Source organism: Erythrobacter aureus (genome assembly GCF_003355455.1).
Taxonomy (GTDB): Bacteria; Pseudomonadota; Alphaproteobacteria; order Sphingomonadales; family Sphingomonadaceae; genus Qipengyuania; species Qipengyuania aurea.
On record NZ_CP031357.1, the window covers coordinates 2,141,294 to 2,196,903 of the forward strand.

Annotated in this window: 58 protein-coding genes (2 of these 58 running past the window's edge); 17 read left to right on the top strand and 41 right to left on the bottom strand. The window is 63.3% G+C overall.

Annotated elements, in window-relative coordinates; genetic code table 11:
* Both DVR09_RS10460 and DVR09_RS10465 read right to left on the bottom strand, forming a co-directional pair.
* Positions 1–791 carry the 5' portion of a pyridoxal-dependent decarboxylase, exosortase A system-associated gene (locus tag DVR09_RS10460; RefSeq protein WP_115416876.1) on the bottom strand. The gene continues 436 nt to the left of window position 1, outside the view, so 791 of the gene's 1,227 nt are visible here — the first part of the coding sequence; it begins with the start codon at positions 789–791; its stop codon lies beyond the left edge, outside the window.
* Positions 788–2,302 carry an acyl-CoA ligase (AMP-forming), exosortase A system-associated gene (locus DVR09_RS10465; RefSeq protein ID WP_115416877.1) on the bottom strand — a complete coding sequence of 505 codons (1,515 nt, stop codon included), beginning with the start codon at positions 2,300–2,302 and terminating at the stop codon, positions 788–790. The genes DVR09_RS10460 and DVR09_RS10465 overlap by 4 nt, the downstream gene beginning before the upstream one ends.
* Before the next feature lie 26 nt (positions 2,303–2,328).
* Here DVR09_RS10465 and DVR09_RS10470 point away from each other — a divergent pair, with 26 nt between their 5' ends.
* The 4 genes from DVR09_RS10470 to DVR09_RS10485 are packed head-to-tail and all read left to right on the top strand — an operon-like array spanning position 2,329 to position 5,106.
* Complete coding sequence (locus DVR09_RS10470) at positions 2,329–3,294, top strand: GNAT family N-acetyltransferase (protein ID WP_234041400.1); 966 nt, start codon at positions 2,329–2,331, stop codon at positions 3,292–3,294.
* 35 nt (positions 3,295–3,329) lie between these two features.
* Positions 3,330–3,632, top strand: a complete 303-nt coding sequence (locus DVR09_RS10475) for an acyl carrier protein (protein ID WP_115416878.1) — start codon at positions 3,330–3,332, stop codon at positions 3,630–3,632.
* 8 nt (positions 3,633–3,640) lie between these two features.
* The gene (locus DVR09_RS10480) at positions 3,641–4,318 is read left to right on the top strand and encodes an alpha/beta hydrolase family protein (RefSeq protein WP_115416879.1); all 678 of its coding nucleotides are present in this window, start codon (positions 3,641–3,643) and stop codon (positions 4,316–4,318) included.
* Positions 4,318–5,106: a hydrolase 1, exosortase A system-associated gene (locus tag DVR09_RS10485; RefSeq protein ID WP_115416880.1), complete on the top strand. Its 789-nt coding sequence runs from the start codon at positions 4,318–4,320 to the stop codon at positions 5,104–5,106. The genes DVR09_RS10480 and DVR09_RS10485 overlap by 1 nt, the downstream gene beginning before the upstream one ends.
* Here DVR09_RS10485 and DVR09_RS10490 read toward each other — a convergent pair.
* The 8 genes from DVR09_RS10490 to DVR09_RS10520 all read right to left on the bottom strand — a co-directional run bounded on the left by DVR09_RS10490 (position 5,091) and on the right by DVR09_RS10520 (position 13,738).
* Entirely contained in the window at positions 5,091–6,287 is a 1,197-nt protein-coding gene (locus tag DVR09_RS10490) for a class I SAM-dependent RNA methyltransferase (protein ID WP_115416881.1), read from the bottom strand. The two genes, DVR09_RS10485 and DVR09_RS10490, sit on opposite strands and share 16 nt — an antisense overlap.
* Positions 6,284–7,669: an NAD(P)H-hydrate dehydratase gene (locus tag DVR09_RS10495; protein ID WP_234041401.1), complete on the bottom strand. Its 1,386-nt coding sequence runs from the start codon at positions 7,667–7,669 to the stop codon at positions 6,284–6,286. Before DVR09_RS10495 ends, DVR09_RS10490 begins: the two co-directional genes overlap by 4 nt.
* Positions 7,662–8,018 (bottom strand): hypothetical protein, encoded by a 357-nt coding sequence (locus DVR09_RS10500; RefSeq protein WP_115416882.1) that lies wholly within the window; start codon positions 8,016–8,018, stop codon positions 7,662–7,664. The genes DVR09_RS10495 and DVR09_RS10500 overlap by 8 nt, the downstream gene beginning before the upstream one ends.
* Before the next feature lie 38 nt (positions 8,019–8,056).
* The gene (ilvD, locus tag DVR09_RS10505; RefSeq protein ID WP_115416883.1) at positions 8,057–9,904 is read right to left on the bottom strand and encodes a dihydroxy-acid dehydratase; all 1,848 of its coding nucleotides are present in this window, start codon (positions 9,902–9,904) and stop codon (positions 8,057–8,059) included.
* An 89-nt stretch (positions 9,905–9,993) separates the two neighbouring features.
* The gene (locus tag DVR09_RS10510; protein ID WP_115417902.1) at positions 9,994–10,719 is read right to left on the bottom strand and encodes an N-formylglutamate amidohydrolase; all 726 of its coding nucleotides are present in this window, start codon (positions 10,717–10,719) and stop codon (positions 9,994–9,996) included.
* Positions 10,719–11,525 carry a 4-(cytidine 5'-diphospho)-2-C-methyl-D-erythritol kinase gene (locus DVR09_RS10515; RefSeq protein WP_435867794.1) on the bottom strand — a complete coding sequence of 269 codons (807 nt, stop codon included), beginning with the start codon at positions 11,523–11,525 and terminating at the stop codon, positions 10,719–10,721. The genes DVR09_RS10510 and DVR09_RS10515 overlap by 1 nt, the downstream gene beginning before the upstream one ends.
* Before the next feature lie 7 nt (positions 11,526–11,532).
* Entirely contained in the window at positions 11,533–12,060 is a 528-nt protein-coding gene (locus tag DVR09_RS17195; RefSeq protein ID WP_162814935.1) for an STM3941 family protein, read from the bottom strand.
* 28 nt (positions 12,061–12,088) lie between these two features.
* A complete protein-coding gene (locus DVR09_RS10520; RefSeq protein WP_115416885.1) occupies positions 12,089–13,738 on the bottom strand; it encodes an electron transfer flavoprotein-ubiquinone oxidoreductase in 1,650 nt (549 codons plus the stop codon).
* A 79-nt stretch (positions 13,739–13,817) separates the two neighbouring features.
* Between DVR09_RS10520 and DVR09_RS10525 the strand changes: the two genes are divergently transcribed.
* From DVR09_RS10525 to DVR09_RS10540, 4 genes are all read left to right on the top strand, one after another.
* Positions 13,818–14,603, top strand: coding sequence for a uracil-DNA glycosylase family protein (locus DVR09_RS10525; RefSeq protein ID WP_162814936.1), 786 nt, complete (start codon positions 13,818–13,820; stop codon positions 14,601–14,603).
* Positions 14,600–16,321, top strand: a complete 1,722-nt coding sequence (locus DVR09_RS10530) for a lytic transglycosylase domain-containing protein (protein ID WP_234041402.1) — start codon at positions 14,600–14,602, stop codon at positions 16,319–16,321. The genes DVR09_RS10525 and DVR09_RS10530 overlap by 4 nt, the downstream gene beginning before the upstream one ends.
* A 13-nt stretch (positions 16,322–16,334) precedes the next feature.
* Positions 16,335–16,862: a molybdenum cofactor biosynthesis protein B gene (gene moaB / locus DVR09_RS10535; RefSeq protein WP_115416887.1), complete on the top strand. Its 528-nt coding sequence runs from the start codon at positions 16,335–16,337 to the stop codon at positions 16,860–16,862.
* Between the two features lie 154 nt (positions 16,863–17,016).
* On the top strand, positions 17,017–18,114 hold the full coding sequence (locus DVR09_RS10540) for a PA0069 family radical SAM protein (protein WP_115417904.1): 1,098 nt from the start codon (positions 17,017–17,019) through the stop codon (positions 18,112–18,114).
* 240 nt (positions 18,115–18,354) lie between these two features.
* On the opposite strand, the gene DVR09_RS17200 is transcribed toward DVR09_RS10540, so the two are convergent.
* From DVR09_RS17200 to DVR09_RS10585, 12 genes are all read right to left on the bottom strand, one after another.
* Positions 18,355–18,894, bottom strand: coding sequence for a hypothetical protein (locus DVR09_RS17200; RefSeq protein ID WP_162814937.1), 540 nt, complete (start codon positions 18,892–18,894; stop codon positions 18,355–18,357).
* Positions 18,894–19,622 (bottom strand): zinc metalloprotease, encoded by a 729-nt coding sequence (locus DVR09_RS17205; protein WP_162814938.1) that lies wholly within the window; start codon positions 19,620–19,622, stop codon positions 18,894–18,896. Before DVR09_RS17205 ends, DVR09_RS17200 begins: the two co-directional genes overlap by 1 nt.
* Positions 19,622–20,041 carry a hypothetical protein gene (locus DVR09_RS17210; RefSeq protein ID WP_162814939.1) on the bottom strand — a complete coding sequence of 140 codons (420 nt, stop codon included), beginning with the start codon at positions 20,039–20,041 and terminating at the stop codon, positions 19,622–19,624. The genes DVR09_RS17205 and DVR09_RS17210 overlap by 1 nt, the downstream gene beginning before the upstream one ends.
* Positions 20,038–20,454: a hypothetical protein gene (locus DVR09_RS17215; protein WP_162814940.1), complete on the bottom strand. Its 417-nt coding sequence runs from the start codon at positions 20,452–20,454 to the stop codon at positions 20,038–20,040. Before DVR09_RS17215 ends, DVR09_RS17210 begins: the two co-directional genes overlap by 4 nt.
* A 142-nt stretch (positions 20,455–20,596) precedes the next feature.
* Positions 20,597–21,031 carry a DUF1330 domain-containing protein gene (locus tag DVR09_RS10550; RefSeq protein WP_115416889.1) on the bottom strand — a complete coding sequence of 145 codons (435 nt, stop codon included), beginning with the start codon at positions 21,029–21,031 and terminating at the stop codon, positions 20,597–20,599.
* 40 nt (positions 21,032–21,071) lie between these two features.
* On the bottom strand, positions 21,072–22,670 hold the full coding sequence (locus tag DVR09_RS10555; RefSeq protein ID WP_115416890.1) for a long-chain fatty acid--CoA ligase: 1,599 nt from the start codon (positions 22,668–22,670) through the stop codon (positions 21,072–21,074).
* Positions 22,671–22,799: 129 nt separating this feature from the next.
* A complete protein-coding gene (gene dnaE / locus DVR09_RS10560) occupies positions 22,800–26,291 on the bottom strand; it encodes a DNA polymerase III subunit alpha (RefSeq protein WP_115417905.1) in 3,492 nt (1,163 codons plus the stop codon).
* Positions 26,292–26,468: 177 nt separating this feature from the next.
* Entirely contained in the window at positions 26,469–26,948 is a 480-nt protein-coding gene (locus DVR09_RS10565) for a glutathione peroxidase (protein ID WP_115416891.1), read from the bottom strand.
* A 6-nt stretch (positions 26,949–26,954) separates the two neighbouring features.
* A complete protein-coding gene (locus DVR09_RS10570; RefSeq protein ID WP_115416892.1) occupies positions 26,955–27,464 on the bottom strand; it encodes a hypothetical protein in 510 nt (169 codons plus the stop codon).
* A gap of 82 nt (positions 27,465–27,546) precedes the next feature.
* Entirely contained in the window at positions 27,547–27,825 is a 279-nt protein-coding gene (locus DVR09_RS10575) for a hypothetical protein (protein WP_115416893.1), read from the bottom strand.
* A gap of 47 nt (positions 27,826–27,872) precedes the next feature.
* Positions 27,873–28,547: an ABC transporter ATP-binding protein gene (locus tag DVR09_RS10580; RefSeq protein ID WP_115416894.1), complete on the bottom strand. Its 675-nt coding sequence runs from the start codon at positions 28,545–28,547 to the stop codon at positions 27,873–27,875.
* Positions 28,540–29,781: a lipoprotein-releasing ABC transporter permease subunit gene (locus DVR09_RS10585; protein WP_115416895.1), complete on the bottom strand. Its 1,242-nt coding sequence runs from the start codon at positions 29,779–29,781 to the stop codon at positions 28,540–28,542. Before DVR09_RS10585 ends, DVR09_RS10580 begins: the two co-directional genes overlap by 8 nt.
* 171 nt (positions 29,782–29,952) lie before the next feature.
* On the opposite strand from DVR09_RS10585, the gene purF reads away from it, so the two are divergent.
* From purF to DVR09_RS10600, 3 genes are all read left to right on the top strand, one after another.
* On the top strand, positions 29,953–31,425 hold the full coding sequence (gene purF, locus DVR09_RS10590) for an amidophosphoribosyltransferase (protein WP_115416896.1): 1,473 nt from the start codon (positions 29,953–29,955) through the stop codon (positions 31,423–31,425).
* Complete coding sequence (locus tag DVR09_RS10595; protein ID WP_115416897.1) at positions 31,425–32,135, top strand: SDR family NAD(P)-dependent oxidoreductase; 711 nt, start codon at positions 31,425–31,427, stop codon at positions 32,133–32,135. Before purF ends, DVR09_RS10595 begins: the two co-directional genes overlap by 1 nt.
* A gap of 112 nt (positions 32,136–32,247) precedes the next feature.
* Positions 32,248–32,595: a PilZ domain-containing protein gene (locus DVR09_RS10600; RefSeq protein ID WP_115416898.1), complete on the top strand. Its 348-nt coding sequence runs from the start codon at positions 32,248–32,250 to the stop codon at positions 32,593–32,595.
* 27 nt (positions 32,596–32,622) lie between these two features.
* Here the strand turns inward: DVR09_RS10600 and DVR09_RS10605 are convergent, their stop codons facing one another.
* From DVR09_RS10605 to DVR09_RS10635, 7 genes are all read right to left on the bottom strand, one after another.
* Entirely contained in the window at positions 32,623–33,831 is a 1,209-nt protein-coding gene (locus DVR09_RS10605) for a serine hydrolase domain-containing protein (protein WP_115416899.1), read from the bottom strand.
* Entirely contained in the window at positions 33,828–35,075 is a 1,248-nt protein-coding gene (locus DVR09_RS10610; RefSeq protein ID WP_115416900.1) for an SAM-dependent methyltransferase, read from the bottom strand. Before DVR09_RS10610 ends, DVR09_RS10605 begins: the two co-directional genes overlap by 4 nt.
* Before the next feature lie 41 nt (positions 35,076–35,116).
* On the bottom strand, positions 35,117–36,523 hold the full coding sequence (locus tag DVR09_RS10615) for a cryptochrome/photolyase family protein (protein ID WP_115416901.1): 1,407 nt from the start codon (positions 36,521–36,523) through the stop codon (positions 35,117–35,119).
* Between the two features lie 124 nt (positions 36,524–36,647).
* Complete coding sequence (locus DVR09_RS10620; protein WP_115416902.1) at positions 36,648–37,616, bottom strand: metal-dependent hydrolase; 969 nt, start codon at positions 37,614–37,616, stop codon at positions 36,648–36,650.
* A 30-nt stretch (positions 37,617–37,646) separates the two neighbouring features.
* Positions 37,647–38,030 carry a GxxExxY protein gene (locus tag DVR09_RS10625; protein ID WP_115416903.1) on the bottom strand — a complete coding sequence of 128 codons (384 nt, stop codon included), beginning with the start codon at positions 38,028–38,030 and terminating at the stop codon, positions 37,647–37,649.
* A 43-nt stretch (positions 38,031–38,073) separates the two neighbouring features.
* Positions 38,074–39,108 carry a 2-oxoacid:ferredoxin oxidoreductase subunit beta gene (locus tag DVR09_RS10630; RefSeq protein ID WP_115416904.1) on the bottom strand — a complete coding sequence of 345 codons (1,035 nt, stop codon included), beginning with the start codon at positions 39,106–39,108 and terminating at the stop codon, positions 38,074–38,076.
* Complete coding sequence (locus DVR09_RS10635) at positions 39,105–41,057, bottom strand: 2-oxoacid:acceptor oxidoreductase subunit alpha (RefSeq protein WP_115416905.1); 1,953 nt, start codon at positions 41,055–41,057, stop codon at positions 39,105–39,107. Before DVR09_RS10635 ends, DVR09_RS10630 begins: the two co-directional genes overlap by 4 nt.
* A gap of 173 nt (positions 41,058–41,230) precedes the next feature.
* Between DVR09_RS10635 and DVR09_RS10640 the strand changes: the two genes are divergently transcribed.
* Together DVR09_RS10640 and DVR09_RS10645 are read left to right on the top strand one after the other, a co-directional pair.
* Positions 41,231–42,181, top strand: coding sequence for an alpha/beta hydrolase (locus DVR09_RS10640; protein ID WP_115416906.1), 951 nt, complete (start codon positions 41,231–41,233; stop codon positions 42,179–42,181).
* Positions 42,182–42,216: 35 nt separating this feature from the next.
* Positions 42,217–42,654 carry an RNA pyrophosphohydrolase gene (locus DVR09_RS10645; protein ID WP_234041614.1) on the top strand — a complete coding sequence of 146 codons (438 nt, stop codon included), beginning with the start codon at positions 42,217–42,219 and terminating at the stop codon, positions 42,652–42,654.
* An 87-nt stretch (positions 42,655–42,741) separates the two neighbouring features.
* Here DVR09_RS10645 and DVR09_RS10650 read toward each other — a convergent pair whose 3' ends face one another.
* From DVR09_RS10650 to DVR09_RS10670, 5 genes are all read right to left on the bottom strand, one after another.
* Positions 42,742–43,296, bottom strand: coding sequence for a tetratricopeptide repeat protein (locus tag DVR09_RS10650; RefSeq protein WP_417321852.1), 555 nt, complete (start codon positions 43,294–43,296; stop codon positions 42,742–42,744).
* A gap of 20 nt (positions 43,297–43,316) precedes the next feature.
* Positions 43,317–44,489, bottom strand: coding sequence for an RsmB/NOP family class I SAM-dependent RNA methyltransferase (locus tag DVR09_RS10655; RefSeq protein ID WP_115416908.1), 1,173 nt, complete (start codon positions 44,487–44,489; stop codon positions 43,317–43,319).
* A gap of 112 nt (positions 44,490–44,601) precedes the next feature.
* Positions 44,602–46,065, bottom strand: coding sequence for an IMP dehydrogenase (gene guaB / locus DVR09_RS10660; RefSeq protein WP_115416909.1), 1,464 nt, complete (start codon positions 46,063–46,065; stop codon positions 44,602–44,604).
* 78 nt (positions 46,066–46,143) lie between these two features.
* Positions 46,144–46,830 (bottom strand): CPBP family intramembrane glutamic endopeptidase, encoded by a 687-nt coding sequence (locus DVR09_RS10665; protein ID WP_115416910.1) that lies wholly within the window; start codon positions 46,828–46,830, stop codon positions 46,144–46,146.
* A 53-nt stretch (positions 46,831–46,883) separates the two neighbouring features.
* Positions 46,884–47,639 (bottom strand): 3-hydroxybutyrate dehydrogenase, encoded by a 756-nt coding sequence (locus DVR09_RS10670; protein ID WP_115416911.1) that lies wholly within the window; start codon positions 47,637–47,639, stop codon positions 46,884–46,886.
* Between the two features lie 89 nt (positions 47,640–47,728).
* On the opposite strand from DVR09_RS10670, the gene ypfJ reads away from it, so the two are divergent.
* A complete protein-coding gene (gene ypfJ, locus DVR09_RS10675) occupies positions 47,729–48,583 on the top strand; it encodes a KPN_02809 family neutral zinc metallopeptidase (protein ID WP_115417907.1) in 855 nt (284 codons plus the stop codon).
* 93 nt (positions 48,584–48,676) lie between these two features.
* On the opposite strand, the gene DVR09_RS10680 is transcribed toward ypfJ, so the two are convergent.
* Both DVR09_RS10680 and DVR09_RS10685 read right to left on the bottom strand, forming a co-directional pair.
* Entirely contained in the window at positions 48,677–50,371 is a 1,695-nt protein-coding gene (locus tag DVR09_RS10680) for a M56 family metallopeptidase (protein ID WP_115416912.1), read from the bottom strand.
* A complete protein-coding gene (locus DVR09_RS10685; protein WP_115416913.1) occupies positions 50,368–50,757 on the bottom strand; it encodes a BlaI/MecI/CopY family transcriptional regulator in 390 nt (129 codons plus the stop codon). The genes DVR09_RS10680 and DVR09_RS10685 overlap by 4 nt, the downstream gene beginning before the upstream one ends.
* A 136-nt stretch (positions 50,758–50,893) precedes the next feature.
* Between DVR09_RS10685 and DVR09_RS10690 the strand changes: the two genes are divergently transcribed.
* Positions 50,894–51,538: a peptidylprolyl isomerase gene (locus DVR09_RS10690; RefSeq protein ID WP_115416914.1), complete on the top strand. Its 645-nt coding sequence runs from the start codon at positions 50,894–50,896 to the stop codon at positions 51,536–51,538.
* Between the two features lie 7 nt (positions 51,539–51,545).
* On the opposite strand, the gene DVR09_RS10695 is transcribed toward DVR09_RS10690, so the two are convergent.
* Genes DVR09_RS10695 through DVR09_RS10705 form a run of 3 tightly spaced genes read right to left on the bottom strand, consistent with a single transcriptional unit; the run spans position 51,546 to position 52,739 of the window.
* Entirely contained in the window at positions 51,546–51,821 is a 276-nt protein-coding gene (locus tag DVR09_RS10695) for a TehB-like domain-containing protein (protein WP_115416915.1), read from the bottom strand.
* A complete protein-coding gene (locus DVR09_RS10700) occupies positions 51,818–52,267 on the bottom strand; it encodes a hypothetical protein (protein WP_115416916.1) in 450 nt (149 codons plus the stop codon). The genes DVR09_RS10695 and DVR09_RS10700 overlap by 4 nt, the downstream gene beginning before the upstream one ends.
* The gene (locus tag DVR09_RS10705) at positions 52,260–52,739 is read right to left on the bottom strand and encodes a group III truncated hemoglobin (protein ID WP_115416917.1); all 480 of its coding nucleotides are present in this window, start codon (positions 52,737–52,739) and stop codon (positions 52,260–52,262) included. The genes DVR09_RS10700 and DVR09_RS10705 overlap by 8 nt, the downstream gene beginning before the upstream one ends.
* Before the next feature lie 83 nt (positions 52,740–52,822).
* Between DVR09_RS10705 and DVR09_RS10710 the strand changes: the two genes are divergently transcribed.
* On the top strand, positions 52,823–53,257 hold the full coding sequence (locus DVR09_RS10710; protein ID WP_115417908.1) for an RrF2 family transcriptional regulator: 435 nt from the start codon (positions 52,823–52,825) through the stop codon (positions 53,255–53,257).
* Positions 53,258–53,263: 6 nt separating this feature from the next.
* Here the strand turns inward: DVR09_RS10710 and DVR09_RS10715 are convergent, their stop codons facing one another.
* The gene (locus tag DVR09_RS10715) at positions 53,264–54,127 is read right to left on the bottom strand and encodes a glycoside hydrolase (protein WP_115416918.1); all 864 of its coding nucleotides are present in this window, start codon (positions 54,125–54,127) and stop codon (positions 53,264–53,266) included.
* Between the two features lie 8 nt (positions 54,128–54,135).
* The gene (locus DVR09_RS10720) at positions 54,136–55,443 is read right to left on the bottom strand and encodes a M20/M25/M40 family metallo-hydrolase (protein ID WP_115416919.1); all 1,308 of its coding nucleotides are present in this window, start codon (positions 55,441–55,443) and stop codon (positions 54,136–54,138) included.
* A 75-nt stretch (positions 55,444–55,518) separates the two neighbouring features.
* On the opposite strand from DVR09_RS10720, the gene DVR09_RS10725 reads away from it, so the two are divergent.
* Positions 55,519–55,610 carry the 5' portion of a type II toxin-antitoxin system ParD family antitoxin gene (locus DVR09_RS10725; RefSeq protein WP_115416920.1) on the top strand. The gene runs 160 nt beyond the window's last position, so the window shows 92 of its 252 coding nt (coding positions 1–92); the start codon lies at positions 55,519–55,521; its stop codon lies off the right edge, out of view.

A 55,610-nucleotide genomic window follows, 5' to 3' on the forward strand; every position in this document is an offset into this window, starting at 1 on the left:
GCAGCGCCCACCGCTCCGATATCGAGCGGCTCGTCGCCCGGAAAATAGGGAATGCCGAAGCCGCCACCCATATTGAGCTTGGGCAGAATAACACCCGCCTCGCGCGCCAGACGGTCGGCGCAATCGAGCACCTTCGCCTGCATGTCGATGACTGCATCGACAGAGAGCGCCTGACTGCCGGTGAAAATATGCAGCCCGCGAAAATCGCAACCGGCGGCAATGATGGATTGGATAAGGGCCGGAACACGCTCCGCATCGACCCCGAAAGGCTTGGCCCCCCCGCCCATCTTCATGCCCGAGCCCTTGAGTTCGAAATCGGGATTGACGCGAACGGCGAACCGCGGGGTTTCACCAAGCCGCTCGGCAATCGCCAGCGCGCGTTCGGCTTCGTTCTCGCTTTCGAGATTGAGTGTGACACCGGCAGCGATAGCAGCTTCGAGTTCTTCGTCGCGCTTGCCTGGTCCGGCGAAACTCACCCGCGACAGATGGAAGCCGGTCGCCCGTACCATCTCCAGCTCTCCCCCCGAGGCGATATCGAGACCATCGGCGAGACTGGAAACATACTCAAGAAGCGGCGCAAAGCTATTGGCCTTAATTGCATAATTTATCTTCAAGCGACCCGGCATTGCGGCGCGCAATTCGGCGAAGCGCCGCGCGATCCGCTCGCGTGAGTAGACGAAAAGCGGCGTGCGCCCGACCCGCCCTACAAGGTCGCTCACAGGCGTATCGCCAATGGCCAGCTCTCCGTCGATCGCCTCGAAACCGGGGGGAATGGGACCGAGAGGCTTCATGCGCAGATCTCCGCCGCAATCGCGGTGCGATCGATCTTGCCATTGGGGTTGAGCGGCAAGGCATCGCGCCAGTGGATCACATGCGGTTGCATGAAATTGGGAAGCTCCTTCTGCAAGGCCCTAGGCAGTGCCGTTTCGGGTTCGGCGGCATCTCGCGCCGGACGCACCACGAGGTGGATGGCATGGCCGAGCCGCTCGTCCTCAACGCCGAGCGCGACCGCTTCCGCGACCAGTCCGGTGCCCAGCGCCGCGCTCTCGATCTCTTGCGGACTGATGCGATTGCCCGAACTCTTGATCATCGCATCGCGTCTGCCGACGAAGTAGAGCAGGCCATCCGCATCGCGCATCACACGGTCGCCCGACCAGACGGCGGTTCCGCCATATTCGGACATATCGGGCGCGGCTTTGAACCGCTCGCGCGTGCGCTTCCCGTCCTGCCAATAGCCATGCGCGACCAGCGGCCCACAATGCACCAGCTCGCCTTCCTGGTCGGGTGCGGCCAGCGATCCGTCATCGGCGATCACAAGGATCTCGGCGAAGGGAATGGCCCGACCCATCGATGTCGGATGCGTGTCGACCAGCGCCGGATCGAGGTAGGTGGACCGGAATGCCTCGGTCAGACCATACATCGGAAAAATGCGTGTTTTCGGGAAGATGGACTGCATATCACGCACGAGTTCCAACGTGAGCGCGCCGCCCGAATTGGTCAGCCGACGCATCGAGGACACTGCTTCCGCAGGCCAGTCCAGATCGGTGAGCTGCGCCCAGAGCGGCGGTACTGCGGCGAGCGTGGTCACGCCATGCCTGGCGCAAGCCTTGGCGACATCGCGCGGGAAGAGATAGTCGAGCGGTACGACGCAGCCACCCGCATACCAGGTCGAAAGCAACTGGTTCTGTCCGTAGTCGAAGCTCAACGGCAGCACGGCCAGGGTGACATCGTCGCTTTCCATGCCGAGATAATGCGCCACGCTGACCGCACCCAGCCACATATTCGCGTGGCTCAGCATCACGCCCTTCGGCTTGCCGGTCGAACCGCTCGTATAGAGGATCGCGGCGAGCTCTTCCGGGTCGTGGCTGGAGGGCGGAACTATCGTATTTTCGGTTTCGGCCAGACTGAAAGTCTCCGCCTCATCGATGGTCACGCAGCCCGGCGGTACATCTCCGTCCTCCAGCGAGCCCAGGCGCGCCTTGGTCCCTATCAGGAGCGCTGCACCGCTATCGCTCAGGATATGAGCCACTTGCGCGCGTTTGAGCAGGGGGTTGATCGGAACATGAACCAACCCGGCCCGCGCCGCGGCGAGTGGAAGCAGGCAGGTCAGTTCGCCCTTGGCGGCCCAACTGGCAACCCTGTCTCCCTTGTCTCGCTTGCTTGCCAGCCATCCCGCCAGCCTGGCGACACCATTCCTCAACTCCTCATAGGTAAGTGTGCGGTCGCGCAGCGCCAATGCAGGCGCCTGTGCACTCCCGCGCTCGATCAGTTGATCGAGCGGATAGGGCGTGGGATCAGGCATTAACGCTCCTCAGCGAAGGAAATCCGTTGGACATTGCGGTCAGCTATCACGAGACGGTTACCAAACTGCAAGGGCTCGATCTGCCCGGCAAGGGGCCTTTCGACAGGCTGGATTGGTTCGCTCTGCTCGAAGACCCGCTTTTCGTTCAGGCGGAACGTGGTGGCGAACAGCTAATCCTGCCATTGCAAGTCGGGCCGTCGGGCCTGTCCAGCCTGACCAACTGGTTCTCTTTCACCTGGCGGCCTCTCGGCAGCTCCGACCTTCTGCTTCGGGCGATCGCGAGGGATTTGCGCCGCCGGGCGTATCTCCTCGATCTGGCGCCCGTCCCCGAAGAAGATGGCAGCGCCTCGCGACTGGAAACCGCCTTCCGCAAGGCTGGCTGGCTGGTCTTCCGCCAGCAATGCGATGAAAACCATGTCCTCCAGGTCGAAGGGCGCAGTTTCGCCGAATACTGGGCGATGCGCCCCGGCAAAATGCGCACTACCCTCAAGCGCAAGGCGAAGAAGGTCGACGTCGAGATCCTCGACCGCTTCGACGAAGTCGCCTGGGCCGATTATCGGGCCGTCTATGCGGAAAGCTGGAAGCCCAATGAAGAACGCGCCGACATTCTCGAAGCCTTCGCGCGCACCGAAGGGGAAGCGGGGCGTATCCGGCTGGGTATCGCACGCGCCGAGGGGCGTCCGGTCGCGGCGCAGTTCTGGACGGTCGAAGATGGAGCGGCCTATATTCATAAACTGGCCCATATCGAGGCAGCCAAACCGCTTTCGGCAGGTACGACCCTAAGCGCGGCCCTGTTCGAGCGCGTGATCGATACCGACCGGGTCGAACTGGTCGACTTCGGGACCGGCTCCGATCCTTACAAGCGCGACTGGATGGAACTGAACCGACCGCGTTATCGTCTGACATGCCTCGACTGGCGCCAGCTCGGCGCTTGGCCCGCCATAGGACGGGCGCTGATCCGCCACCTTGCACCGCACAATAGGCCCAGCTAAAGGCGTCGCCTCAAGGAATAGGGGAAGTTCGAGCAATGACCGCCGATACTGCCAGTGCCGCGAAGACCGGGCCGAGCCGCAGCGAAATCGACCAGACGCTGCGCGCGATCCTGCGCGATGTGCTGGGCCTCGACCAGGCGCAGGTCGATGGCTTCGATGGCGAGACCGGGCTTTTCGGCCATTTGCCCGAACTCGATTCCATGGCGGTCGCCGGGCTGCTGACCGAGATCGAGGACCGCCTCGATATCGTCATCGAGGACGAGGACGTCGACGGCGAAATGCTCGAAAGCTACGGCGGTCTGCTCGCCTTCACCGAAGCCAAGGTCGTCGAAGGCTGACCTCGACAATGTACGTTACATGGCCTTGCCCGCTGCCGGATGGCAGCACGGGCGAGGAAATGGCGCTTTGCTTCGACAAGGATCGCCCCCAGCGTCTGCTGATGATCCCGCCACTGCTCGATGAAGCCAACAAGTTCCGCCATCAAGTAACTGAAATCATGCGACGGTTCGATGCAAACGGCGTCGACTGCTTTCTGCCCGACCTGCCGGGCTGCAACGAAAGCACCGCGCCGCTCGCGGGCCAGTCCATCGCCGGCTGGCGGGCCGCCACCGTCGCGGCCGCGGCGCATTTCGCGGTGACGCACGTCTTCGCCGTGCGTTCGGGCGGATGGCTGTTGCCCGATACCTTGCCGGGCTGGATCTACGCCCCGGTCAAGTCCAGGCAGGTTTTGCGTGGGATGCTGCGGGCACGCAGCCTGGCGGCGCGCGAAGCCGGTGTCAGCGAAAGCTCCGAAGATCTGCTGGCCAGCGGTCGGCAAGAGGGCCTCACTCTCGCCGGATGGGACCTCGGCGCCGCCTTGATCCGCGAGCTGGACGAAGGTGAATTTGCACCGCCTGCCGACGCGGTCACCATCGAACAGGGCGAAGTCGGCGGCAAACCGCTGTGGCTGCGCGCGGAAAACGATCACGACCCAGCCCAGGCCGATACCCTGGCGGGGATCATCCTTGGCGGACTGGCCGACTGATGGCGCGGTTGCATCTGACTTTCGAATGCCAGGGCGCACGCTGCGGGGCGACGCTCGACAATGCACCCGGCACCACCGGCCTGCTGGTGGTCAGCGGAGGCAATGAAATCCGCGCCGGAGCCTTCAACGGGCAGGCGCATCTCGCAGCGCAAATCGCGACGGCGGGCTTCCCCGTGTTCCGCTTCGATCGCCGCGGAATCGGCGACAGCGAGGGCGAAAACCGCGGATTTCGGAAATCGCGCAGCGATATCGCGGCCGCATTGCTCGCATTCCGCGCCATCGCACCGCAGGTCCAACGGGTGGTCGGTTTCGGCAATTGCGATGCTTCTTCCGCCCTTATGCTGGCCGGTGGGGCGGGCTGCGATGCGCTGATCCTGAGCAATCCCTGGACCATCGAGGATGGCGAGGATGACAGCCCGCCGCCCTCCGCCATTCGGTCCCGCTATTTGGAAAAACTCAAGAACCCACGGGAGCTTATCCGGCTTATCTCAGGGCAGGTCGATCTCAAAAAGCTTGCGCGGGGATTGCTGAAGGCCGGTCGGACACAGGGCACCCCTTCCTCGCTCGCCGAGGAGATGCGGCAGGGCCTGGAAAGCTTCGACGGTCGGTCGGCCATCCTGCTTGCCGAGGCGGATCGGACCGCGCAGGTCTTTGCCGAGCGCTGGGACGCGGACGACGCCCGCATGGCGCGCTGCCCGGGCGCCGATCATGCCTATTCCAGCGCAGAGGCGCAGCTATGGCTCCGCCAGCAGATCCTCGCTACGCTACGCTCTCAGCGAGTGAAATAGCTCGTCAGTTCGACATGCGTGGACCAACGGAACTGACCCACCGGGCGCAGTTTCCGAAGCCGAAATCCAGCATCGACCAGCACCTTCGCATCGCGTGCCCAACTTGCGGGATTGCAGCTCACATAAGCGACGCGTGTCGCCGTGCTCCCGGCAATCTGCGCGATCTGCTCGCGCGCTCCCGCACGCGGCGGGTCGAGCAGAATGGCGCCGAACCGGCTTGTTTCTTCGGCCTGCAGCGGGTTGCGGAACAGATCGCGGTGAAGCGTCAGAACGGGCGCCTGGCGGCCATTGGCCGCGGCCTTGCAGGCGAGATGCGCGTCGCGCGCCGCCTCGACCGCGAGCACCTTGCGCGGCCCGGCCAGTGCGAAGGCGAAGGTCCCGAGGCCCGAAAACAGGTCGGCCACGGTCGACGCACCTTGCAAGTAGTCCACCGCATCCTCGACAAGGACGCTTTCGCCATCATGCGTTGGCTGGAGGAAGCTGCCATGCGGGAAGGGAACCGCGACGCCGCTCAAGCTGACCGTCAGGGGGTCGGGCTCCCACACCGTTTCGGGTCCGTAGCCGCGATCGAGCGATAACCGCGCGAGCGCATGATCGCGCGCGAAATCGAGCATCGCCTCGGTCGCCGCAAGCCCCTCCGCCGATATGCCCTTGACGATACAGTCGACGCCCTGATCGGCCAGCGTCAACTCGATATCGACAGCCTGCCGTTCGCCATGCGTGGCGACCAGCTTGCGCAGAGGCTCCACCAAAGCAAACAACTCCGGCGCGAGGATATGGCATTCGCGCATATCGACGATGCGGTGCGAGCCGCCTTCGTGAAAGCCCAGCACCGCGCCTTTCACGGTTCGCAGAGCATGCAGCGTCGCACGGCGGCGCGAGTTCGGCGGCGAGAGATGCGTGGGCAGCACCTCGCCCACGGCAATATCCTGCGCTTCCGCCGCGTGGACGACACGATCGGTCACGAATTGGCGCAGTGCCGTCTCATCGGCGTGCTGGAGCTTGCAGCCGCCGCATGCGGGAACGTGTCGGCACGGCGGGATGACATGATGCGGTCCCGGCGTCAGCGTGCCATCCGCGCCAACCGCATCGCCGGGCACGCCGCGCGCAACATGCCGGCCGGAAGGCGTGACGCCATCGCCGCGCGCCGCAATTCGCTGAATGATCTCGGTTTCGCTCACAGGAATGCCGCCATGGCCGGTTTGACCGCACGGGCGAGATCGCCGGCCGAAAAAGCGGGCGATGCCAACCGCGCGGCTTCATGATGCAGCCATACGGCCTCATCGCAAGAACGGGCCGGGTCGCCATGGGTTGCGAGGCGCGAGGCGGCGATCCCGGCGAGTACGTCGCCCGTACCTGCGGTCGATAGCCAGCTCGAACCGAGGGGGAAGAACGATGTCATGACGTCACTTTGCAGAACGGTGTCCGGTCCCTTGGCCAGCACGGTCAGGCCCGTGGCCTCGTGCAATGCGCGCGTGCGCTCGAGCTTCTGCTCGGCGCCGATGCCGAAGGTTGCGCATAGCTGGGCGAGCTCGCCTTCGTGCGGAGTGACGCACAGTTTTGCCGGGTCGGCGCGGTCGAGCATCGTCTGGTCGATCAGATGCAGCGCATCGGCGTCGAGGACGGTCGGCACCTTTCGCGCCAGTACGCGCTCGAGCCGATCGCGCGCGGAATCGTCGCGGCCAAGGCCCGGACCGACGAGGAAAGCGGAAATCCGGTCGTCGGCGATCCGTTCGGCGAAGCGGCCCTGCTCTATAACCAGTTCGGCGGGCGCATCGGGGTGCGAATGCTCGCTGAGCAGTTTGACGTAGCCCGCCCCGGCGCGCATTGCCCCCTCCGCCGCCAGTAGCGGCGCACCGGGCATGGCGCCCGCAACGATGGCGAGCAGTCCGCGGCGGTATTTGTGAGCGTCGGGGTCGGGGGCGGAGAAATGCGGCCGCGCGGATAAACATGCAGGCATATCCGCGAGTTCGAGGCCGATCCGGACAAGCCGTCTGGCCCCCATCGATCCCATGGCGGGCATCAGGAAATGCGCCCGTTTCCACGCGCCGAGGGCCAGCGTCAAATCGTATTGCACAAACGGTCCCAACACCTCGCCGCTGTCGCTATGCACCGCGCTCGGCACGTCGATTGCTATTTTATAGCAATTGCTTGTGGATAGAGTTTCAAGCAGTTTGGCAAATGCCCCACCTACCTCGCGATCGAGGCCGTAGCCGAACAGGCAGTCGACAATGACCGGGTTCCGCAGCCAATTGTCGCTCGCAACTTCGCCCGAAAACTGCGCCCGAGCATGCAGCGCAGTCTCGCTTTTCGGTTCCACCGGTGCAACGACCTGAACGTCATACCCCTTCCGGCGGAGAGCATGGGCAATCACATAACCATCGCCGCCGTTGTTACCCGGTCCGCAGAGCACCGTTACCGACCTGCCCGCTGCCACGCGCATGACCCATTGCGCCGCGCCCTCGCCCGCTCGCCGCATCAGTTCCCATTCGCTGGTTCCGGCGGCCATGGCCGCCTGTTCGGCAGCGCGCATCTGGTCGACGGTGAGAACGGGATCACTCATCGCCGAGCGTTTCCCAGCGATAGCGATCGATGCCGATGGTCAGCGTGACCGTGGAGCCTTCGCGCACGCTTTCGGCTTCCTGAGACCCGTCGAACTCAACGAGACCCCCAGGCGTATCGGCAGGGGCGAGCTTGCGGAAACCGCCGTCGGGGTGCCGCATGACGAAATAGGTTTCGCCACCGTGGCCGATTTCGACCAGACGGCACTCGCTGGCAAAATCGCTCGCGCCCCGCAGCGCACAGCGGACAGGCGTGCCGCCCTCGGATGCGATATCGGGCGCGCCCTCGCATGCGGCCAGGACAGACAGGGCCAGAAGAGGCGTCAGGAGGAAACGTTGCGCAATCACCATCCCACGGCGCTGCCACGCGCGGCGCGCGGGGGCAAGCCTCAGCGGCGTCTGACTTGCGATACGTCGCGGATGGCGCCCCGCGCGGCGGAGGTGGTCATCGCCGCATAGGCTTCGAGCGCGGGCGAGACGCGGCGTTCACGCGGGGACGCCGGGGCAAAACCCTTCGCCTCCTGCGCCGCGCGCCTTTCGGCGAGCACGTCATCCGAGACGGCAAGATGGATCGTGCGCTCGGGAATCGAAATGTCGATCCTGTCGCCTTCCTCTACCAAGGCGATCGCGCCACCCTGCGCCGCCTCGGGCGAGACGTGACCGATCGACAGGCCCGAGGTGCCACCCGAAAAGCGCCCGTCGGTGAGCAATGCGCATGCCGCGCCGAGCCCCTTCGATTTGAGATAGCTGGTCGGATAGAGCATTTCCTGCATGCCGGGGCCGCCGCGCGGACCTTCGTAACGGATCACCACGACATCGCCCTCGACCACCTGGCCGGCGAGGATTGCGGTCACCGCATCGTCCTGGCTCTCATAGACCCTGGCGGGACCGGAGAAGGTCAGGATACTCTCGTCCACACCTGCCGTCTTCACGATGCAGCCGTCGCGCGCGATATTGCCGTAGAGCACGGCGAGCCCGCCATCCTGGCTGAACGCGTGTTCGGCGCTGCGGATCACCCCGTTCTCGCGGTCGAGGTCGAGGCTGTCCCAGCGGGCAGACTGGCTGAAGGCGGTCTGCGTCGGCACCCCGCCCGGCGCTGCGGAGTAGAATTCGCGTACCTTGCTGTTCCGTGTACGCCCGATGTCCCAATCGTCGAGCGCGTCGCCCATGGTCGGGCTGTGTACCGTTGGCAGCGCGGTGTGGAGCAGGCCCGCCTTTTCCAGCTCGCCGAGGATCGACATGATCCCGCCGGCGCGGTGGACATCTTCCATGTGGACGTCGCTCTTGGCCGGGGCGACCTTGCTGAGGCACGGAACCTTGCGCGAAAGCCGGTCGATATCCTGCATGGTGAAATCCACCCCCGCCTCATGCGCGGCGGCCAGCAGGTGCAGCACGGTGTTGGTCGAGCCGCCCATGGCGATGTCGAGGCTCATCGCATTCTCGAACGCCTCGAAACTGGCGATGGAGCGCGGCAGAACACTGGTGTCATCCTCCTCGTAATAGCGTTTGGCCAGCGTCACCACGAGGCGCCCTGCCCGTTCGAAGAGGCTCTTGCGATCGGCATGGGTGGCCAGCGTCGAGCCATTCCCCGGCAGCGACAGGCCCAACGCCTCGGTCAGGCAGTTCATCGAATTGGCGGTGAACATGCCGCTGCACGATCCGCAGGTCGGGCAGGCGTTCTGCTCGATCGCGGTGACTTCGTCGTCGGTGTAACTCTCGTCTGCAGCGGCGACCATGGCATCGACGAGGTCGAGCGCCACTTCCTTGCCCTTCACCACGACCTTGCCCGCCTCCATCGGTCCGCCCGAAACGAACACGGCAGGCACGTTCAGCCGCATCGCCGCCATCAACATGCCCGGCGTGATCTTGTCGCAGTTGGAAATGCACACCATCGCATCGGCGCAGTGAGCGTTGACCATATATTCGACGCTGTCGGCGATCAGGTCGCGGCTGGGGAGCGAATAGAGCATCCCGTCATGGCCCATGGCGATCCCGTCATCGACCGCGATGGTGTTGAATTCCTTCGCCACGCCGCCCGCCGCCTCGATCTCGCGCGCGACGAGCTGGCCGAGGTCCTTGAGATGGACATGTCCCGGCACGAACTGGGTGAAGCTGTTGACCACGGCGATGATCGGCTTGCCGAAATCGCCATCCTTCATCCCCGTCGCGCGCCACAATCCGCGCGCGCCGGCCATGTTGCGGCCATGGGTGGTGGTACGGGAACGATAGGCGGGCATGGCAGGTCTCTCTTAACTTCGGCAGAAGTCTAGCAGAGAGACAGCCGCACGCTAACGGAAGTTTGCTGCAAGCCGGGCCAAGCCTGGCTTTACACCTCGAGCGCGACGCGGCCCATGACATCGGCGAGCATCAAGGCCCAGCGCGCCTGCCCGGCCTCGGTCTCGATCTGGTCCTGGCGGATCTCGACGGTGCAGTAGGGAATGCCGTTGCCTTCCGCATGCCGATCCATCGTCGCGTTCAATTGCTTGCCCGAATAAGGCTGGTTGTCGCCGACCGTCAGCCCCTGCTCGCCGAACAGCCGGATCGCATGGCGTGCGGCGGTATCGTCGCGATTATACAGCAGGGCGACTTCCCACGGACGCTCCTCGTCGCTGGTATCGAGGCTGGGTGTGAAGCTGTGCAACGCCACCAGCATCTTGGGCTTGGCCTCGGCAATCAGCTTGGCCAGCGCGTTGTGATAGGGCCTGTGATAGCGTTCGAGACGGGCCTCGACATCGGCGCCGATATTGCCGGGGATCAGCTTGCCATCGCTTTCGGTCGGGACCACGGCGGGCTCGTCCTCGCGCCGGTGAAAATCGCACACCAACCGGCTGACGCAGGCGATATGGGCGGGTATATTGTGGCGCCGGGCCAGTCGCTCGGCGATGCCCTCCACGCCGATATCGAGGGCGATATGCTGGTCCATCAGCCTGCTGTCGATGCCGAGTTCGATACCCTCGGGCACGAAGTTCGAAGCGTGGTCCACTATGCACAGCAGCCCTCCCGGACGCAGGTCTTCGGTGCCGACCTGGCGATAGGGAAGGTTGTCGATCATCATCGCAGGAACCCTTTCATCCGCCACCAGCCCGGGTGGCGCTCTTCGATTTGCTGGGCAGCCACGTCGCGAGCGGACGCGCTGTCGTAGAGCGCGAAACACGTCGCCCCCGAACCGGACATACGGGCGAGAAAGGGTGAAGTTCCGCGCAGCGCTTCCAGAACGCCCGCGATCTGGGGGCAGAGCGAAAGGGCGGGCGCCTCGAGATCGTTGCGCCCTTCGAGCGCGATCGTGCGGGCATCTCCTTTTGGCAGGGCGCCGCGATCTTCACCGTCCCAATGTCTGAACACCGGCCCGGTGGAGAGAGGAACGCGCGGATTGACGAGAAGGACGGGGGTGCCCGCAAGGCTGTCGTCGGCGGGCTCGAGTTCCGTCCCCGTCCCGCGCCCGATGCAGGTGCGGCTTTCGACGCAGGCGGGGACATCCGCGCCGAGCGCAGTGGCCCGCTCGAGCCAGTCGCCGGGCAGGCCGTAGCGATCCTTGACGATGCGGAACACCGCGCCGGCATCGGCCGATCCCCCGCCCAGCCCCGCCGCGACGGGCAGGTTCTTTTCCAGCGTGACCGCGAGGCCATCGGCGCGCGGAAGCTTGCCCAACGCCTTGGCGACGAGATTGTCGAACGGATCGTCAAGCCCGCCAGCGAATTCGCCAAGAACCTGCACGCGGTCCTGCGCGGCGCTTTCCGCTGTCAGCACATCGCCCGCATCGACGAAAGCGAACAGCGTCTCAAGCTCGTGATAGCCATCCTCGCGCCGCCTGCGGACATGCAGCGCAAGGTTGATCTTGGCGTAAGCGGTTTCGCGCACAATTCCCTCAGGCAGTGGCTTGGATAGCAGAGCGGGGCCTGAAGAAATCGATGGCATCCAAGGTCTCTTCAACACTTTTGTCACTGGAAACCATCGCAATCGCGACATCTCCGCCTGTGAGCGCTCGATTCGCGCCAGAAAGCCAGCCGCGCAGCCCGCGTCCAGGATATGAGCTGGGGTTACGCAGATGTAGGATGATGCTGGTGCTTCCCTTATAGCTCCAAGTCGAGACATTCACGATCTCTGACCAGGGTATGGTATCATCAGACCATTGGGCAGACCTGATACCCCGAGCATCGATCGTAAGAAGGGTATTATCATCAAACAACTGCTTAAGCAGCGCTATGAACACCGCTCCGAAAAAGAGGACTGACACCCACCCTATTACTTCGCGCATGTCCGCCGAATAGCGGCGAGAAGTCGGAGCTTCACCAAGCACACCTGCAATCCAAAGACCACCCACCACGAAAAGCAGGGCGCCTCCAGCCAAAAGGAGGACACGCCATCGCGATGATCGTGCTGTAAAACGCTCCATCGGGGCTGTGATCTCTACCTCCGAAAGATCACATATTCGGATAATTCGGCCCGCCGCCGCCTTCGGGCGTGGTCCATTCGATGTTCTGGTTCGGGTCCTTGATGTCGCAGGTCTTGCAGTGGACGCAGTTCTGCGAGTTGATCTGGAACTTCGGCTCGCCCGTGTTTTCGTCGGTCAGCCATTCGTACACGCCTGCCGGGCAATAGCGGGTCGAGGGGCCGGCGAAGACCTCCAGCTCGCTTTGCTTCTGCAGTTCCATGTCCTGCACCTTGAGGTGAACCGGCTGGTCTTCGGCATGGTTGGTGTAGCTAAAGCTGACATTGGTCAGGCGGTCGAAGCTCAGCTTGCCGTCGGGCTTGGGATAGGCGATCGGCTTGAAAAGATCGGCCCGCTGCAGCATCTCGTGGTCGCGATGGTGCTTCATCGTGATCGGCAGGCCGATCTTGAGCGTGCGCATCCACATGTCGATGCCCGCGAGTACGGTGCCCAGATCCTCGCCCCATTTGGCGACGGCGGGCTGCGCATTCTTCACCTTCTTGAGCTCGTCGGCGATCCAGCTGTCGCGAACGGCGGCGTCGTAATCCATCAGCTCGGTATGCTCGTGGCCCGCAGCGATCGCAGCGGCCAGGCTTTCGGCCGCCAGCATCCCGCTTTTCATCGCGGTGTGGCTGCCCTTGATGCGCGGTACGTTAACGAAGCCCGCAGCGCAGCCGATGAGCGCGCCACCCGGGAAGGCGAGCTTGGGCACGGACTGCCAGCCGCCTTCGTTGATGACGCGCGCGCCATATGCCACGCGCTTGCCGCCTTCGAGAATCGCGGCGATCGCCGGGTGGTGCTTCCAGCGCTGGAATTCCTGATAGGGCGAGACATAAGGGTTGGCGTAATCGAGCGCGGTCACGAAACCCAATGCGACCTGGCCGTTGGCCTGGTGGTAGAGGAAGCCGCCGCCCCAGGTGCCGCTTTCGCTCAGCGGCCAGCCCTGCGTGTGGATCACACGGCCCGGCTCGTGCTTGGCGGGCTCGATGTCCCACAATTCCTTGATACCAAGGCCATAGACCTGCGGCTGGCAATCGGCCTCGAGGTCGTATTTCGCCTTCATCTTCTTGGTCAGATTGCCGCGCGCGCCCTCGGCGAAGAGGGTGTATTTCGCGTGGATTTCCATGCCCGGCTGGTAATCGCCCTTGTGCGATCCGTCCTCGGCGATGCCCATGTCCTGCGTTACGACACCGGTCACGGCGCCCGCATCGTTGAACAGCACTTCGGCGGCGGGAAAGCCCGGGAAGACCATCACGCCCAGCCCTTCGGCCTGTTCGCCCAGCCAGCGCGCGAGATTTCCCAGCGAGCCGGTATAGTTGCCGTCATTGCTCATGAAGGGGGGCAAAAGGAACTCGGGGAAATCCGAATGCCCGGCCTCGGTCAGTATCCAGTGGTGGTTTTCGGTCACCGGGGTTTCCGCCATCGGGCAGTCCATGGTGCGCCAGTCGGGCAGCAACTCGTTCAGCGCCTTGGGATCGACCACCGCGCCCGAGAGAATATGCGCGCCGATTTCGCTGCCCTTTTCGAGCACGACGACCTCGAGATCCTCGTTGATCTGCTTCAGCCGAATGGCCGCTGCCAGGCCGGCCACGCCCCCGCCAATGATGACGACATCGCAAGGCATTGATTCGCGTTCGCTCATGTCTCTCTCTTTTCGTCGCGTAACTGTTGCGAATGCCTTGATTGGTGGCGCTATAGAGGTCAAGACCCGGACCCGAGGAATGATGCACGCCGATCCCCCGCAAACGCGCGATTTCACAGCGCTCGAAAGCCTCGAGGCGGCGTTCGCATGGTGGCGCGAAGCAGGGGTCGACGCCGATTTCACGGACGAAGCCGGCGGCTGGTTGGCCGAGCCCAAGCCCGAGAATGCCGTAGCGGCCCCGCCGCCGCCTGCCCCGCCCCCTATCCAGCGTAGGACACCCCTTCAGCGCGCGCTCGATCCTTCCAAAGACGCAGGTGGCGGCATCGATCGCGCAAGTTTGCCTGCGAGCCTCGAAAAATTTCGCGAGTGGTGGATGAGCGAACCTTCGCTTGCCTCCGGAGCGCTCGACCGCCGCGTACCGCCGCGCGGCGTTGCGGGCGCGAAACTGATGCTGCTTTTGCCGCAACCCTTCGACGACGATGCAAAAGGCCTGCTGACCGGCGACGCGGGCGGGTTTGCCGGAGCCATGCTTGCGGCGATGGGCATCGCGGAACACGAGGCCTATTTCGCAAGCGCGCTGCCCGCCTCAATGGCGATGCCCGATTGGCGGGAATTGGCGACAACGGGCCTCGATGAGGTCACGAGGACGCATATCTCGCTCGCCGCGCCGCAGCGAGTGGTGCTCTTCGGGCGCGCACAACTGGCGCTGTTCGACATTCCGCCAGAAGCTGCACGCGATCCGCTTTCACTCGAATGCGGCGACAGGTCCTTCGCGCTGCTCGCCGCCCCCGATCTGCGCAACCTCGCCCACTCGGCCGCGAGGCGCGAACATTTCTGGAACCGATGGCTGGACTGGACCCGATGACTCTTCGAACGCTCGCCACTGCCGCGATAGCTGCAGCTACCTTGCCGGTTGCCGCACCGCTTGCAGCCCAAGGCAACAGCGTGGATTATTTCACGCGCTCGCACGCCTCCGCCCTGCCTCAGCTCCTTTCAACCGAGGATCGTGCCTACTACGGCTCGCTCTTCGAAGCGATCGACAGTCGCAACTGGAGCCGCGTGGAAGTGATGCTCGCCAACCGCGATGACGGCCCGTTGCACGGCGCCGCGTTAGCCAGCTACTATCTTCATCCCGAAAGCCCGCGGATCGAATTGTCACGCATCGAAAGCTGGCTCGCGCGCTATTCGCGCCTGCCCGAAGCGGAAGCGATCGTCCGGCTCGGAGAAACGCGCGGACTCGTCGATTCTCCTTCTCTGCCAGGTGCGCGCGACCTGGTCCGCCAGCCGGGCATGACCAAGCGTATACGCCCGCGCTCGGTCGAAGACGGGACGATGCCCGGCGAGGTGAAATCGGCCATTCTCGAACGGATCACCAATGACGATCCCGACGGTGCCCGCATATTGCTCGACGGGGTCGATGCGACGCTCTCGAGCGAAGCGCGCGCCGAATGGCGCTATCGCGTGGCGTGGAGCTATTACATCGAGAACCGGGATGCACAGGCCTGGGCGCTCGCCGACACGGTGCGCGATGGCGGCAGCGGTGCATGGGTGGCGGAAGGCGACTGGGCGGCGGGACTTGCCGCCTGGCGGCTGGGCGATTGCGACCGCGCGGCGGAGGCCTTCCAGCGTTCGGCTGCCGGTGCGGTCAATCCCGAACTCGGCGCCGCCGCGCATTACTGGGCAAGCCGCGCCCTGATCCGCTGCCGCTTTCCCGAACAGGCCGACGAACAACTGCGCGGCGCGGCGCGCTTCCCCGAAACGCTATATGGCATGCTTGCCCATGAGCAATTGGGCAGTGAACTCCCCCAGACCCACGCCGAGCCGGACCTGACCGAAGCCGACTGGCGCGAGCTTCAGGGCAAGGAGGCCGCGCGCCAGGCAGTGATGCTGGCGGAAATCGGGCGGCGCGAAGAAGCCGAAGCCGATATTCTGTGGTTGGTACGAACCGGCAGTCCCGACGATTTCGGCGCGCTTGCCCGGCTCGCCCGTGCACTCGGGCTTACGGGCGCGCAGAACTTCATGGCCTACAACGCTCCGCGCGGAGAGGCCTCCCACCCGAGCCTGCGCTATCCGGTCACCTTCCGCACACCGATCGGAGGGTGGCGGGTCGATCCTGCACTCGCTTTCGCGCATGCCCTGCAGGAATCGAATTTTCGCGAGCGAGTCGTCAGCCCGGCGGGCGCGATCGGGTTGATGCAGATCATGCCGATCACAAGGCGCGAATATGCCGCTTCCATCAATATGAGCGCCGATGTCGATCTCAAGGATCCGGCCGTCAACCTGGCGTTCGGCCAGCGTACGCTCGAATCTCTCGGCAGCGCCAATTACACGCAGGGCAAACTTCCCAAGATCATGGCTGCCTACAATGCGGGGCCAAGCCCGGTCATGCGATGGGAAAGCGAAATTCGCGATCAGGACGATCCGCTGCTATATATGGAGAGCATCCCCTATTGGGAAACGCGCGGCTATGTTGCCATCGTCATGCGCAATTACTGGATGTATCTGCGGCAAGCCAACTCCATGGCCCCCAGCCGGATCGATCTGGCCGAGAACGATTGGCCGATGTTCCCTCGGGTACGGTAGGAAGGACACGCTAATGGCCGTCGACGAAAGTCTTGCCTTCAAGCCGGTCCGCATTGCGCTGCTGACTGTGTCGGACACGCGCACGCTTGCCGAGGACACGTCTGGCGACATACTGGCCCAGCGTATCGCGGCAGCCGGCCATGAACTGGTGGTTCGCGAAATCAGCCACGACGATGTCAATGAGATCGACGCGCATCTGCATCGGTGGATCGAAGACGAGAGCATCGACTGCGTTATCTGCACCGGCGGGACGGGGCTCACCGGACGCGATGTGACGCCCGAAGCGCTCGACCGGGTGAAGAGCAAGGACGTTCCCGGTTTCGGAGAGCTGTTTCGCTGGCTCAGCTACGAAACCATCGGGACGAGTACGATCCAGTCCCGCGCCTGCGCGGTGGTGGCGCGCGGAACCTATATCTTCGCCCTCCCCGGCTCGAATGGCGCGGTGAAGGATGGGTGGGACAAGATCCTGATCCATCAGCTCGACAGCCGCTACCGCCCCTGTAACTTCGTCGAGCTGATGCCGAGATTGCGCGAACGGTAACCGCCCCTCCCAAACAGTCATTGCGAGGAGCCGAAGGCGACGCGGCAATCCATCTCCCCACGGCGCATCCAGCGGCAGGGGTCGATGATGGATTGCTTCGTTTCGCTCGCAATGACTATGGAGGAGTCACTTTGTTCCATGTATGTTCCAGAACATGGATCGCCGACTCGCTCCTGCAATATCCGGACGCGGCGCGCAGGGCGCCGAGGTGCCGACGCGCTTCGGCCTCGCCACGCGCGAGGAGGATGGCGACTGGCGCGACTATATGGAGCAACTGACCGATCTCGAAGGGGGGCCGCCGGTAAAGCTCCGCACCACCGTGACCGAGGAACACCCGAAGACGATCGTCAGCTTCAACCAGTCGCCCGACGTACCCTTCGACCGGTCGGTCAACGCCTATCGCGGCTGCGAGCATGGCTGCGTCTATTGCTTCGCGCGGCCCACGCATGCCTATCACGATCTCTCGCCCGGGCTCGACTTCGAAACCAGGCTGTTCGCCAAGCCCAATGCGGCGGATTTGCTGCGCGCCACGCTGGCCAAACCCCAATACCGCCCCAAACCGATTTCGATGGGGACCAATACCGATCCCTACCAGCCGATCGAGGCGCGGTATCGCATAACCCGCAGCGTGCTGGATGTGTGCCTCGATGCGCGCCACCCGGTGACGATCACGACCAAATCCGACCGCGTTCTGGCCGATCTCGATCTGCTAGCAGAGATGGCGGAAAGGCGGCTGGTCGCGGTGGCGATATCGGTGACAACGCTGGATCCGAAGCTGTCGGGCAAGCTCGAACCGCGCGCTGCGGCACCCGCCAAACGGCTACGGGCCTTGCAGAAACTGGTCGATGCGGGTGTGCCCACCCATTGCTCGGTCTCGCCCATCATCCCGGCGATCACCGACGAGTTCATGGAGGAGATCGTCCAGCGCGTCGCGGCCATCGGCGTGGGTAGCGTGGGCTGGATCCCGCTGCGCCTGCCGCACGAGGTCGCCCCGCTGTTCCGCGAATGGCTATCGGTCCACTTCCCCGAACGCGGCGACAAGGTGATGGGCATCGTCCGCTCGATCCGCGGCGGGAAGGACAATGATCCCGATTTCCATACCCGCATGAGGCCGAGCGGCGTATGGGCAGACCTCTTCCGCGCAAGGTTCCGCGTAGCCTGCAAGCGCGCGGGGCTCGGCAAGGCGAAGTTCGAACTGGATTGCACGCAGTTCAGGCCGCCCGCAGTGGGCGGGCAGTTGCGGTTGTTGTGAATGTCCGGGAGTGGGGTGGGGAGCGGAATGTCTGGTTTTAGTTAATGCAAGGCACAAGCTGTCGATCGCTGTGATCACCAAATCATGACGTCGGACGTGGTGACCGCCACGAACCTATCAAAGTTAACAGTACGGACCCGGTGAAGCGGTTCCACAACGAGCGGATCGCCCGCAGAGCAAGCCTCAAACTCAGCTGTACAAAGTCAAAGCCTGCAATTTGAAGCAACGTCTATGACGCTACTATCGGACAGAAAAATCAAACGAGGACGCTATTTTTTCGCAAGTTTCTTCATGCATGCAGAAACCTTCAACAAACAATCGAGCCTGCGGCCCTAAAGGGGTGAGCGCTCGTATAGCTATAGGAAATCGCCCGCTTCTGTTTGTTGGATGCATTATATCCTCACCGCTACGGGGGCTTGCTAAATGCTCAAGATAAAAGGAAATTTTTCCAATGACGTTTTGAGTTTCGAATTCCCTGCAGGTGCGGTCCGGGAGACAGGAAACTGAGCCATTCTCCGAACCGACGGCGACACGAACAAGCGTGCTTTCATCGGAAAACATTATGCCAGAAGATTCGAAACCCTGAGCGGCAACCACCTGCATTTTACTAGGAATATTGAATGTGAGTTTTCCGCCTTCAGCCAGTTGTATGGACGGCCGGAGGTTCGCGATGTTGGCCTGGGCTCTTTCATCTATATGCGTCTCCCCAGTTGCCGTGGTCTGACAACCCGTCAAAACGAGAGGAAGGAGCGAGAGGCCCAGATAGAAAGCGCTGTTCATTAGCGTGTTCCATACAGCCACTGAGCGCTCGACAAGTCATTGGTAGACGGCGTCAGTGGACGCGGACCCTTAAAATTCCATCCATTCATGACATCCGCCGCAACTTGATCTTGGAGTTTGTGCGCCATCCCCATTGCGTGGCCAAGCTCGTGAGCGACCAGATTTTGGATGTGAATTTTGTCAGTCGGCACGGTTCCGGTGCCACAATAAGCGCTGGCAATAGTCGCGGGCCGGATCATCATGTCGCCGTCTCTGATATACCATCGGCGCCTTTCCGGATCGGTAGTCTCTTGGAAGCGACTGGACCAGTCAATCGACGTTTCCGCCGCTGCGTAGGAGCTTACTGTATCACCGACGGCAATATCTACCGTATCCCATCTGTTGGCCGAAGTGGCAACCAAACGTCCACCAGAAACCGTCCGCGAAAGACTGGATGTGTAGCCATTCCATATGAAACTGAAGCCGATATTTGCGTTGTTCCAGACCTGCCGACCTTCATAGATGGGCAGTCGGCACGCGTTTGGGACGCTGTTGTGTATGGTCAAATATAAATAGCTGCTTTCTTGGCGCCCATAGGTATACTTGTTGTTTGCATGCGGACGATTCTTGTTAGTGGAGCTGTATTGACAGTAGGTCGGGTCCGTAGCCAAAACGGCATCTCGTTCAGTCGGAATTGCGAGCAATGCGAATGCCAGCGGTACGGCGAGAAGCAAATTTGATCTTTTCATCAGGACGTCCCCCGATTGATGGAGCTTAGAGGCACCGGTCGCCCTTCTCCTAAGGGAAACATTTGGCCGTTTTGCACTAGATACGGAGCGAAGGTTTCGCCCAAAAACTGGCTCGCCGATGAAGGCCGCCCCCGCTGCTTAAACGCTGAAAATTTGTAATTCTCGCTAGAGAGAAACAAGACGAACTCTTGCTCAGTATTTATCTGGAGCGGAGTTTCCGGAGGACGGTCGGAGAATTGGCGCATCTTGAAAGTTTCGTCAGGTGCTGAAGAACCCTTGTACGATTCAAGCACGCGAAACTCGATAGTGGAATTAAACCCATCACCAAGTGAAGTGTCCGGCGTTATGGAAACAGGTTTTGCTCTCACGACCATTTGGGACAAAATTTGTTTGTCAGCGAAACTGGCGGAACCGGTCACGGCATTTTCTGCTGCCAGTATGATAGATGCCGCATCTCCTTTTGCTTTCGGCAAATCCCTGGTCCATAACCGACCGAGACGAGAAATTGGGCAATTTCATTCTGGTAAAGCTCTGGGATCTCATTCCGCCGAGTGGCATTCACGAAATCGGACGGGCTTTTGCGTATGACATTTCGAACTTGCGCGCGCATGGCCTGTAGTTGCGGGGCTTTTCCGATTGACTGTATCGCCTGCGCCCGGTTGGACTGAATATCACTCCAGGTCTCGACAAAAGTATCGGAGCCTGTTTCGCTAGGAGATGGCGGTGGCGGAGAGTCCGACTCGCTTGGTGTTTCTTGAATTGCGAGCGCCGCACTTGCCAACACTAGTGGCATCGCGACCAACGGTCCGAGCATCATAAACTTTAGTGCCATTTTGCTCCCCTTCGATTTTGTATTAATGCTCTGAAATACCGAAAAGGTTCCTCGCGTCACACCCGCTCGTTGGAAATGAACGACTGCTTTTAGGTAATTTGAAAAGGAGCTTGAAGGTCCTCAATTAGGGTCGGTAGCAGACCTAGCCGAACCCCTCGCCCGCTGCTCCCGGCTCGAACCGCACAAGACGGCTATCCGCCAGCGCCGCCGTGCGGTTGACGACCGCCTGCTGGTAATCGGCATCCTTGATCATCTCGAAGAAGGCGCCCGCATTGGGATATTGCGCCACGAAACCATCGTGCCAGCGCATTGCGTCGGGGCCGGTCACCACTGTCTGGAACGCCCCGCGCCAGACGATCTCGCCGCCCACGCGGCGGAAGATCGGGCCGCTGGTCTTGCCGTATTCCTCATAGGCGCGGCGTCCGCTCCAGCCATTGCCGTGATGCTCATGCCCTTCGGGATATTCCGCGAGGTCGCGGTAGAGCAGCAGGTTGAGCATGTGGATCGGCTCGTCGCGCGGCAGGTCCTTGAATGCCTGAAAATTGGCCGGGCTCGGATCGATGTAGCTGTCGGTCATAAACTCCTCCCGATCTCTCCGGTTGGGGAAGGAATTTCCGTCATCCTAGCGTATAGTCGCTGAACCGCTTGCGCAGGTCTTTCTTGCTGATCTTGCCGGTGGCGGTGTGCGGAATGTCGTCGACGAATTCGACCGCATCGGGCAACCACCATTTGGCGACCTTGTCGGCAAGGAAACTGATGAGATCCTCGGCGCCGACATCCTGCCCTTCCTTGCGGACGACGAACAGCACGGGCCGTTCGTCCCACTTGGGATGCGGCATGCCGATCGCTGCGGCTTCGGCCACGGCGGGATGGCCGACGGCGGCATTCTCCAGCTCGACCGAGCTGATCCACTCGCCGCCCGACTTGATCACATCCTTGGTCCGGTCCGTGATCTGCATCGTCCCGTCGGGATGGAGGACCGCCACGTCCCCGGTATTGAACCAGCCATCGGCGTCGATCGCGTCTTCCTCGGCCTTGAAATAGCGCTTCACCACCCATGGTCCGCGAATGTGCAGCGCGCCCGATGTCTTGCCATCGCGCGGCAACACCTTTGCCGGATCGTCGAGATCGACGGTGCGCAGTTCAACGCCGAAAATCGGGCGACCTTGCTTCATCGTCTTCTCGACCCGCTCATCGAAGGTAAGTTCGTCCCAATTGCCGGTCGGCCCGCCAACCGTGCCGATGGGCGAGGTTTCGGTCATCCCCCAGGCGTGCTGGACGCGGGTGCCGTTCTTCATCAGCCGCTCGATCATGAAGCGCGGCGCGGCGCTGCCGCCGATCGTCGCCGCCTTGAGCTTGGGCAGGTCGAGACCGTTGGCATCGCAATACTGGAAATGCGCCAGCCATACGGTCGGCACACCGGCGGAATCGGTGACGCCTTCGGTCTTCATGACCTCGTCGAGCACGGCGGGATCGTTCACCGCGCTGAAGACGAATTTGATCCCTGCCATGGCCCCGGCATAGGGCAGGCCCCAGCTCGCCGCGTGGAACATCGGCACGACCGGCAGCATCACGCTGGAGGAGCTGAAATTGAACGCCGCGGGCTGCAACCCGGCAATCGCGTGCAGCATGGTCGAGCGGTGTTCGTACTGGACGCCCTTGGGATGGCCCGTGGTTCCGCTGGTGTAGCAGATCATGCAGGGGTCGCGCTCGTCGCCGTCGACCCAGGCGAAATCGCCATCCTGCGCGCCGATCCAGTCTTCGAAACTGGTCGTATGCTCGCCCGAATCGAAGCAGATATAGTGTTCGACCGTCGGCCATTTGTCGCGCATCTTGTCGACGATCGGCTGGAAGGCCGCATCGTAGAGCATGACTTTGTCTTCGGCGTGGTTGACGATGTATTCGAGCTGGTCCTCGAACAGGCGCGGGTTGCAGGTGTGCAGCACGCCGCCCATCCCCGCGACGCCGAACCAGCTTACGAGATGACGCGCATGGTTCATCGCGAGGCTGGCAACCTTGTCGCCCTTCTCCAGGCCCAGCGCCTGAAGCGCCTGGCTCATCTTCCGCGCGTCGCGATGAATGCCTGCCCAATCGGTGCGGGTTTCGCTGCCATCGGCCCAGCGGGTAACGATTTCTCGGGTGGGGGCTTCCCGGGCTGCGTGATCGATCACATGCGAAATCCGCATGTTCCAGTCCTGCATCGCGCCAAGCGGCATACTCTCTCCTCTCCAATTCGGTCATTGCGAGGAGCCGAAGGCGACGCGGCAATCCAGCTTCAAACATCGCCGTCGCGAGCGATGGCGGGTGATGGATTGCGTCGCCTTCTGCTCGCAATGACTGTGTTTTCAGGCAACGAGGCGCAAGTTTGCCTTCCCCCGTCGCGCGGTCAACTGCACCTTGGCAAGACCGGGCACGCTTGCCAAGCGTTCGGCCACGTCTCCGTCGATAGAAAATGTTCGCCCCAACCGCATGACAGGTGGTGTCGGATCGCCGGTGAGCAATGTGGCGAGCACTTCATCGCCTCCAGTGTCGTCCGCACCCAATTCCAGCGCAAGCTGGGTGAGCGCATCGACGCTCTCCACCTCGAGCGTGAGCAGCATCGCCATGCTGCCCTTCACCGCCTCGAGCGGCACCGCGCCGCGCACGGTGATCCGCGGCGGTTCGTCCGGGCTCGGACTGTCGAGTTCGACATCGAGCTTCACGCAGGTGCCGTTCTCGGCCCATTCGAGGAATTTATCGACCAGCCCTTCTTCGAAACAAGCCGCGCTGAACTGGCCCGAACTGTCGGAAAAATCGGCGCGGATGAAGGGTTTGCCGCGCTTGGTCGTGCCCTTGTTCGCGCCTTCGACCTGCACCGCCATCACCGCGCCCATGCGCCCGCCGCCCGGCACACCGCCCGCCATCAGCGAAGCGTGCGAACGCGCGCCCTGCGCACTGGCGATTTCGCGATAGGCCGCAGTCGCATGTTCCTTGAACGAAAAGCCCATATTCTCCTTTTCACGATTGCGGGCTTCGCTGAGTGACCAGTCTTCGGCGTCTTTCAAACGCAGCGTATCCTCCACCGCCGCATCCTCCCCGCCGAACAGCCCCGCCTGCCCGCTCGATCGCTCGCGCTCGGCCGCATCGGCGACTGCCAGCAGCATATCGGTATTGGCCATCAGCTTGGCGCGGTTGGGCTCGAACTCGTCCAATGCCCCTGCGCTGATCAGCGCTTCGAGCTGGCGCGAATTCATCGAACCCTTGGGCAGACGCTCGAACAAATCCTTCAGGCTCTCGAACTTGCCCGCAGCCTCGCGCTCTTCCACAATCGCTTCCATCGCCCGTTCGCCGACATTGCGAATGCCAGCCAGCGCATAGCGCACGGCATAGCCGTCGTCGGTCTGCTCGACTGTGTATTCGGCTTCCGAATGGTTGAGTGAGGGCGGCAGAACCTTGATCCCGCTGCGCCGCGCATCGTCGACGAAGACCGCCAGCTTTTCCGACTGGTGCATGTCGAAACACATGGAGGCGGCGTAGAATTCTTCCGGGTAATGCGCTTTCAGCCAGGCGGTCTGGTAGGCGAGCAGCGCGTAAGCGGCGGCGTGCGACTTGTTGAAGCCGTATCCGGCGAACTTGTCGATCAAGTCGAACAGCGCGTTGGCCTCGGCTTTCTCGATCCCGCTGACTTCCTTGCAGCCATCGACGAAGCGCTGGCGCTGCCCGTCCATTTCCGCCTGGACCTTCTTGCCCATCGCGCGGCGCAGCAGGTCGGCATCGCCGAGCGAGTATCCGGCAAGGATCTGCGCGGCCTGCATGACCTGTTCCTGGTAGACGAAGATGCCGTAGGTTTCGGCGAGGATGCCTTCGAGCTTGGCGTGCGGATATTCGATCGGCACCTCGCCCGCCTTGCGCTTGCCGAACAGCGGGATGTTGTCCATCGGACCCGGGCGATAGAGCGAGACGAGCGCAATGATGTCGCCGAAATTGGTCGGCTTCACCGCCGTCAGCGTACGCCGCATGCCTTCCGATTCGAGCTGGAACACGCCGACCGTGTTACCCGCCTTCATCAGCTCGTAGACCTTGGGATCGTCGAGTGGGAGCTGCGACAGGTCGATATCGATCTCACGCCGCTTGAGCAGGTCGACCGCCTTCTTGAGCACCGACAGCGTCTTCAGCCCGAGAAAGTCGAATTTGACGAGGCCGCTGCTCTCGACATTCTTCATGTCGTACTGCGTCACTGGCATGTCCGAACGCGGATCGCGGTAAAGTGGGACCAGCTTGGCCAGCGGACGGTCGCCGATCACCACGCCGGCGGCGTGCGTCGAGCTGTTGCGCGGGAAGCCCTCGAGCTGCATCGCCAGATCGACGAGGCGCTTCACCTCGTTGTCATTGTCGTATTCGCGCTTGAAATCGGCCGCACCGTTGAGCGCGCGCGGCAACGTCCACGGGTCGGTCGGGTGGTTGGGCACCATCTTGCACAGCCGGTCGACATGGCCGTAGCTCATCTGCAGGATACGGCCCGTATCGCGCAGCACGGCGCGCGCTTTCAGCTTACCGAAGGTGATGATCTGCGCGACATGGTCGTGCCCGTATTTCTGCTGGACGTAGCGGATCACCTCGCCGCGCCGCGTTTCGCAGAAGTCGATATCGAAGTCGGGCATCGAAACCCGTTCGGGATTGAGGAAGCGTTCGAACAGCAGGCCGAGCTGGATCGGATCGAGATCGGTAATCGTCAGCGCCCAGGCCACCAGGCTGCCCGCACCCGAACCACGGCCCGGCCCCACCGGAATGTCGTGGTCCTTGGCCCATTTGATGAAGTCGGCAACGATCAGGAAGTAACCGGGAAAACCCATCTGGTTGATGATGTCGACTTCGAACTTGAGCCGGTCGAAATAGACCTGGCGCTCCTCCTCGCTCATCGCGCCATAGGGTTCGAGGCGCGCCTCAAGACCCTTGCGCGCGTCCTCTTCCAGCATGCGCGCCTCTCCCTCGAGATCGCCGGCAAGGCTGGGCAGGATGGGCTTGCGATAAGGCGGCGCATAGGCGCAGCGCTGCGCCACGACGAGCGTGTTCTGGACCGCTTCGGGCAGATCGGCGAAGGCCTCGTCCATCATGTGATAGGTCTTGACGAAGCTTTCCGGATTGGACCGCGCCCGCTCCTCGGCATCGACATGGGTCGACCCGGCGATACAGAGCATGGCGTCATGCGCCTTGTGCATATGCGGTTCGGCGAAATTGGCAGGGTTTGTCGCCACCAGCGGCAGGTCGCGCGCATAGGCAAGATCGACCAGCGCGGCCTCCGCGCGCTCTTCCACCTCGTTCCCGCGGCGGGCAAGCTCGATATAGAGCCGGTGCGGGAAGAGCGCCTGCAAGCGGTCGAGCAGCGCTTCGGCATGGTCCTGCTGTCCTTCGGCGAGCAGCCGGGTAACGCCGCCTTCGCTCGCCCCGGTAAAGGCGATCAGCCCGTCGGTATGGCCCTCGAGGCCCTCCATCCGCACATGCGGATCATATTCGAGCGGCCGTTCGAGATGCGCCTTGGAAACCAGATGGCAGAGATTGTCGTAACCGGCCTCGTCCTGCGCGTAGAGCGGCAGGTAGTCGACCTGCTTGCCTTCCGCCCCCTCGTCTCGTGATGGGCGCGCAACGCCCAGCAGCGTGCCGATTATCGGCTGAATGCCCTCCGCCTTGCAGGCATTGGCGAACATGACCGCGCCATAGAGCCCGTTGCGGTCGGCGATCGCCATGGCGGGAAATCCGCGCTCCTTCGCCAGCTTGGCCATCGCCTTGGGATCGATCGCGCCTTCCAGCATCGTGTAGGCCGAGAGGATACGAAACGGGACGAAGGGCTTGAAGGACATGGGCGGCAATATGCGGATTGCGCCTTCGTCGGCCAAGGGGCGCATCCACAGGATTTTCAGCTCACACAGTCATTGCGAGCGTAGCGAAGCAGTCCAGGTCTGCCCTATCTGGATTGCCGGGTGGCCGGAGGCCGTCGTCGGCTCCGCCTGCGGCTCCTCGCAATGACTATCGAGACGTCAGAGGAGCTTTTCGATATCCTTGGCGATCGTCTTGGGCGCATCGGCAGGGCCATAGCGCTTCACGACATTGCCTTCGCGGTCGATCAGGAACTTGGTGAAGTTCCATTTGATCGCGCGCGACCCCATCAGCCCGGGCTTTTCGCCCTTCATCCAGTCGAACAGCGGGCTGGCGTCGTCGCCGTTCACGTCGACCTTGGCCATCAGCGGAAAGGTGAGGCCGAAATTGACCTTGCAGAATTCGGCAATCTCGTCCGCGTCTCCCGGCTCCTGATTGCCGAACTGGTTGCAGGGAAAGGCGAGGACCTCGAAGCCCTTGTCCTTGTAATCCTGAAACAGCTCCTCCAACCCGTCATATTGCGGGGTGAAACCGCATTTGCTGGCGGTGTTCACCACCAGCAGCACCTTGCCGAGTTTCTCTTTCAGATCGAGCTGGTCGCCCGTGTTGGTGGCGACGGTAAAATCGGCAATGGTGGTCACGGCGGTTTATTCCTTCTGGCGGTATACGTAGTCGAAAGCATCCGACCACGTACGACCATGATCCGCGCTCGCTTGCCCGTATTGTCGTACGCTGCCGTCCTCTTCAAGCGTATAGGTCATCCGCACGAGCATGCGATCGCCTTGCGCACCCTTGCCCCAATAGCCGGTCAGCACCATCGCGCCGTCCACCGCGCCCCCGTCAAAGAACACGCGCCCCGGCGTACCACCGACCCATAATTGGTGCCAGCCGCCGGTGGTGGGGTCATATGCGCTCAAGCTGCTCCCACCGCGTCCCTGAAAGGGCATCCAGGTCTCGCGGATGGCGCAGCCCGCGCTTACCTTTTCGATACGGCTGTTGGCCACTTGCTGGTCGCTGCCATTGGGGAACACCTCCCACTCGCCGACCCAAAAATCGAAGGCTTCGTGGTTCGCGCCTTCGCATTGCGGTTGCGGTGGTGGCGGGACGGCAGGTGCGGCGGCCTGTGCGAAGGCAATCGCGAGCGCGGCGGTCAGCATGGTCAATTCTCCCCTGATCCCGCCAAGTTATACCGGGCCGTACCGTCCGGCGAGCGACTATCGACCGAGGACCAACCTGCTCCTACGAGCGCGGGAAATCGTCGCGCTTCGAAAGGCTCACGATCTCGTCGACGTGGTACTCGCGGTCCCCCGCTTTCTCGATGTAGTAATCCCCACGTTCTTCGGCAGGCATCAGCATCACGTGACGGATCAGGTCGGCGAAGGTGCCGCTCCGCAGACCCTTGGCCGCATCCAGCACGCCGTCACCATCGCCGGTGCGATGGAGGCTGGCGCGGTCGTCCCACTCAATGCCTTCGCTATGGCTCGGGTCGCCTTTGAAAGTGCTCGGATGGTCGGTCATGCAAATCTCCTTTGCCCGACCAACGAGCGAAAGCGCTTGCGGGTCCTCTATTCGAGCACGCCTTCGTGAAGGCGGACGATACGGTCCATTTTCTGCGCCAGCCGCTCGTTATGGGTTGCGATCAGCGCGGCACTGCCCTCGCCCCGGACGAGATCGAGGAGTTGCGCGAGCACCTTGTCCGACGTCGCCTCGTCGAGATTGCCGGTCGGCTCGTCGGCCAGGACGAGATCGGGCTTGTTGGCGAGACCGCGCGCCACGGCGACGCGCTGCTGTTCGCCGCCCGAAAGCTGGCTGGGCCGGTGGTCGAGCCGGTGTTCGAGCCCCAGTGCGACGAGCAACTGCTCGGCACGTGCCTCGGCCTCGACTCGCGGTCTACCCGCCACGAGCTGCGGCAGCACCACATTCTCGCGCGCATCGAAATCGGGCAGCAAATGGTGGAACTGGTAAACGAAGCCGAGATGTTCGCGGCGCAGCACGGTGCGAGCGCGCGAATCCGACTTCTCCGCCGAATGGCCCGCGATGACGATCTCACCCCCGAACCCGCCTTCGAGCAGGCCGACCGCCTGCAAGAGCGTGGATTTGCCCGAGCCCGAAGGACCTAGCAGCGCAACGATCTCGCCCGGCCGGATCGCAAGATCGACGCCGCGCAGCACGTCGATGCGCACCCCGCCCTGCTCGAAACTGCGGGTCAACCGCTTCAGTTCGACGACCGGCCTATTCATAGCGCAGCACCTGTACCGGGTCCGTGCTCGCCGCTTTCCAGGCAGGATAGAGCGTGGCGAGGAAACTGAGGGCCAGCGCCAGCAGCACGATCATCCCGACCTCGACCGGGTCGGTCTTGGACGGCAGCATGGTCAGGAAACGGACCTGCGGGTCCCATAGTTCGACGCCCGTGAGATAGCCGATCCCGGTGACGATCTGCTGACGGAAGGTCAGGATGACGAAACCGAGCAGAAGGCCCGCCACCGTTCCGATCGCCCCCACCGTGAAGCCCGTCGTCACGAAGATCTTCATCAGGCTTTTCCGCGTCGCCCCCATGGTCCGCATGATGGCGATATCGCGCGTCTTGGCCCGCACCAGCATGACCAGGCTCGAAAGGATATTGAATGCCGCAACCAACACCATGAAACTCAGTGCGAAAGCCATCGCCACGCGTTCGACCTGAAGCGCCTCGAACAGGGTCGAATTGATCGTCTTCCAGTCTGACACGACCGCTCTGCCCTGAACCGCCCTCTGGACCGGATCGAGGATTTCTCCGACGCGGTCGGCATCTTCTACCGTCACCTCGATCATACCGACTGTATCGCCGATCAGCAGCAGGGTCTGCGCATCTTCCATCGGCATGACCACGAAAGCGCCATCGTAATCGAACACGCCGACCTCGAAAATCGCGGCGACTTCGTAGCCCACCTGGCGCGGGACGGTGCCGAAGGGAGTCGAGCGGCCCTGAGGATTGATGATGGTGATCGTATCGCCGACCCGCGCGCCGATATTTTCCGCCAGACGCACCCCGATCGCCACCTTGCTCGCACCTGGCTGCAGCGCATCGAAATTCCCGCTGATCGCCTTGGTGGAGAATTCCTGCAAATCCTGCCGTGTATGGCCGCGCACGAGGATCGCCTCGACCCGCCCGTTGAAACTCGTCAAGAGGGGCTGTTCGATCAAGGGCGAGGCGCTGACCACCCCCGGCGTTTCCTCGACTCTCGCGAGGACGTTCTCCCAATCGTCGAGCCGACCGCCATAAGCCTGCACGATGGCATGGCCGTTCAACCCGACGATCTTGTCGAGCAATTCGGCGCGAAAGCCGTTCATCACGCTCATCACCACGACCAGCATGGCGACGGAGAGCATGACAACGCCGATCGAGATGCTGGCGACCAGCGCAATGAAAGCCTCGCCCTTGCCCGGAAGCAAATAGCGCTTGGCGATGGTCCATTCGAAAGGAGAGAGGATCAAGACAGCCCTTGTATCTGGCGGTGCGTTGGAAGGGCGTTTAGGCAGCCACGCCTTGCTGCGCAATGAAATCGTGTCTTTCCTTGGGCCATCCATCGCACCGGCCTTGTAATCGGGCCGTAACATCGCCATTGGGACCCCCATCCCGATCAGTCGCGGCAGACAGGCCTTTCGATGAACCTCACCCACCCGTTTCTCGACGAGGATGGCGACAAGCTGCGCGAGGAGTGCGGCGTGTTCGGCGCAATCAACGCGACCGATGCGGCAGCCGCGACAGCTCTCGGCCTCCACGCTCTCCAGCACCGCGGCCAGGAAGCCGCCGGCATCACCAGTTTCGACGGCGCCGAATTCTTCACTCGCCGCGGACTTGGCCATGTGGCGGAAAATTTTTCCAGCCAGGAAGCCATTGCCGAGCTGCCCGGCACGATGGCGGCGGGTCATGTGCGCTATTCCACCACCGGCGGGGCGGGCCTGCGCAACGTCCAGCCGCTTTACGCCGACCTTGCCAGCGGCGGGTTCGCGGTGGCGCACAATGGCAATATCTCGAATGCGGGCGTGCTGCGCGACGACCTTGTACGCCGCGGTTCGATCTTCCAGTCTACCAGCGACACCGAGGTCATCATCCACCTCGTGGCGACCAGCCGGTATCCCACGATCATGGACCGGCTGATCGATGCACTGCGCCTGCTTGAGGGTGCCTATGCGCTGATCGTGATGACGCCCGAGGGTATGATCGCCTGCCGCGACCCGCTGGGCATCCGTCCGCTACAGATGGGCCGGATCGGCGATGCCACCGTCTTCGCGTCCGAAACCGTGGCCTTCGACGTGGTCGGCGCCCAGTTCGTGCGGCAGGTGGAACCGGGCGAGGTGATTAAGGTCGATTTCGACGGCAATATCGATTCGCTCCATCCCTTCGGCGATCACGCCCCGCGTCCCTGCATTTTCGAACATGTCTATTTCAGCCGCCCGGATTCGGTGTTCGACGGGCGCAGCATCTACGAAGCACGAAAGGCTATCGGCGCCGAACTCGCGCGCGAGAAACCGGTCGAAGCCGATCTCGTGGTCCCCGTGCCCGATAGCGGCGTTCCCGCAGCCATCGGCTATGCGCAGGAATCGGGCATTCCGTTCGAGCTTGGCATTATCCGCTCCCACTATGTCGGGCGCACTTTCATTCAGCCCAGCGACGGCGTTCGCCACGCGGGCGTCAAGCGCAAGCACAATGCCAACCGCGCTCTGGTGGAGGGCAAGCGCATCGTTCTGATCGACGACAGCATCGTGCGCGGCACGACATCGATGCAGATTGTCGAAATGATGCGCGATGCCGGGGCTATCGAAGTCCATTTTCGCGTGGCCAGCCCGCCGACCGCGCATAGCTGCTTTTACGGCGTGGACACGCCCGAACGCTCCAAGCTGCTCGCCGCGCGCATGGATGTCGAACCGATGCGCGAATTCATCAGGGCCGACAGCCTCGCCTTCGTATCGATCGACGGTCTCTATCGCGCCGTGGGCGAGAAGCCCCGCAATTCGGCCTGCCCGCAATTCTGCGACGCGTGCTTCACCGGCGATTATCCGACCTCGCTGACCGACATGGCGCGGCGCGAAGACAAGCAGCACAAACTCGCATTCCCATCCGAACAGGTCGCCTGATGACGAAACCACTCGAAAATCGCCTCGCCCTTGTCACCGGGGCGAGCAAGGGGATCGGTGCGGCTACCGCGCAAGCACTGGCGGCCGCCGGTGCCCACGTCGTGCTGACGGGGCGCGATGTCCGCGCGCTCGAATCGGTCGAGGATGCAATTCACGAAGCTGGCGGAGCCTCGACGATTGCGCCGGTCGATCTTAACGAAAACGATGGCATCGCCCGCCTCGCCTCGGCCATTTCCGGGCGCTGGGACAAGCTCGATTTCCTCGTCATTTCGGGGGCCTATCTGCCCGCGCTCACCCCGGTAACCCAAATCGACGGCAAGCAGCTCAGCCAGGCCCTGACGGTCAATTTCCTCGCCACGCAGGCCTTGCTGGCCAATTTCGACCCGCTGCTCAAACGTGCCGATGCGGGCCGCGTGATCGGCCTGACCAGCAGCGTGGGGGCGACGCCGCGCGCCTATTGGTCCGCCTATGGCGCCACCAAGGCCGCTTTCGACAACCTGCTGGCAAGCTATGCCCAGGAAGTCGAAAAAATCTCCAAGGTCCGCGTCGCGCTGATCGATCCGGGGGCCACCCGTACCGCCATGCGCGCCAAGGCCTATCCCGGCGAAGACCCGCAGACGGTGAAGGAACCGTCGGTTGTTGCCGATCGGTTGGTGAAACTGCTGGTCGACGGTTTCGAGGGCTTCCATCGCGAGCGCGTCGAGGGATAGGTTAACCAAGCGCGGTCAGGACTTCTCAACTCCGATTGGGTGAGTCATGGCGAATCGCCCCGGTTGCCTCCGGGCGATTTGAGTCGCACCGAATCGAGGAAGGGCGCCAACCATGATCCACCGGTCGAGTGATCCCTATACGCTAGCCTCGCAGGAGGATCGCTGCGCCCCGCGAACCAGGCTGACCATTCCAGGACAATTGCGGCCGAGCGGCGGGCGCGCGTTCCGGACCGTGGTTCACGACCTCTCGATCTCGGGCTTTTCAGCCGCCGCGCTCAACCGCATGCACGAAGGCCAGCTATGCTGGCTTACCCTGGCAGGTCTCGAATCGCTTCAGGCACAGGTGATCTGGTGGGAAAACTGCATGGTCGGCTGCGCTTTCAGCGAACTGCTGAGCCCGATTGTGCACGACAGCATCCTCGCCCGCTATAGCGGAGAGGATGCCTATCGCGCCTACTGACGGGGGCGCAGCCCCGCTCCCGTCCGCTCAGTCGTCGAGTGCCTCGGCGATCTTGCCGACAAGGTCGCGGAAACCGGCGCGATGGTCGCTGCTCGTGGCTGTCGGCCAGTTGCTGACAATGGCGACGACCAGCTTCTCTTCCGGCACGATGGTGATCGCCTGTCCGAAAATGCCCTGCGCGCCATAGGTGTCGCCGGGATAGGTCCACCATTGATAGCCATAGCCGAAGCCCGGCGCCCGTTCACCGAAATCGACCAGCGGCGAACCGGCCTTGGCAAACCAGCCCTCGGGCACGACACCCTTGCCACCTTCGAGCGCGAACTGACCCATGCGGGCATAGTCGGCCAGGCGCAGCGACAAGCAGCAGCCGCCGATATTGCCGCCGGTCAGGTCCTGCATCCAGAACAGACCGCCTGCGAAACCTGCGGGTTCGACGATCTTTTCCGCCGCATAGGCAGCGAGCGGCCGGCCGGTCGCCTGTTCGACGATCAGGCCGAGAAGATTGGTTTCGAGCGTTTTGTAAACCCATTTTTCGCCAGCGGGCGCCTCGCGCGTCAGGGTGCGGGCATAAGTCACCGCCTGCGATTCCCCGGCGACCGGCGCGATGGCGAGCATCTTGGCGACATCGCTGTCGGGATCGGTATAGTCCTCGTTCCAGGCAACGCCCGAGGTCATGCTGGCGATCTGGCCGACGCTGACACCGTCATAGGCCGTCCCGGCAAGCGCGGGGATGATATCGGTCACGGGGGTATCGACGCTGTCCACCGCCCCATCCTCGATCGCGGCGCCGAGCAGCGTCGAGGTGAAGCTCTTGGCGACCGAGAAGCTGGTCCAGCGACCGGTCGGGCCGAAACCGAGGCCGTAATCCTCGAACACCACCTCGCCATTCTTGAGCGCCATCACGCCGGCGGCCTGCGTTTGCGCCATATAGGCGCGGATTTCAGCCTGCAGGGCCACAGGAAGATTTTCGCCCGCACGCGGCAAAACGCGCGTTTTGGCGGCGGGCGCCACTTCGAGGCCGGGAAACAGCCCCTCCATGTCGCGAAACGCGGCCGAGCGGCGTTCATCGCTCCAGAACAGGATCGAATCGCCCGGATCCATGCTCGCCATCTGTTCGGGCATGGATTGCGTGACCGCTGGCGGCACGACCGTAACCTCGCCAACAGGCGCGCTATCGTAAGCGCCAGCACATCCCGACAGCACCAGTGCCGCGGTCGAAATCCAAAACCCCTTCATTGACTCTCTCCCTGTTTCACCAGCGTGACCTGGTGGACGTCGATCCCGCCCCCGCGGAACCCGCCTTCGCAATACATCAGATAATAGCGCCACAGATCGCCGAAGCGCGTGTCGAAACCCTGCGGCAGGCGGCCTTTGCGTTCGGCCGCATCGAAATTCTCGCGCCAGCATTTCAGCGTTTCGGCATAGTCGAGGCCGAAATCGTGCTGATCCTGCCAGGCAAGCCCACGTTCCTCGGCCAGGCGGCGGAACTCGCTGGTGCGGATCAGCAACCCACCCGGAAAGATATAGGCCTGAATGAAATCGGCGCTTTTTGCGTAGGCTTCGAACAGATCGTCGCGCATGGAAATATACTGAATTGCCGCGCGCCCACCGGGTTTGAGGTTGCGCGCGATACAATCCATGAAAGTCGGCCAGTATTCGCGCCCCAGCGCCTCGACCATCTCGACGCTGGCAATGGCATCGTATTGGCCCGCCGTGTCGCGATAATCCTGCTTGCGGAAATCGACCCCCGGATGGCGCTCGCGCGCCCAGGCGAGCTGGGCGTCGGAAAGACTGATTGCCGTGGCAGTAATCCCTCGCGAGGACAGCATGGCGGCCAATCCGCCCCAGCCGCAGCCGATTTCCAGAACATTGGCGGGCTTGCCGAGCCGCGCGGCCAGAGCATCCCATTTGCGCCGCTGCGCGGCTTCGAGGCCATCATCGGCGACATCGAGGGCCGACGAATAGGTCATCGTGGGATCGAGCCAGGCCGCGTAGAAATCATTGCCGAGATCGTAATGCGCGGCGATGTTCTTTTGCGCGCCCGCATGGGTGTTGCGATTGAGCCAGTGCGCGAAACGCGCCGCGAGACGAAATGGCCCACGCGCACGGCCGGTGTCGCCCAATTCACTGCCGTTCGCCATGAACAGCGCGAACAGCGGGACCGGGTCGGGACTGGCCCATTCGCCCGCCTCCCAAGCCTGATACCAGCCGATCGATCCATTGGTGGCGAGGCGGAGCAGCGCGCTCCAGCTCCGCAATTCAACCGTGCATTCGAAGCCCGGCGAACGCCCGCCAAGCGTTCTTCGACCGCCATCGGGCAAAATGGCATGGATCGCGCCCGTAGCCAGCGCCGCGTCGATCCGGTCGAGGATCTTGTCGAAACCGGGTGCGATCAGCCGCGCGAACATGCCGGGCTTGCGCGCGAAGCTCTTCGCTCCGTCGAGAAGGTCGCGTCCGCGCTGGCTTGTCCGCATCTCCATCCCCCTGCCTATGGCCCGCCGGGAAAGAGGCGACAAGTCCGCTACGGTTTGCTGGCCCTGTAAGCCTCCAGCGCCCGTTCGCGCGCTTCCTTGTGGCCGATCATCTTGGCCGGATAGTCGCCGCGCTTCTCATCGGGCGGATCGTGGATTTCGCTGTCGCCCAGTTCGGCAAGTTCGGGAACATATTCGCGGATATAGCCCGCCGCATCGAACTTCTCGCTCTGGGTCAGCGGCGCCATGATCCGGCTGAACATATTGCTGTCGACGCCGGTCCCGCTGATCCACTGCCAGTTGACGCCGTTATTGCCGTAATCGGCATCGACAAGGCAATCCCAGTACCATTGCTCGCCGAAGCGCCAGTCGATCAGCAGGTGTTTGACGAGGAAGCTCGCGCAGATCATCCGCACGCGGTTGTGCATCCAGCCGGTCTGCCAAAGCTGGCGCATCCCGGCATCGACGATGGGGTAGCCGGTCATGCCCTTCTGCCAGCATTCGAGGTCTTCGCGGATCAGGTGCCCCGCATTGGGGTTCCGCCACAGTGTCCGCTCGTCATAGTCGCGATAGCTCTCGCGCGGGTATTCGGGGAACTGGTCGATCACGTTCTGCGCATAATCGCGCCAAATCACTTCCTTGGCATAGGTCTTCCAGCCGTCGGAACGTTTGTCCTTGAGCTTGTGCCACACCTGCGCGGGGCTGATTTCGCCCCAATGCAGATGCGGGGACAGGCGCGAGGTGATGTCGTCCGAGGGCAGGTTGCGGCCCTCGTCATAGTCCGCCACTTCATCCGTCCACCAGCCCAGCCGGTCATGCGCGGCCGCTTCGCCGAAGTGCCAGAAGCCGCGGATTCCGCCTGCCCAGTCGGGCTTGCTCGGGAGCAGGCCCCAATCGCCCAGATCGTCGCTTTCGGGCCAGCTTTCGGGCGAATGGATCGTCTCAGGCTCGGGCAGTGGGTCGCGCGGGGGCATGACCTCGAGCATGGCCTTCGAAAACGGGGTGTAGATCTTGTAGGGATCGCCCGATCCGGTCGTCACACTGCCGGGCGGGAGCAGGTAATTGCCATCGTAAAGGCATAGCCTGCGGTCCTCGCCCCCGAGATCGTGCAGAGCATCGCGCAGTTCGTCCTCGGCTTCTTTCCACCACGGCTCATAATGACGGATGGCATGGATGCAGCTGGCACCCACCTCGTCGGCGATGGATGCGAGAATCTGCGGCGCATCGCCCTTCCGCAGGACGATCTGCGAGCGGCGGCGGCCCAGTGACTTGCCGAGACTATCGAGCGAATGATGCAGCCACACCCGGCTCGCCCCGCCATAGGCGTGATCGCCCGCGCGCTCGTCATCAAGGATATAGACCGGGATGACGGGACCGGCCTGCGCGGCGGCATGAAGCGCGGGTTGATCCGCCATGCGCAGATCGCGCCGCAGCCAGACGATTTGGGGTTCGGACATTGCCTCGACTTTCCCCTCCCCTCAAGGGGGAGGCCGGGTGGGGGTGTACGGCGCTGGCAGCACGTGTCGAACACCCACCCCCAGCCCCTCCCTCAAGGGAGGGGAGCTTGGATCTCGAACGAGCCTAATTGGCGGGAAGTTCCTCGCACTTCACATCGGGCAGCGCGACGGAGAAGCGGTCGCGCGCACGCGGATCGTAGAAACGGGCATCGCGCAGGATCACCGAACCATCCGGCGCACGTTCGGCGAAAGGTGCGCGTGACCAGAAGAGGAAGGCTTCCAGCTCCTTTCCCGGGACGGCCTGCTCAACAGCGGCATCCAAGTTGCAGGTGGTTTCACCCAGTGGCCGCATTTCGCCATTTGCATGGTTATCTGCAGGGTAGATAAACTCATGCCAGCCCGCGCTGGGTCCGTACACCAGCACTTCCCGATCCCAGAACAATAATGGCAAAGGGCTAGCAATGACCTGCTCTTCGACCAAACCAACACCGAGAAACCAGTTCTCGAATGCGCGCTCTGCTCTGGCAGTAATCGCCCCGTTCAGCCCGATATACACCAGCGCCACCATGATCGCCAGGCGCGCCGGCCGCTTCCACTCCCCGCCCCGCTTCTCACGCCTCAGCGAGAACCACGTCGCGAAGCCCAGCAGCGCCCAGAGCCAGACATCGATGATGAACAGCGTGTCGCCATAGAACCAGCGGCTCGAGAACGGCTCGAGCAGGCGAATGCCATAGACGTTGAGCCAGTCGAGCGCCGGGTGGGTCAGGCAGGCGATAAAGCTCAGCAAATAGAGCCAGTTGAAATTGACCGGCAGCCTCTCTTTCGGCCGTGTGCCGCGCTTCGCCTGCCAGCGGTCGAAGCCATAGAGCAGGCCCGCCAGCACCAGCGGCAGCAGCAGCCAGGCGATCGGTCCATGCGTGATCCCGCGCCGGAAACCGAGATGTTCCACGCCATCGAGCCAGAAGAAACACGCCGCATCCACATCGGGCAGATTCGCCCCGATGATCAGCGCGGGCATGGCAAGCCCGGTCTTCTTCTTCAGCCCCGCCTGCCCGATCAGCGCGCCAACGAGGGAATGGGTGAGGTTATCCATCGGGTTTTCTCACGCGAAGGCGCAAAGGCGCTAAGAAGGATGGTTGTTCACGACGCGCTGGACGCCTTGTTTGAAGGTTTCCTGCCCAAAGTTCATCAGCAGGCCCAGGGATCGGTTCGAAAGGCGAAGGTAGGTGAGCAATTGCTTGGGGTATAGAGCGCTGTCGCGCTCGGTTGATTTCAGCTCAATCACCAGCCTGTCCTCGACAAGCAGATCGATCCTGAATGCGTTGTCGACGACAACGCCCTTGTATTTGATCGGAAGTGGAACTTGGCGCGCAACCGAAAGCCCACGCTCGCGCAAGCTTTCAGCCAGGAGGACTGCGTAAACCGATTCCAACAATCCCGGACCAAGATCCTTGTGCAACTTGAACCCGCAATCGACAGCGATACTTGCCAGTTCTTCGATCTTCACGCTGTCCCCTTCGCGCCTTTGCGCCTTCGCGTGAACCTCGATATCAGACCGGATCCTGCGCCGTGCCGCTGACGGTCCAGGTCTGCCCCTTGCCAAGCAGTTTGGCGAGGTTGGCATCCTTGCCCTCGCTCGCCTTCTTGCGTTCGGCGATTACCGCGTCCTCGAAAGTCGGACGCGGATCGTCGTAAAGCACGCCCAGCGCCATCGGAAACGGGCCGAAGGGCATTTCGACCAGCATGTGAGCGATCGAGCGGTTGGTGACATCGTGAACGATTACGCCCGCGCTTTCCCAATCGCCGTCGATTACATCAACGACCTCGAGACACAGCTTCTCGCGGTTGAGCATGATGCCCTTCGTGTCCTTGGCGAACAGCATGGGCTTGCCGTTTTCGAGCCAGAGCTGCTGATCCTCCGCACCCTTGGGCGCGGCGAAATCGTGGAACACGTCCTTGTTGTAGACGATGCAGTTCTGGAAAATCTCGATGAAAGCCGCGCCCTGATGCGCATGGGCGGCCTTGAGCACGTCGGGCAGATGCTTCGACACGTCGAAGCCGCGCCCGACGAAGCGCGCGCCCGCACCCAGCGCGAAGGCTGCCGGGCGTGCCGGATGATCGTAGCTGCCGATCGGGGTCGAAGGCGACTTGGTGCCCTCGCGGCTGGTCGGCGAGGCCTGACCCTTGGTAAGGCCGTAGATCTCGTTGTTGAAAAGCATGATCTGCATGTTCACGTTCCTGCGAAGAACGTGCATCAAGTGGTTGCCACCAATGGATAATCCGTCACCATCGCCGGTCACCAGCCAGATATCGAGATCGGGGTTGGCCAGCTTCGCGCCGGTCGCAAAGGCAGGCGCACGGCCATGGATGGTGTGGAAGCCGTAGCTTTCGACATAGTAGGGGAAGCGGCTCGAACAGCCGATGCCGGATATGAACACCGTGTTCTTCGGGTCGGCCCCAAGCTGCGGCAGCGTGCGCTGCACGGCCTTGAGAATGGCGTAATCCCCGCAACCCGGACACCAGCGAACCTCCTGGTCGGTTTCCCAGTCCTTGAGCGTGGTTTCGATCTTAACGGGTGCGTTCATTTTGCACCTCCTTCAGTGCTCGGAAGCTGCTGGTCGTTGGCGGGGACCTGCCCACCGGTATTGCCTGCCACGCCGTCGAAATACTTGCCGATCGCCTCTTCGAGTTCGGCAATCTGGAATGGCTGCCCGCTGGTTTTGGTCAGCGGCTGGGCGTCCACAAGGAACTGATCGCGCAGCACGGTCTTGAACTGGCCGGTATTCATTTCGGGCACGAGGACATGGTCGAAGCCTTTGAGCAGGTCTCCGAGGTTCTTCGGCATCGGCCAGATATGGCGCACATGGATATGGCTGACATCGAGCCCCTCGCGGATCGCATTGTCGACCGCGCGGTGGATCGGGCCATAGGTGCTGCCCCAGCCGACCACCGCCAGCTTGCCCGAGGTCTCGCCGAGGCAGACCTCCTGGTCGGGCACCGCGATACCTTCCACCTTGTTCTTGCGCAGATCGGTCATGCGCTGGTGGTTGTCGGGCGAATAATCGATATTGCCGGTCAGCTCGTGCTTCTCGATCCCGCCGATGCGGTGCATCAGGCCGGGCGTGCCGGGCTTGACCCAGGGGCGCGCGCCCTTCGCATCGCGCTTGTAGGGCAGGAAGGTCTCGTCGCCGCCCTCATCGACAGCGTTCGGCCGGTCGAGGAACCTGGCCGGGAACGGCGTGAAGTCGGCCGGGTCGGGCACCTTCCACGGTTCGGCAGCATTGGCGATATAGCCATCGGTCAGCAGCATGACGGGGGTCATGTATTCGACCGCGATCCGGCACGCCTCGATCGCCACTTCGAAGGCATCGGACGGGCTGCTCGCCGCGATCACCGGCATGGGCGCATCGCCATTGCGGCCATAGACCGCCTGGTAGAGATCGCTCTGCTCGGTCTTGGTCGGCAAGCCGGTCGAGGGGCCGCCACGCTGCGAATTGACGATCACCAGCGGCAGCTCGGTCATGATGCCGAGGCCGATGGCTTCGGTCTTGAGCGCAATGCCGGGACCGGATGAGGACGTGACCCCCAACTGGCCCGCATAGCTCGCCCCGATGGCGGCGCAGACCGCGGCAATCTCGTCTTCCGCCTGGAAGGTGGTGACGCCGAATTCCTTCAAGCGCGCGAGGTGGTGGAGGATGGCCGAAGCGGGTGTGATCGGATAGCCGCCGAAGAACATCGGCAATTCGGCCAGTTGCGCCCCCGCGACGAGGCCGAGGCTGACCGCTTCGGCTCCGGTGACGGTGCGATAGAGGCCCGGCGCGCTTGGCACCGGATCGACATGGAGCTGCTTCAGCGGCCCGGCCAGTTCGGCGGTCTCGCCATAGGCATGGCCCGCATCGAGCGCGGCAATATTGGCGTCGGCGATATCGGGCTTGGACTTGAACTTGGCCTTCAGCCAGTCGTGGATCGGCTCGCGCGGACGGTCGAACATCCACAGCGCCAGGCCCAGCGTCCACATGTTCTTCGAGCGCAGCGCATCCTTGTTGCCAAGGCCGAAGGGCTTGACCGCCTCGATCGTTTTTTCGCTGATGTCGAAAGCGAGCACGTCGAACTTGGCGAGGCTGTCGTCCTCCAGCGGGTTGGCGTCGTATTTCGCCTTGTCGAGGTTGCGCTTTGTGAAGGCGCCGGTGTCGGCGATGATCAGCCCGCCGGGCTTCAATGCGGCGAGGTTCACCTTGAGCGCCGCCGGGTTCATCGCCACCAACACGTCTGGCGCGTCACCCGCAGTGTTGATCTCGCGACTGCCGAAATTGATCTGGAAAGCCGATACCCCGAACAACGTGCCCTGCGGCGCGCGGATTTCTGCCGGAAAGTCGGGGAAGGTCGCCAGATCGTTGCCGGCCAGCGCGGTCGACAAGGTGAACTGCCCCCCGGTGAGTTGCATCCCGTCGCCGGAGTCGCCGGCGAAGCGCACGACGACGCTTTCGGGAGTTGCGGGGAGGCCGTTTTCCGGCGCGGTGGCGGCTGTTGCCATCCGTGAATTCCTTGTCTGCGCCGTCTCTCTCGGCGCCGTTTCCAATGGGAAGCGCCACCTAAGCCGCGCCCCATCCTCTCGCAATGAAGTTTCTCTGCTAGGCCAAAAAAGCCGCATGGAAAAGCACTGCAAACACGGTAAGTATCGAAAAGCAACGAATTTGGAGAGAGACGATGGCCGATACCGAACATTATGTACGCGACGATGTGCGCGGATTCCTCGATATGCTCGAAGCCATGGGCGGCAAGGGAGTCGAAGAAGTCGGCGCGAAGGAAGGCCGTCAGCAGATGCGGATGGTCGGCGCGGTCGCCGAAGCCGAGCCGCGCGCCATGGCCGTGCAGAAGGACCTGACGTGCCCTGGCCCGTCCGGTCCGATCCCGATCCGGTTCTACGATGTGAAGGCCGAGCGTGGCCCCTCCCCATGTGTGCTGTTCCTCCATGGCGGGGGGTTCGTGATCGGCGATCTCGAAGTCTACAACGCGCTGTGCACCGAGATTTCGCATCATCTCGACCTACCGGTGGTTTCGGTCGATTATCGTCTCGCGCCGGAACATCCCTTCCCCGCCGCGCCCGACGATTGCGAGGCCGCCGCGCGCTGGGTCGCCTCGTCGCCGGGGGAACTGGAGCGCGAGATCACCGGCCTCGTCATCACCGGCGACAGCGCGGGCGGCAATCTCACCATCGTCACCACCAACCAGCTGATGAACGATCCGGCGGAAGTGCCGGTGATCGTGCAAGCGCCGATCTATCCGGTCGCTTCCGACGTCACCCAGCATTCCAGCCTGGCGATGTTCGCCGAGGGATTTCTGCTGACCGGCGCCGCGATGGCATGGTTCACCGATCAGTATGGCGGCGATTCGAGCGATCCGCGCCATACGCCGATGGTCGGCGATTGCTCGAACACCCCGCCGACGGTCGTTTGCACCGCCGGGCTCGATCCGTTGCGCGATTCGGGTCGGGAATACGCCGCGCATCTGGTGCAACTCGGCACGGAAGTGGTCTATCTCGAATTCCCCGGCATCATTCATGGCTTTACCACGCTGAGAAAAGCGATACCGAGCGGCCAGAACGATCTCGAGGCTTTCCTCGATGCGACGAAATTGATGGTGGAGCGATATAGGTGAGCGAAACGCTCGGTTACCGTCCCTGCGTGGGCGTTATGCTGGTGAATGGCGATGGCAAGGTCTTCGTCGGCCGCCGGATCGACAACAAGGAAGGCGACTGGTGGCAGATGCCGCAGGGCGGCGTCGACGAGGGCGAAGACCTCGAGGACGCGGCCCTGCGCGAACTGGCCGAGGAAACCGGCGCGCGGGCGGAGCATGTCACGATTCTCAAGGCGATGGATGAGCCGGTGCGCTACGACCTGCCCGAGGAGCTGATCGGCAAGCTGTGGGGCGGCAAGTATCGCGGGCAGGAGCAGGTCTGGTATCTCGCGCGCTTTTCGGGCGCGGATGAGGACATCGATCTCGAAGCGCACAACCCGCCCGAATTCTGCGACTGGAAATGGGCCGAACCCGAGCAGCTTCCCGAGCTGATCGTGCCGTTCAAGAAGCGGGTCTACCGCGCGGTGGTCGAGGCATTTCGCGAACTGGTCTGAATGCAGGCGTTCCCGAAGGCGGGAGCCCCGGGGCGCTAGTGCAGAATATGCCGATGGCAATCCCCGCCCGCTTGGCAGGGGCTCAGATCAGTTCGATTGCGTCACCGCGGCATCGGGCATCACCGCTTCGGCGGTCTGAATGCGCGTGGGCGGGCCGGCGGCGATACGGGCCGACAGGGTTTGCGTTTCCGGGCAGGTCGCCCCGCACAGCGACTGGAGCTTGGCGAGATTGCCCTTCGCCTTCTCGACCGCGCCTTTTTCAACCAGCGCTTCACCCTCGCCCGCGATCGCGGCGAGATTACGCGGGTCGCGCGTCAGCGCTTCGCGGTAATAGCGGATCGCCTTGCCCTGAAGCTGATCCGCCCGCGCGGCTTCGGCGAGGCGGAGAAAGATCGGTGCGTATCCCGGATCCACCGCCAACGCGGCCTCGAAGGCGTCGATCGCGCCCTGCGTATCGCCCTGGTCGAGCGCCGCCTGCCCTTCGGCAATCAGCATGCCCGCACGCGGGGCCGGTTCGCGGTCTCCCGCCCACCCGACGCTCGACGTCACGGCAAGGGCCAGCGAAAGGGCGGCGGCGGCGGGTACGAAACGCATGATCGTCTCCAGCAGATTAGTCCGTTCAGGGCTTGGCGTGTCAGCCATAATCGACATGGCTAACACGTTCATCCTGCACAGGCGATGAAAAATCCATCCGTACCGTCATGGTACGGCGTGAGCCGGGTTCCGGCCCCGCGTTCCCGCCCGAGCGGGAGATCGATTTCGCGGGGCTTAAGGCCCGGGTTGCGCGCAAGGAAGGCCTCGAATTGCCCAGCGCCTTCCTCGTCCAGCAACGAACAGGTGACGTACACAATCCGTCCGCCCGGCTTCACCAGCTTGGCCGCGACATCGAGCAGGTGCGACTGGGTGGCTGCAAGACGCTGTAGCTCCTTTTCGTCCAGCCGCCAGCGGGCTTCGGGATTGCGTCGCCACGTGCCCGTGCCCGAACACGGCGCATCGATCAGAACCGCATCCGCCTTGCCGACATGCGCTTCGAGCGCTTCGAGTTCCTGTTGCGGGTTGAGGAGCACGGCCTCGATATTGGTAGCCCCGGCACGCTCCGCGCGCGGTGTAAGGCGCGACAGGCGGCCCCGGTCGGTGTCCGACGCGACAAGGCGGCCGAGATTGTCCATCGCGGCTGCCAGCGCGAGCGTCTTGCCGCCACCGCCTGCGCACAGGTCGATCACCGTTTCGCCGGGGCGGGCACCGATCGCAAGGCAGGCCGCTTGCGAGCCGGTATCCTGCACCTCGACCTTACCCTCGCGATACTCGGGCCATTGCTCGATCGATGTGCCGGTCGCAATCCGCAGGCCATTGGGCACTGCGGTCGGCTCGGCGTCGACCGGCAAGTCGAGAGTGGCACGGTCGGCCTTCAGCGTGTTGACGCGCAGGTCGAGCGGCGCGCGGTCGAGCAGCGCTGCGGCCTCCTCGCCGGAGATGTCGGACGCGGCGAGGCGGTTTTCGAGCCACTCTGGAGCGACACCGCCCCGTGCCGCCTGCTCGCTCTGACCGATGGCAGCGGGGCCGTAATTCGACCCATCGAATAGCGGCGCAATGCTCTCGTCCAGCTCAGCAAGACGCAGCATGGCCGCGCGCCCCGTGGCGGGCACCGGCCCGCAGGCGCGGATCGCGCTGTAAACCAGTTCGCGGATCGCGCGGCGATCTTTCGATCCGGCGAAGCGATGCCCGCGAAACCAGTCGGCCAGGATGCGGTCGGCGGGCGCGCCTTTCGCCTGTGCCGCCGCGATGATCGCATCGAGCAGCTCGATCGCGGTCTGGACGCGGGCTGCGGGGGTCATGTTCGCACCCTTGCCGACCCGCCACAGAGGCGGGGGTCGCGTGAAGCAGGCGAATCGCAGGTGGCCCGAGGTCCCCGCCTTCGCGGGGACTCACACGATGTCATGAGCGATGTCATCGTGTGGGATAATTCGGCGCCTCGCGCGTGATCGCAACGTCATGGACATGGCTTTCTGCAAGACCCGCATTGGTGATGCGCACGAAATTCGCGCGCTTGCGCAGATCCTCGATCGAGGCGCTACCGGTATACCCCATCGCCGCCTTGATCCCGCCGACAAGCTGGTGAACCACGGCGGCTGCCGGGCCTTTATAGGGCACCTGCCCCTCGATTCCTTCGGGCACCAGCTTCTGCTGACTGACATCGGCCTGGAAATAGCGGTCGGCGCTTCCGCGCGCCATCGCGCCGACGCTGCCCATGCCGCGATAGCTCTTGTAGCTGCGGCCCTGGTAAATGAAGGTTTCGCCCGGCGCTTCCTCGGTCCCGGCCAGCATCGAACCGACCATGATCGACGAAGCCCCGGCGGCCAGCGCCTTGGCCGCATCGCCGCTGGTGCGCAGGCCGCCATCGGCAATCGCCGGAACGCCCAGCTTTTCCGCTTCCTCGACGCAGTCCATGATCGCGGTGAGCTGCGGCACACCGACACCGGCGACAACGCGCGTGGTGCAGATCGAGCCCGGGCCGATGCCGACCTTGACCGCATCGGCGCCCGCGCCCGCAAGCACTTTGGCCGCCTCGCCCGTGGCGATATTGCCGGCGATGACCTGCACGCTGTTGGACAGCTTCTTCACTCGCTCGACCGAACGGGCGACGTCCTTGTTGTGGCCGTGCGCGGTGTCGATCACCACCACGTCGACCTCGGCATCGATCAGCGCTTCGGTGCGCTCGAACCCCTTATCGCCGACCGTGGTGGCGGCAGCCACGCGCAGACGGCCGCTCGCATCCTTCGTCGCGGCGGGATAGGCGACGGCCTTTTCGATATCCTTGACGGTGATGAGACCGACGCAGCGTCCGCTATCATCGACCACCAACAGCTTCTCGATCCGGCGCTGGTGAAGCAGCTTGCGCGCTTCTTCCTGGCTCGTGCCGAGCGGCACCGTGGCGAGGTTCTCGGTGGTCATCAGCTCGCTCACGGGCTGACGCGCGTTCTCGGCGAAGCGCACGTCGCGATTGGTCAGGATGCCGACCAGCTTGCCGCCGCGATCGGTCACCGGGATCCCGCTGATGCGGTTCGCCGCCATGATCTCCTGCGCCTCTCCCAGCGTGGCGTCGGGATGGATGGTAATCGGGTTGACCACCATGCCGCTTTCATAGCGCTTGACCGCACGCACGGCGGCGGCCTGATCCTCGATCTCGAAATTGCGGTGGAGCACGCCGATGCCGCCCAGCTGCGCCATGGCGATGGCCATATCGGCCTCGGTCACGGTGTCCATCGCGGAGGAGATCACCGGGATGTTGAGCGAAATCTCGCGCGTCAGCCGCGTGGCGGTATTCGCCATCGACGGCAGGATGTCGCTCTCGGCCGGAACGAGGAGAACGTCGTCGAAAGTAAGACCGAGGGGAATGTCGAGATGTGCCACTGAGAGAATCGCCTGCCGGGGGAAATGTGGCGGCCCATGTAACGACGGTTTGGAGGATTAGCCAGAGGCTCCCCTGCCTTAGTAAAGAAAGTAGATGCCCAGCGCGGCGATCAGGTTCCACCCTATGTGCGCAAAGACCGGCGCTGCCAAGCGGCCGCCCCGCCACCAGTAAAGCAGCGACAGCACCAGCCCGCCGTATATCCCGGTGTCGACGATCCCCGCCCAGCCCTGGTACCCGTGACTGAGCGCGAACAGGACGACAACCAGCACGGTGGCTGCCACGCGTCCGGTAATACCACCCTTGAGCGCGAGCGCGATGCCGCCCAGCATCAGTCCGCGGAACAGGAACTCTTCCGCGCTCGAACCGAGGATGGCCAGCGCCAGCACCCCTGAAAGGCTGCCCAGCCCTTCACCGATCTGCGCGGCATTGGCCACCACATCGCTGCGTTCGGCACCGCCTGTTGCCGGGATGATGACCAGGAATTGCAGCACGGCGAACACCAGCGCGACCGCGACGCCGATGGCCGCGTCGCTGCCGAAATTCTTCGTGGTGAACCCCACTCGTGCCGGCTGTAGGCCTGCAAGTTTAATCGCTCCGACGACCGCTGCGGTCCCGGCGAGGAACTGGATGATGCCGAGCAATGCATAGCGCGCGCCCCCGTCGATATTCCATTGGGTGACGAAAAGGTAATCGGCGATGATGGCGAGGCCATACCAGGCGACGGTGCCGCCGAAGACGGCGCCAAGTATGCGTGCGGTTCTCATGCCCAAGCTGTGTTACTGACTTAATTCAGTGTCAAGAGGAAGGCCCCAATTGCCTACTCCGCCGTCCAGCCGCCATCCACACTCCAGTTGGCGCCGTTGACGTTCTGCGCCTCGTCGCGGCACAGAAATGCGGCGAGCGCACCGATCTCTTCGGGCTGGACGAACTTCTTGGTCGCCTGCTTGACCAGCAAAACATCGTTGATGACCTCTTCGCGGGTCAACCCCCGGGCCTTCATCGTGTCGGGGATCTGGTTTTCGACCAGCGGGGTCCAGACATAGCCGGGGCTGATGCAGTTGGCCGTCACGCCATGTTCGGCGAGTTCCAGCGCGATGGTCTTGGTGAACCCGTCAAGGCCATGCTTGGCGGAATTGTAGGCGCTCTTGAAGGGGCTCGCGACCTTGGAATGCGCGCTGGCGGTGTTGATGATCCGGCCCCAGCCCTTGCCCTTCATGCCCGGCACGGCAAGCCGCACGGTGTGAAACGCGGCGGTGAGGTTCAGCGCGATGATCGTTTCCCACTTTTCGACCGGGAATTCCTCGACCGGCGCGACATGCTGCATCCCGGCATTGTTCACGAGAATATCGACCGCGCCCGCTTCTGCCATCATCGCCTCGATCTGGGCCACATCGGTCAGATCCGCGCCATTGTGGCTGGCGCCCAGCTCTTCGCACAATTGCGCGATCTCGCCCTCGTCGCCGAAGCCGTTGAGGACGACCTCGGCCCCCTCACCCGCCAACGCCCGCGCGATGGCGAGGCCGATGCCGCTGGTCGATCCGGTGACGAGTGCGCGTTTTCCTTCGAGAAACATTCGGGGCTCCAAGCGTTAGGTCTGTATTCGATAGCGGCCATCGCGCACATGGGGTGCGCTGTAAAGCGGCCATAATCATGGGGGAGCGCATGCGGCTCAATCCGTTCAATACCGGGAATATCAACGTGCGATCGAGCGGCGGCGGGATGCCTGGCGGCAAGGCGGGCGGCTTGGGCTGCGGCACGATCGTGATCGCCGCGGTCGGCTATTTCGTCTTCGGGCTCGACCCGATGCAGACTGCGGGCATGGTCGAAAGCGTGCAGCAGGGCCAAGTCGCATCCGGCCCAGCCAATACCGACGAACAGGAAATCTGCACAAGCAGCGAATATGCGCGCGAAGCCTGCAACGGGTTGCAATCGCTCAACCAGACCTGGGCGATGACGTTCCAGCAGCAGGGCCTGGGCGACCGGTTCCAGCAGCCCACGCTCGATCTGTATGGCGGCGGCGGGGTGCGTACCGGGTGCGGCACGGGCAATTCCTCGATGGGGCCGTTTTACTGCCCGGCCGACCAGACGATCTATATCGATACCAGTTTTTACGACACGCTGGAACGGCAGCTTGGCGCAGGCGGCGATTTCGCGCGCTATTACGTGCTTGCGCATGAATACGGCCACCACATCCAGACCATCACCGGGATTTCCGAACAAATCCGCAGCGCGCAGCAGCAGAACCCCAGCCGCCGCAACCAGTTGCAGGTGCTGATGGAATTGCAGGCCGATTGCTACGCCGGAGTATGGGCGGGTAAGAACCGCAATCTGATCGAGCCGGGCGATATCGAGGAAGGCATGGAAGCCGCCGCCGCGATCGGCGACGACCGACTGACCGGCGGCCGCGTTTCGAGCGAGAACTTCACCCACGGTACCAGCAAGCAACGCAGCGACGCGCTAAGGCTCGGGCTGCAAGGCGACGACCGGGCCTGCGACCGGATCACCGCGATCGGCTGAGGCCGACCACGAAAACGCGAAAGGGCGCGGTCCCGCCGACCGCGCCCTTCCTGGGTATGCTGCGTAGCGCAGCGCCGGGCTTGAAGCACAAGGTCAGCTACGGATCGCGCGCTTCAATTCGCGGATTTCTTCGTCCAGGTCACGCAGGATGTCCTGACGCATCTCGTCTGAAAGTCGACTGTTCGTTTCGATCCCTTGACGTGCCTGCCGCAAGGCCTTGAGTGCGAGCCGATCGCCGGCCGTATCGCAAATATACATGGTGACGCGGCCATCGTTCTCGATCGAAGTGACGGGGTTGTCGGGATAGCGGCAATCCTCGATTACCTCGGGAACATTGGCCATTCCGATCGCGACCGATTTACCGATCGTTTCGCCGAGATCGTTGGTCCATTCGGCATGCGCCACGGCACGGGCTCTGGCGCTCTTCGCCTGGCTCTCGGCGCTTGCGGCGCGGCTTTCGGCCCACTGGACGCGACCATCAGCCCATTGCTTGCGGTCCTGCGCATACCGGATGCGGTCTTCAGTCCATTCACGGCGACCGTCCGCTAAATGTTCCTCCCGGAGTTCTTCAGCCCGTTCGCGGCTCTCTTCCGCACGCTCGCGGATCGTCTCGGCCCGTTCGACACGGTCCTCGATCATCTCGGTCATGGCCTCGACATCGAGATGCGCGAGCTCGGCGCGTTTCACGATGTGCTCCACATTCCGATCGACCGACACAGGCTGTTCCGTATCTGCAAGCGCCCACACGGCTTCGGTCGGCTCCGGCGTATCGCCCGCCGTGGCCGGCGATACGCCAACATAACAGATGCTGGCGGTCATCGGCAGCGCGAGGACGGCGGCGGCCACGGCACCGCGCGCGGCAACCCGGCGGCGGCGGGAATGGTCGGTCATGGGCAGGCTGCGCAGGCGGTGGATGATCGACTTGTCGCCGAGAACGGGACAGGCCATCGGCGCCGCCAGCGCGGGTCGCGGGGCGATCTGCGGGCGGCGGGCGAAATCGGCGATGATCGCGGCATAGGCGGCGCGCTCGTCGCGGCTGCGGCTGGCGACCACGCGAGCATCGCAGGCCGCCTCCTGGTCGCGGCGCATGGCGGTCCAGCCCATCCAGCCCAGCGGATTGAACCAGTGCACGGCGAATAGCGGCTGGATCAGCACGTTGACGAGAATATCGTGGCCGTAGTGGTGTTCGAGCTCATGCGCGATGGCGAGATCGCGGACCTGGCGTTCGCGGCTGACCATGAAGCCATCGGGCAAGGCCACGACCTTGTCGATGACGCCAAAAGCCATCGGACCGGATATCGCAGTGGTCTCGACCAGGCGTATATTGCCGACCTCGCCCACGGGACGCGCATCCTCGAGCAATTCGCGGCGCAGCTCTCCATAGAGCCAGAAGCGCCGCCCCATGAAGATCGCCGCGCCGACCAGCCAGAGGATTACCAGAGGCACGACGAAATCGACCGGCGATTCCATCGTCGCTGGCGTTACCGGTGCCATGACATCGGTATAGGAAAAACCGCTTTCGGCGGCGGGAGCCAGCGCGAGGTCGGTCACGACAGGTTCGGCGGCGGGCGCACTTTCCAGAAAGCTCGGCTTCATCCATGCGGGAAGCGTGACCGGCGGAAACAGCAGGCGGGCCAGCGGCAGGAACCACAGGGCATAGGCCGCCCCGGCGCCAAGATATTTCGCCACCGGGCGGCGCAGCAGCAGCGCGAAGCCGAGCAGGGCACCGGTCCACACCAGCGTATCGAATAGGAACCAGTCCCAATATTCGCGGATAAGCTCGGTCATTTGCGCATCTCCCTCAAGAGCGCTTCGATTTCGGCGAGATCGTCCTCGGTCAGCGCCTCGCTTTCGGCAAGCTGCGCAAAGAGCGGCGCGGCGCGGCCGCCGAACAGGCGATCGACCAGGCGGCGGCTCTCGCCCCCGACATAGTCGGACCGCTCGATCAACGGACGATAGAGGAACTTGCGACCGTCGGGCTCGGTGCCGACCACTTCCTTCTGGACCAGGCGGCTCAGCAGCGTTTTCACCGTGGGGATCGACCAGTCACGCTGCGCGCAGACTTCGTCGCACACCTCGGCAGCGGAAATCGGGCTCTTGTCCCACAGCACTTCCATCACGGCGTGCTCGGCTTCGCTGATCCGTTCCCCGAGAGCGTTCTTGCGCTTCGCCATTCCCTGCTCCTGACCTGTACGCGTAATTCTTCGATTACGTCTGTAGCTGCAACGACTACGGATGTAAACCTGAAGCCTGGATGAATGGGCGGGAAAGACGCTTGCTTCTCGACCAACGACATATCAGTCTGGATGAATGACACGGATCATCGCCGCACTGGCCCCGCTCGCCCTCCTCGCCTCGCCCCTATTCGCGCAGGAAGAAGCGCCTCCGCAAGAGCCGACCTTCGATACCCAACTGGTGATGATCGAAACCAGCATGGGCGACATCACCGTTTCGATCGAGACCGAGCGTGCGCCGATCACGGCGGCCAATTTCCTGCGCTATGTCGACGAGGACCGCTTCGACGGGACAAAGTTCTACCGCGCCATGCATCTCGACTGGGGCGAGCCGCCCAGCGGCTTGCTGCAAGGCGGAACACAGATGCATCCCGACCGTGTGCTCGATCCGATCGCGCATGAACCGACCACCCGGACCGGCCTCAGCCATACCGACGGAGCCTTGTCGATGGCGCGCTACGATCCCGGCACGGCGACGGGCGATTTCTCGATCATGATCAAGGACCAGACCGGGCTCGATGCCAATCCGGCCTCACCCGACCCCAGCCTGCAGGCGGGATTCGCTGTGTTTGGATATGTCGTCGAGGGGATGGAAGTGGTCCATGCGATCCACGCGCTCCCGCCCGATCCCGACAAGGGCGAAGGGTGGATGAAGGGGCAATTGCTCACGGACCCGGTCGAGATCGTCGATATGCGGCGCGTGGATGCCGCTCCGGACTGAGCCGGGATCAGGCAGGGCGCTGGAATGCGATCGAGAGCGTGAACGGCCCCTCGGGTTCGAGATGATGCGGGCGTTGCGGCGGTATTCGAGCGATATCGCCGGCGGAAAGTCGTTCGCGCCCCCCTGCCTCATCGTCCCATACGAGCATGACCGCCCCGGCGATCATTTCCAGTCGCCCCCATGTTCCCGGCTTCAGGCGATGTTCCGCAAGCAATCCTGCGGGTAGGCTGGTTTCATCGAACGGGCCGATCTGGCGATAGGTTTTCAGCCGCGCCTCGCTCATGCCGCGAAAGGACCGAGTATCGCGATACCGATTGCGAAAAAGGCGATCACCGCCGGCACGATCAGGATCTGCGCATAAACCGCGCGCGGCTCCATCGGGCCGGTCCATGTCATCAGCGCCCGCCCGCGCTCCAGCGGCGACGGCACTTCCGGCCCAGCCTGCCGGGCACCGATACGCGCGACGCCGAAATAGACGAGCGTATAGAGCGCCGACACCACGATTGCGAACCGAGCGGCACCGCTGCCCCCGGTGGCAATGGCGATGAAGCCGAAGAAGATCGCATAGCACGCAAACATCGACAGCCAGAGGCGGCGCGGAAGCTGGAAGCCGTGATTGGCGGGCGCCACAGGCGGCGCGGCGATCGGCGAGAGCGAGGATTCGAGCGCTTCGAGTTCCACGACGGCGTCGGGATGTTCGGCGGCGAGAAATGTGTGATCGTCATACATGGGGAAGGTCCTTTCCTGCTCGCGAGCCGACCAGGCCGTCGCGGCGAACGGCGATCCCGGTTAGCAGGCTATCGGCAATGGAGCGCGCGCGACCGGCGACGAGCCGGGTTCCATCCGGCTCTTCCTCCAGCGCGCGCAGGGTGGCGTAGAGCAGCTCGAGCCAGCGGGCGAAATGATGCTCTTCGAGGCCCGGTATCGCCATGTGCTTACGCATGGGATTGCCCGAGAATTCGCCGCTGTTGAACAGAATAGAGCGCCAGAACGCTTTCATTCTCGCAAGATGAGTAGGCCAGTCGTCGATCCGTTCGGCGAAGATCGGGCCGAGCAGATCGTCCTCGCGGATCGCGGCATAGAAGTGCTCGACCATGTTCGAGACGAAAGCCTCGTCCACGCCGAGCGCTTCGGCCTCGGCGCGCTTTGCGGCTCGCGCGGCCCGCACTTCCTCGCGGGTACGTTCCTGGACTTCCGACATCGAGGGCTCCGACTCTTTAATAGGTATTTGATATGCCTTTTATCGCACTTGCACACAAAAGCAACATCCAATATACCTTTTTTATGCAACTGAACCTCCGCACTGATTACGCCCTGCGCATGCTCATGGCGCTGGCCGCCACCGATCGAACCCTTTCGATCGACTGGATCGCCCAACGCTATGCGATTTCGCGCAACCACCTCGCCAAGGTGGCGCAGGATCTGGCGGCGGCGGGCTTCGTCGATACGCAGCGCGGCCGTGGTGGCGGACTCCGGCTTGCCCGGCCAGCCAACGCGATCAATGTCGGCGCCGTTGTACGCTCGCTCGAGCACTTCGACGGCTTCGTCGCCTGCATGGGCGGCAAGGCGGAATGCATGATCGATGGGGCCTGCGGGCTCAAACCCGCATTATCCGGTGCGCTCGAGGCATTCCTCGCCCATCTCGACGGCTTCACCCTGGCGGATATTGCCGCAGACCGGACTCGGTTGCTTGACCGGTTGACGCCGCAACCGGCCTGACCGCGCTCAGCAGATTTCGGCCGTGTTCTCCGGCGGCCGTCCGGGCGGTGTGCGTGCGGGATGCATGTGGAAGGGATCGCTCTTCAGCGCATGCCGCTCGCCGTAAGCCTCGGCCAGCACCGCGAAAAGCTGCGGATCGTAGGCCGAAAGATCGGTGTGACCCAGGATCTGCCGCCCGTCGAAGGCTTGCAGACGGTTGGAATTGAACCAGAACTGCGTCCCTTCGGCCCAGTATTCCTGTATCGTGGTGGTCGTATATTCCTCGAACCACAGCCCGTTCGCCAGCGCATTGGCATAGGCCGCCTCGACTTTGCGATAGAGCGCAGGGTCCGCACCCTCGATCGCGAACAGCACATTATGGGCGAATTCGTGAACGAAGATCGTTTCGCCGAAATAGCGGCTGATCGGCAGGCCGAGCACGTCCTCTTCCGATCCGACCATCCGCTCGCCTCCGATTCCGCGCGCGCGATTGTCCCAATATTCGCGGGTGCTCTTCGACCCGATGCGCACCTCGTAATGCTTGATCTCGCAGCGCGTGAGGCGCGGATCGTCTCTCGCGGGCTTGGTCCAGTGGGCGTTCTCGGGAAGGTCGAGCAGCGCCTCGTCACGCGCGATCAGGGCGACCCGGTAGTCGTTGGCGGCCAGCCAGGCGGCCAGATCGGGCCGGTGCGCGAGCATCCCGCGCATCATGTCGCGCGCGGCGAACAGCGCCTCGTCGGGCACGCGCGAGGACGAGAGGATCGGAATGCCCATCGCGTCGACATGCTTCTGATAGAAGGGCGCCGCCCCTAGCACTGCAGGAGGCGTACCGGCGGTGGTCGCGCAAGAGGCGAGCAATGCCGCGCAGGCTGTGATCGACAGAAACCGCATCGAGAAAGCTATTTGTCCGAGGCCTCTTTCGCCAGGCGGCTCATGAGGATCGCCGTGCGCTGCGCCTGCCGCACTATCGAGCGCAAATCGATCGCCTCGCCCTCGGCATGGCTGCCACTGCCCGCAGGCCCCATTCCGGCGAGCCCGTGCGTGTAGGGCGCGACGAAGCTGATATCGGCCGCCCCGCGGCGCGAGGGCGGATAGGGGGCCATCGGCTCGCGGCCGAGATCGGCGTTGATGACGTTGAGCTTGTCCAGCAGTGCGCGGTTGCCATCGGTCGGCGCCATCGGCGGATAGCGGAATTCGATCGTTATCTCGGCTTCGGTGCCGGGCAGGTGATCGGCGACGATGGCGCGCATCGTTTCGGCCGTGCGCTCGTTCTGCTCCTGCGTCAGCGCGCGCAGATCGCCGCGCGCCACGGCGCTGGACGGGATGATGTTGGTCTTCCCGCTGGTGGTAGCGGAAAGACCGTCCTCGCCCAATTCAGCGGGGGTTCCGCCCGCGACAAGTCCGACATTGTAGGTCAGGTTTTCTTCCGGCAGTTCGCGGCGGAAAGTGTCGAGGATGCGCGCCATCTCGTAGATCGCGCCATAGCCCGCATGCTCGGAGAAAATGCCCGAACTGTGCCCGCTCTTCGCATTTGTCGTCAGCGTCCAGCTCCCCGAGGATCGCCGCGCGATCACGCCCGCATCCTTGCCGTCGAGCACCGACAACCCCTCGAAGCCCAGCGCGACATCGGCCCATTCGCCTGCTTCGACAAGGTCGCGGCGCGCAGCCTCCAGGGGTTCGCCCGCATCCTCCTCGTCGCCCGTCAGCGCGACGACGATGTTGGCGCCATCGAGGGTGCCCGCCGCCTTCATCGCCCGCAGGGCGGAAAGGATCACGACGATCCCGCCCTTGTCGTCGACCACGCCCGGCCCGACCGCCCTGTCGCCCTCGCAGAGGAAGCCGGTAAAGGGCGATTCCGGTTCGAACACCGTGTCGAGATGCCCGATCAGCAGCATCTTGGTGGTGCCGGGCGCGCCCTCGTGCCGCGCGAAGAGATGCCCTGCCCGGCCCGCCGCAGACTGGTCGATCCACTCGACCGCGAATCCGAGGGCCTCGAACTCGGGCACCAGCACATCGGCCACTGCCTTCACGCCCGCATGGTTATGCGTGCCCGAATTGATGAGCGTGATTTCTTCGAGCAGCGCGACATCGCTCTCGAACCCGCTCTCGACGGTTTCGACGATGGCCTGCTCGGGCGCGGTGAGCTGGGCGGCAGCGGGGGAAGCCAAGGAGGCTGCGATTGCCAGCATGGGGAGAATGAAACGCATCGCGTGAATTGACGGTTTCGGTCCTCGCAAGTCAATGCGTTTGCCGCAAATACCAAATTTTGGTATCGTTGGCGAATGGCCGCCAAGAATACCTCTATCGCCTTGGGTAAACCCTATACCGATTTCGCTCGCAAAAAGGTCGAAAGCGGCGAGTTCGCCACCACCAG

Coding starts and splice junctions, on each gene's coding strand:
- DVR09_RS10650 (WP_417321852.1), bottom strand. CDS start 43,296: ATGGCTGACACGCCAAGCCCTGAACGGACTAATCTGCTGGAGACGATC.
- DVR09_RS10485 (WP_115416880.1), top strand. CDS start 4,318: ATGGCGCGGTTGCATCTGACTTTCGAATGCCAGGGCGCACGCTGCGGG.
- DVR09_RS10670 (WP_115416911.1), bottom strand. CDS start 47,639: ATGTTTCTCGAAGGAAAACGCGCACTCGTCACCGGATCGACCAGCGGC.
- DVR09_RS10580 (WP_115416894.1), bottom strand. CDS start 28,547: ATGAATAGGCCGGTCGTCGAACTGAAGCGGTTGACCCGCAGTTTCGAG.
- DVR09_RS10700 (WP_115416916.1), bottom strand. CDS start 52,267: ATGTATGACGATCACACATTTCTCGCCGCCGAACATCCCGACGCCGTC.
- DVR09_RS10540 (WP_115417904.1), top strand. CDS start 17,017: ATGGATCGCCGACTCGCTCCTGCAATATCCGGACGCGGCGCGCAGGGC.
- moaB (WP_115416887.1), top strand. CDS start 16,335: ATGGCCGTCGACGAAAGTCTTGCCTTCAAGCCGGTCCGCATTGCGCTG.
- DVR09_RS17205 (WP_162814938.1), bottom strand. CDS start 19,622: ATGAAAAGATCAAATTTGCTTCTCGCCGTACCGCTGGCATTCGCATTG.
- DVR09_RS10465 (WP_115416877.1), bottom strand. CDS start 2,302: ATGCCTGATCCCACGCCCTATCCGCTCGATCAACTGATCGAGCGCGGG.
- DVR09_RS10600 (WP_115416898.1), top strand. CDS start 32,248: ATGATCCACCGGTCGAGTGATCCCTATACGCTAGCCTCGCAGGAGGAT.
- DVR09_RS10665 (WP_115416910.1), bottom strand. CDS start 46,830: ATGAGAACCGCACGCATACTTGGCGCCGTCTTCGGCGGCACCGTCGCC.
- DVR09_RS10570 (WP_115416892.1), bottom strand. CDS start 27,464: ATGCTGACCGCCGCGCTCGCGATTGCCTTCGCACAGGCCGCCGCACCT.
- DVR09_RS10610 (WP_115416900.1), bottom strand. CDS start 35,075: ATGGAGATGCGGACAAGCCAGCGCGGACGCGACCTTCTCGACGGAGCG.
- ypfJ (WP_115417907.1), top strand. CDS start 47,729: ATGCGGCTCAATCCGTTCAATACCGGGAATATCAACGTGCGATCGAGC.
- DVR09_RS10550 (WP_115416889.1), bottom strand. CDS start 21,031: ATGACCGACAGCTACATCGATCCGAGCCCGGCCAATTTTCAGGCATTC.
- DVR09_RS10720 (WP_115416919.1), bottom strand. CDS start 55,443: ATGCGTTTCATTCTCCCCATGCTGGCAATCGCAGCCTCCTTGGCTTCC.
- DVR09_RS10710 (WP_115417908.1), top strand. CDS start 52,823: ATGCAACTGAACCTCCGCACTGATTACGCCCTGCGCATGCTCATGGCG.
- DVR09_RS10520 (WP_115416885.1), bottom strand. CDS start 13,738: ATGAGCGAACGCGAATCAATGCCTTGCGATGTCGTCATCATTGGCGGG.
- DVR09_RS10695 (WP_115416915.1), bottom strand. CDS start 51,821: ATGAGCGAGGCGCGGCTGAAAACCTATCGCCAGATCGGCCCGTTCGAT.
- DVR09_RS10645 (WP_234041614.1), top strand. CDS start 42,217: ATGCTGGTGAATGGCGATGGCAAGGTCTTCGTCGGCCGCCGGATCGAC.
- purF (WP_115416896.1), top strand. CDS start 29,953: ATGAACCTCACCCACCCGTTTCTCGACGAGGATGGCGACAAGCTGCGC.
- DVR09_RS10715 (WP_115416918.1), bottom strand. CDS start 54,127: ATGCGGTTTCTGTCGATCACAGCCTGCGCGGCATTGCTCGCCTCTTGC.
- DVR09_RS10690 (WP_115416914.1), top strand. CDS start 50,894: ATGACACGGATCATCGCCGCACTGGCCCCGCTCGCCCTCCTCGCCTCG.
- DVR09_RS10480 (WP_115416879.1), top strand. CDS start 3,641: ATGTACGTTACATGGCCTTGCCCGCTGCCGGATGGCAGCACGGGCGAG.
- DVR09_RS10605 (WP_115416899.1), bottom strand. CDS start 33,831: ATGAAGGGGTTTTGGATTTCGACCGCGGCACTGGTGCTGTCGGGATGT.
- DVR09_RS10495 (WP_234041401.1), bottom strand. CDS start 7,669: ATGAGTGATCCCGTTCTCACCGTCGACCAGATGCGCGCTGCCGAACAG.
- DVR09_RS10615 (WP_115416901.1), bottom strand. CDS start 36,523: ATGTCCGAACCCCAAATCGTCTGGCTGCGGCGCGATCTGCGCATGGCG.
- ilvD (WP_115416883.1), bottom strand. CDS start 9,904: ATGCCCGCCTATCGTTCCCGTACCACCACCCATGGCCGCAACATGGCC.
- DVR09_RS10595 (WP_115416897.1), top strand. CDS start 31,425: ATGACGAAACCACTCGAAAATCGCCTCGCCCTTGTCACCGGGGCGAGC.
- DVR09_RS17195 (WP_162814935.1), bottom strand. CDS start 12,060: ATGGAGCGTTTTACAGCACGATCATCGCGATGGCGTGTCCTCCTTTTG.
- DVR09_RS10575 (WP_115416893.1), bottom strand. CDS start 27,825: ATGACCGACCATCCGAGCACTTTCAAAGGCGACCCGAGCCATAGCGAA.
- DVR09_RS10685 (WP_115416913.1), bottom strand. CDS start 50,757: ATGGCGAAGCGCAAGAACGCTCTCGGGGAACGGATCAGCGAAGCCGAG.
- DVR09_RS17200 (WP_162814937.1), bottom strand. CDS start 18,894: ATGAACAGCGCTTTCTATCTGGGCCTCTCGCTCCTTCCTCTCGTTTTG.
- DVR09_RS10680 (WP_115416912.1), bottom strand. CDS start 50,371: ATGACCGAGCTTATCCGCGAATATTGGGACTGGTTCCTATTCGATACG.
- DVR09_RS10530 (WP_234041402.1), top strand. CDS start 14,600: ATGACTCTTCGAACGCTCGCCACTGCCGCGATAGCTGCAGCTACCTTG.
- DVR09_RS10620 (WP_115416902.1), bottom strand. CDS start 37,616: ATGGATAACCTCACCCATTCCCTCGTTGGCGCGCTGATCGGGCAGGCG.
- DVR09_RS10510 (WP_115417902.1), bottom strand. CDS start 10,719: ATGATCGACAACCTTCCCTATCGCCAGGTCGGCACCGAAGACCTGCGT.
- DVR09_RS10500 (WP_115416882.1), bottom strand. CDS start 8,018: ATGGTGATTGCGCAACGTTTCCTCCTGACGCCTCTTCTGGCCCTGTCT.
- dnaE (WP_115417905.1), bottom strand. CDS start 26,291: ATGTCCTTCAAGCCCTTCGTCCCGTTTCGTATCCTCTCGGCCTACACG.
- DVR09_RS10475 (WP_115416878.1), top strand. CDS start 3,330: ATGACCGCCGATACTGCCAGTGCCGCGAAGACCGGGCCGAGCCGCAGC.
- DVR09_RS10630 (WP_115416904.1), bottom strand. CDS start 39,108: ATGAACGCACCCGTTAAGATCGAAACCACGCTCAAGGACTGGGAAACC.
- DVR09_RS10555 (WP_115416890.1), bottom strand. CDS start 22,670: ATGCCGCTTGGCGCGATGCAGGACTGGAACATGCGGATTTCGCATGTG.
- DVR09_RS10705 (WP_115416917.1), bottom strand. CDS start 52,739: ATGTCGGAAGTCCAGGAACGTACCCGCGAGGAAGTGCGGGCCGCGCGA.
- DVR09_RS10640 (WP_115416906.1), top strand. CDS start 41,231: ATGGCCGATACCGAACATTATGTACGCGACGATGTGCGCGGATTCCTC.
- DVR09_RS10655 (WP_115416908.1), bottom strand. CDS start 44,489: ATGACCCCCGCAGCCCGCGTCCAGACCGCGATCGAGCTGCTCGATGCG.
- DVR09_RS10525 (WP_162814936.1), top strand. CDS start 13,818: ATGATGCACGCCGATCCCCCGCAAACGCGCGATTTCACAGCGCTCGAA.
- DVR09_RS17215 (WP_162814940.1), bottom strand. CDS start 20,454: ATGGCACTAAAGTTTATGATGCTCGGACCGTTGGTCGCGATGCCACTA.
- DVR09_RS10635 (WP_115416905.1), bottom strand. CDS start 41,057: ATGGCAACAGCCGCCACCGCGCCGGAAAACGGCCTCCCCGCAACTCCC.